Here is a 57671-nt window from a genome sequence, read left to right as displayed (position 1 = left end):
TCGAAGCTTAAAGCAGAAATGGATCATTCCAATCACAATCACGACGATATGGGCCACGACCATCACAGGATGATGATAGCCGATTTTAAACGCAGGTTTTGGATATCGCTCATTTTGACGATACCCATTTTAACATTATCACCAATGATTCAGAGAATGCTAGGGGTGGAGTGGGTTTTCCCGGGCAGTGGTTATGTGCTTTTTGGGTTGTCGACCATCGTCTATTTTTATGGAGGGTGGCCATTTTTATCAGGTTTGATAAGCGAGTTGAAGAGCAAATCGATAGGGATGATGACGCTCATCGCCGTCGCTATCTCTGCAGCTTATTTCTATAGTTCCGCGGTTATTTTGGGATTCGAAGGCCAAACCTTTTTTTGGGAATTGGCAACGCTTATCGTAGTGATGCTTGTTGGGCATTGGCTGGAAATGCGGTCTATTTTGGGGGCCAGCAAAGCCTTGGAAGCTCTGGCGGCCTTAATGCCAAATGAGGCAAACCTCGTGGAAGGGAGCCAAACGCGAAAAGTGAAAATAAGTGAACTAAACGAAGGCGATATTATTCTGATCAGACCCGGAGAAAAAGTTCCTGCTGATGGGATAATTGTTGAAGGTGAAAGTGACCTTAATGAAAGTATGCTCACTGGCGAAAGCAGACCCGTTACCAAAACCGTGGGTGATGAGGTTATCGGCGGTGCCATAAATGGAAATGGGGTTGTAAAAGTACAAGTTAAAGGTATTGGCGAAGATGCCTATTTATCAAAAGTGATAAATATGGTGCAAGCTGCCCAAAAACAGAAATCAAAATCCCAGCGCTTGGCAGACGTAGCCGCAAAATGGCTTACCATCATCGCTTTAGTGTTAGGTTTTGGAACTTTCTTTACGTGGTTGGCATTGGGCGAAACGATGGCATTTGCAATGGAACGTATGGTAACGGTTATGGTAATCTCCTGCCCGCACGCCTTGGGGTTAGCTGTGCCTTTGGTTGCCGCAATATCAACAAGCATTTCAGCGAGAAATGGATTGTTGATTCGCAATAGAACAGCCTTTGAGTCTTCTCGAAAAATAACGACCATAGTATTCGACAAAACAGGAACACTTACCAAGGGTTCCCACGAAGTAACGCGCATTGTTCCATTATCTTCAAACTATGACAAAACAGAGTTATTAAGATATGCCACTGCCATTGAAAGTCCATCTGAGCATCATATTTCCAAAGGATTAAGGCGAAAGGCGAAAGAGGAAAAATTGGATATTCCCTCAGTAACCGACTTTAAGTACACGGCAGGTGTAGGTGTAAGTGGAATCGTAAATGGCAAAAAAGTGCAGGTGGGTGGATTTTTATTGTTGGAACAATTGAAAAAATCTGTTGCCGAAGATAAAGAGGAAGGAATTGAAACCAAGATATTCACCATTATTGATGGCGAGTTGATTGGCTTTATAACCTTTGCCGATGAGATTAGAGAAAGTTCATATGGCGCTATTAAAACCCTTCAAAAAAACAATATAAAAGTGTCCCTGCTCACAGGCGACAATGAGATAGTAGCCAAAGACGTGGCCGATAAGCTGGGGCTCGACGATTATATGGCCGAAGTGTTGCCCGACCAAAAACTCGACCGAATTAAGGAACTCCAAGCAAAAGGCGAATTTGTGGCTATGGTTGGAGACGGCGTAAATGACGCACCTGCCTTGGCCCAAGCCGACGTAGGGATCGCTATTGGTTCGGGTACGGACGTAGCTGCTGAAACTGCAGACATCGTTTTAATGGACAGCAATCCAAAAGATATCGTCAACTTGATCTTGTTTGGAAAAGCGACCTATCGGAAAATGGTTCAAAACCTGGTTTGGGCAACAGGTTATAACGTAGTGGCTTTACCATTGGCAACAGGATTTATTCCTGGACTTATGATAAGTCCTGCATTTGGTGCCGCGCTGATGAGTATCAGTACGATTATCGCAGCTGCAAACGCACAATTGCTAAAAAGAAGTATGAAATCTGAAATTAAAAATTAATATTATGAAAAATTCAAAACAAGATTCCAATAAAAATGTATACACAAAATTCATTTTGATGCTCGCGGCTTCTTTTATAGCAATGTACATCACAATGTATTTGAATACTTATGAAATCGATCACGTTTATTTTAGCCTGACAAGGTTTTATATGACGTGTTTGGGCATTTCAGCAATGGCATTTATAATGTGGTTCTTTATGCGCAAAATGTACAAAAACAAGAAAAAGAATATCGCTATTCTCTTGGGAAGTACTATTCTTTTCGTTGCTGCGCTCGGCCTGGTTAGAGCTCAAAGTCCTATTGTTGGCGATGTGTTGTGGCTGAGAGCTATGATTCCACATCATTCTATCGCTATTTTAACTAGCGAAAGAGCGGATATAAAAGATCCAGAGGTAAAAAAACTCGCAAATGACATTATAAAAGCCCAAGAAAAGGAAATAGCCGAAATGAAAGCTATGATTAAACGATTAGAAAACAATAAGTAAAATAAAGAATCAGATGAATAAAAATATTATTTATATAGCGATAGCCTTAGTTGTTGGGCTTTTAGGTGGCATTCTTCTATTTGGTGGAGATGCAAATACTACAGCAGGTGGTCACGATCATTCAGGGGAATCTGCAGCTTACGAAATGTGGACTTGCTCTATGCATCCTCAAATTATGCAACCCGAACCTGGAGACTGCCCAATTTGTGGGATGGATTTAATTCCTGCAGAATCGGGAGCTGAAGGGCTTTCATTAAACGAAATAAGAATGACCAAAAACGCTATGGCATTGGCAAACATTCAAACTGTAAAAGTGGGTAATGCTGCGGATGAAGACGAAAATAGTATGTCTCTTTCTGGTAAAATTATGCCCAATGAAGAAGCTAATGCAGTACAAGCAAGTTATTTTGAAGGAAGAATAGAGCGATTAAATGTAAATTTTACGGGTGAAAAAGTGAATAGAGGTCAGTTGTTGGCAACTATTTACGCTCCATCCTTAGTTGCAGCTCAGCAAGAGCTTTTAACAGCAGCCTCAATGAAAGAATCGCAACCTACATTGTATAAAGCAGTTCGAAATAAATTAAAACTGTGGAAGCTGTCAGAAGCTCAAATAAATCAGATTGAAGCATCAGGAAAAGTACGTGAAAACTTTCCTATTTACGCAACGGTTTCTGGAACAGTTTCAGAAAAACTGGCAGAAGAAGGCGACTATGTTAAGCAGGGGCAACCAATTGTAAGAGTAAGTGATTTAGGTACAGTTTGGGCTATGTTTGATGCTTACGAAAACCAGATTTCTCAATTAAAAGAAGGTCAGAAAATCACAGTTACCACTAATGCTTATCCAAACAAAGAATTTGAAGCTACGGTATCTTTTATCGACCCAATTTTAAATACTCAATCTAGAACTGTTTCTGTAAGAGCAACTTTAAATAATAGAGAAGGGTTGTTTAAACCTGGAATGTTTGTTACATCCAAAGTAAATCTTCCTAAAAATGTAGGGAATGAATCGGTAATTAGCGTTCCTGCTTCTGCAGTACTTTGGACGGGAAATAGATCATTGGTTTATGTAAAAACAAATCCTAACCAACCAATTTTCGAAATGCGCGAAGTAAGCTTGGGCGTGAAAAATGGTGAAAACTATATAATTACCGATGGACTTAAAAATGGAGAAGAGGTAGTTGTTAATGGTACATTTACCGTAGATGCGGCAGCACAACTCCAAGGGAAAAAGAGTATGATGAATTCACAGGATCACACTCAGGAGGATACGTCAAAAAAAATAGCTGATATCGGAAGACAAAAAGTATCTTCAGAATTTCAAAAACAGTTAAAAGCAGTTTTTGATGACTATATGGTAATTGAAAAAGCCTTGGTAAATGATGACTCAGAAAAACCTAAAACAGCGGCTTCAGATTTACTTAAAAGCATACAAAAAGTTGATATGAAGCTTTTAAAAGAAGAGCCAGGCCACAGTCATTGGATGGAATTGGAAAAAGAGCTTCAAACTGCTGCACAAGCAATCTCTAAAACTTCTGATATTAAAGAACAAAGAAATAATTTTGAAATACTTTCAAACTATCTGATAAACGCAGTTAAAACCTACGGTATCAATCAAAAAGTATATGTAGATTTTTGTCCGATGGTTAATAGCGACAAAGGTGCATTTTGGTTAAGTACAGAGGAAGGAATCTTAAATCCGTACTATGGGGCCTCTATGTTAAAATGTGGTGAAGTAACTGAAGAAATTGACTAAGATCGATAGGCATATAGAATTTATAAATAAAAAACCCACAACTAAGAAGTTGTGGGTTTCCTTTTGCGGAGAAAGAGGTAAGTGAACCTCCTTCTTAGTGCCTTTATTCATTGATGTTCCAGTCCTGTACCATTATGAGGTCACCTAATAGGTCACCTTTAAACCTTATTGTAAATATATCTTTTTTACTCAAATTATTGGTATAAATCAGGATAAAATAAAAACTCTATCAATTTATTTCCAATAAGACAATTGCAAATATTGATTCAAGGGCAATACTCCTCTTGAATAAATTTGTTGATCAATAAATATAGTTATTGGTTTAGAAATTTGTATTAATCTGGAAACTAATTTTATTTTCTTTCATTACTTTATTGCAATGGTTTTATTGAAGGAGGAATATTTATTCATTCAATTCAACAATTGCTGAACATTTCTATTTGCATTAATTCTGCAATAATTATAAGTATCTTGTTGTATTACAGTGTTTTAAAATCAATTTATAAATTGATTCATCATTAAGTATATATCAATAGTGAAATTGCTGTTTATATCAATATTTCAATTAAGTGAAGGTTTATTTTGACGGAGATATGATTAAGTGCAATATTGAAATTGGTATTTGAAGGAATGGTTATCAATAATTGAATTGGCAATGTTAAAGCTAATTATTGATAATGGTTGCAGAAAATTTAAAGTGTTTGAAACATATAAAAATTACTGATATGGAAAATCCATTTGAATTGATCAACTCTCGTCTAGAGCGAATTGAAGATTTATTACAAAAAATCTATAAAACAAGCCAGAATATGGTAGATTCAGAAACACCTACTAAGATCATGACTGTTCACACAGTTAGTGAATATTTAAATCTGTCTCTTTCTTGTATATATAAGTTAACGAGTGGTAAAGAAATACCTCATTTCAAAAGAGGTAAACGCTTATATTTTGAAAAAAATGAAATAGACAAATGGGTAATGGAAAATAAGTGCTTAACAAATAGAGATCTTAATGAACGGGCGAACGAATACATATTTAAAAACCGAAATAAATCAATTTAAATATTTGAAAGATCAATAACGCGCCTCATTCTTTTTTAATAAATCATCTATATATAGCTTTATTTTCTCTAACAGTGTATCAGCTACTTTGTCAGCTAATTCATCTAATGTTACTTCTTGAATTTGAATTGTCTTTGTAATCATAAATTAATAAATATTTAAGTCGTTTTAAAATGAAAGTTAGCGAAGCGAAACAAACAAAGATTTGATCTAAGAAATATTCTGATTTAGATTTGGTTTTGTGTAGTTCGGATGTGAGCATTATTAAATCGAAAATTTTACAATATAGCATTTATCGGTTCATAACCAATTTATACTGTGCATGATACCTATTAAATTGCCGATTACAACTTTGACTACGTCTTATTTAACATTGGTTGGAGATGATTTTATTACGGCGTACTTTTTTGAGTGTAAACACTAACTCTTTGCTTTTTTATTGTATGTAATTCTTGAAATGGATAATTTTAAATAAACAAGAAATGGGTTGTTAAAGCGTAAGTTACAACTGATGTAACATAATAGAAATTTTGTGTTGTAGGGAGTTTAAAAGGTGTTTATACTAAAAGCAGCCTGTAAGTAAACAAATACTTTTTCGACTAAAAATAGGTCATTCTATAAGTAAAAAAATTAAGTTAGACGAGTATTTAGATGTTTTTTACATGCGTTGTTTTGCAAAGTTTATATTTGATATATTTGTTTGGAAATGAATATATAAATATATTTTAATGCAATTACTTCATACAATTGAAGATGTTCATAAAATTTTTGACACTCAAGGTAGTAGTCCGCTACTTGTAACTTGTGATGACTTCAGAGATTGGGTATGCAAGTATGATAGGTTTCCTAAATATTTATTTAACGAGTTGATAGCATCTGAGTTTGCTAAAATATGGGGAATTAAAACACCTGAAATTTGTCTTATTAATGTTAAAAAAGAACATATACCAAATGACAAATTTCCACAATTACAGTTAGGTTGGTTTGATAAGGAGTGTTTCGGATCTTTATATTTGGAAACTTCTAAAGAATTAGATCACTCCATGGTGTCATTATTTGATGAAAAATCTTTTAGAGATAAAATAGCTGACAAGGCGGATTTTTTAAAAATAGCATTATTTGATATTTGGATAGCAAATGAAGATAGAAATCATAATAACTTTAACTTGCTCTTATATGTTTCTCCTGAAAAAATCAATTTTTTCTATGCAATCGACCATGTAAACATTTTTAATTCGACTTTTCTTGATTATGGAATAGCAGAATTGACTGAAGATGATTCAATAATAAAGACTGATGTTGCAAAAATTTTATTTGGAAAAGATAGGAAATTAACAGACATTGTGAATAACTTGGTGGAAATGTTATACATTTGCACCAAAGAATGTGAAAATAAATTAGACGATATTTTAAATTTAGTTCCTGAATCTTGGAATATCGATAAAGTCTTAATTAAGAAAAGAATTTTTGATAATTTATTTTCTGATGATTGGAAAAATCAATGTGAATCAAACTTTAGAGAGTTTGTACAATCTTTTGTAATTAATTAAAATGAAAACTATTTATTCAATACTTTACGTTAATTTAAATACTACTCTTAATGAAAGAGTTAGTATAGGCGTACTTGTTTCTAATGGTTTGAAAAATTATTTTAAATTCTCTTCAGATAAGCTTTCTGCTTTTAAAGGTATTTTAAATAATGAGAGATATAGTTTAATTAAAAGTTATCTTAAGTCAATTGATAAAGAGATAGTTTCTGAAAATATAGTTGAATCTAATAAATTGTTTAATAAAAGAGATTTTAAGAATGACTGGGTTAATGAGAGTTATCTAGTTTATCTTTCTAGATATTCAAATAATATAATTCAATTTTCTGAACCAAGGACTATTGATGTAGATTTAAATGATAATACTTTTAAACAAATTTTTGAAAAATATATCTTTAAATTTTCTGAAGCCACAAATGCTGAACCTGAATTTAACGTTCATTCTATAGTCAAAAAGCAATTATTCCCTAAAATTCAAGAGAGAGTTAATATTGAAAAGACATTGACTTCTGAGGATTTTGAAAATTTGTTTGCACCAATAGATATAGATTTTATAGGTATCAATGGAATACCTGTAGCTGGTCAAACTATAGATTTTGATAAAAGTCATTATTACCTGGAAAATGATGTTACTCGATTTGTATCTTTAACAAAAGCTATAGAATTAGAAGGAGACTCAAGGGGAAAATATTTTGTTTTAGGAAGAGAACCACAAAAGAAAATAAATAAAAACCACCTGCTATGGGAACATATTAGAGATACTGAATTTCTAGAGTTTGTCGATATTAGCGAAGTGGGAATTATTGAAGATTATATACAAATAAATAATGTAAGACCTTTTTTTGATTAAAACTTTACATTAATAATATAAAGTGATATATTTCTTCGTTTATACAACTTTTGACTGATTTTTTTCTAAACTTTCAATATTGTGGTATTTGCAAATTTTTCCCAGTGGTTATACTTCTTATGGGGTATTTATGTGCATTTTATACAACCTTTTGGCTTTAGGTATATACGTTTTGTAGTGTAAGTTTATAAAATAATATTCATTTAGGAACTTACGTTGTATAATTTATTATCTATAGATACTCATTGGTTTGGTTCGAAATCCCTCAGCGCTCCGGATATACAAAACATAATAAAAGACAGAGGGGGGTTAAGTACGAAAATATTTGGTTTTGTACTGTTTGGAATTTACAGCTAGATAGCTTGTTTAATCAAACTCATTATATACTCTAAATCATCAGTATTTTTAATGATTAATTCATAATCTCCATTACCCCAATGTCCTGTATTAGAAACATCACGCATTAACATTTTTGGATCATCTAACGTGTCTTTTGTTAGATTGATAAATAATTTTAACCCCTTCTTTAAAATAACTATATCTGCTATATTTTTATCCTTTTTAAAAGCAACATACAGTTTTTTAGGCTCAATTTCAATGTCATCAGATAGATTTACAATGGCGTCTCTAAAAGTCTCGTACAACTCTATAATTTCATCTGATTTGTTTGCTGTATGGTCTTCTTCTGTATAAACTTTTATTTCTTTTGTAACTGCTTCTAATTGTGTGTTGCTAGATGTTAAAGGTTTTATACTTTCGGCTGATTTACTTTTCTTAACTTGATTAACGCTAATTAAATTGTTTTCATAACGTTTTACTTCCCACAACTCTATAGCTATATCTTTAAAGTTTGTTGCTGTTTTTTGATTTTCAGTAAAGCTCGTAGAAACAAAAACTACTCTGGTTTGACTCCAGTCTACTTCTGTACGTTTTAAATTTTGTTTTAAGGTTTCATTATACTCTACAATAAAATCTGCTTTATTTTCTAGCATTAGACTTAAATAAGTGAATCCTTGATCTACAACACTAATATTTTTACTGCGTTTGTATTCAATAATTATAAATGCTTTTGATTGGGTATCGTAAGCAAGAGTGTCGATTCGCTTATTTTTAATGGAAAACTCTGATTTTACTAATTTCAAGCCCATTAATTCCTTTAAATTACTTTCAAATAGAGATTGTATTTCTCTTTCTAATTTAAAAGGTTTCTCTTTTAAAATACTAATAGATTCTTTTGATTTTAAGTTATATAAATGCATGAATTTTATAGTATTATAATTGATCGCTAATTCCTTTAAACTTCTCTATAAATGCAACTATTCTTTGAAAGACGGTCTGTTTTTTTGTTAGGTATTGTGGGTTTAAAGGACTCATTTTAGGTAATATAGAATTTAACTCTGTGCCATTTTCACTTGCATATTCTCGTTTTAAAGACGATAAGATATACCGTTTTGCTGCTTCTTCGTTTAAGCCCTCTTCTGTGATTAATTCTGAGGCTTCTTTTTTCTGCTTTACTTTTGCATAGGTATAAAACTCATCTATAATAGTTGATTTTTCTTTTATCTGATCTAAATCTGTATTATTGATAAAATCTACCACTAAACTTTCTTTTGCTCTATTTCCAACACTGGCACGAATTATGCGTCTTATTTCGTCTATTAATTCTGACTTACTATTCGTTTTCTTATTGTTATCAAAAATTAACTCTAAAATATAGTCTAAGTTTATTTCTTGAGATTTTAATAAATCGATTTCAAATACTACATCATCCCAGTCGATGTTTGAATCATCAGCTTCATTGCCTTTTTTCTCTCTTCTTATCCAATCTCTAATATCATTATAGGTAGAGCGATAATCTTGAATGGTTCTTTCAGCGGGTACATCAATGCTTTGCATTTTTTCAATGTCATCGTCTGTTAAGAAGTTAGCTTCTTTAAACTCTTCTACTGCTTTTGTATCTGTAGCATCTATATGTTGTAATGCTTTTAGGTGTACAAATTCATCATAATTCTGTAATATGTTTTCTACACGTAAATATTCTCCAAAGAGTTTAGCAAAGTCTTTTTTATCCTTTTCTTTTATAATTTCATCTGGATTTGGAAATTTTTCTTTTAACTCTTTTACGACTTCCACATAACCTCTACGTGCTTCGCCTGTAGCAATATCTTTAAAGCCTTCTAAATATTCTTTATAGCTTTTTTCAAGTACCACATTTTTAGTACTACTATCCCCAAAGAGTGTAATGGCATCTATTGTCGCTTTTTCTAGGTCTCTAAAGGTTACTATGTTTCCAAAAGTCTTGGTATCATTATAAATACGATTGGTACGTGAAAAGGCTTGTATTAAACCGTGATAGCGTAAATTTTTATCTACAAACAGAGTGTTTAAAGTAGGAGCATCAAAACCTGTTAAAAACATACCTACTACAATTAGTAAGTCTACTTCTTTATTTTTTACACGTTTTGCAAGGTCTCTATAATAGTCTTGAAAGCCTTTGCTATCAATACCATAATTCATTTTAAAGGTAGCGTTATAGTCATCAATAGCTTTTGTTAAAAATTCCTTCGCACTTAGATCCATTGCAGTAGGCTCAAAGGTTTCGTCTTGAATTTCACCAATGGCACCTTGTTCTTCATTAGCTGCAAAAGAAAAAATGGTTGCTATTTTTAAAGGATTGTCGCTGTCGTTTTGCAGCTTGTTTAATTCTTCGTAATAAAATTTTGCAGCATCTACACTACTTACGGCAAACATGGCATTAAAACCGCTATTATTTCCTTTTGTACGGTGTGTTTTTTGTCTGAAATGACTTAGTATGTATTGCGATATTTCGTTGATACGTACAGGGTGTAATAAGGCTTTTTTATTTTCTGCTGCGGATAACTTATTTAAGTCCTGTTCTGTTTCAATGCCTTTAAACTTAGGGCGAACATCATTATAATCTACTTTAAACTTTAGTACTTTTTCATCTCTAATAGCATCTGTAATTACGTAAGAATGTAGCTCTCTACCAAATACACTTGCTGTAGTTTCTGAGCCCAAAGCATTTTCTGGAAAAATAGGCGTTCCTGTAAAACCAAATTGATAATATTTTTTAAACTTCTTTTTAAGATTCTTTTGTGCTTCACCAAATTGTGAGCGATGTGCTTCATCAAAAATAAATACTACTTGCTTTTGATAAATATCTAAATTGTTTTCGCTTTTTATTAAATTATTAAGCTTCTGAATGGTGGTGACAATAATCTTATTATCGGTTTTATTTATATTCCTTTTAAGACCAGCTGTACTATCTGAACCATTTACACTATTGGGTGAAAAGCGTTGGTATTCTTTCATTGTTTGGTAGTCTAAGTCTTTACGATCTACCACAAAAAATACTTTATCTATATAGTCTAGCTGTGTTGCTAAGCGTGCTGCCTTAAAACTAGTTAGTGTTTTACCAGAGCCTGTAGTATGCCATATAAACCCACCACTTTCTGTTGTTGCCCAGCTTTTTGCATTGTAGGAACTTTGTATTTTCCATAAAATACGCTCGGTAGCAGCAATTTGATACGGTCGCATAACCAATAGGTTGTTACCAATATCAAATACAGAATAGGTAAGCAATACGTTTAAGAGTGTACGATTGTCGAAAAAAGTTGCTGTAAAGTCTTTTAGGTCTTTAATTAAAGAATTATCGGCTTTCGCCCAATTCATTGTAAAATCGAAGCTGTTTTTATTTCGCTCTAATGTATTTGCAAAATAGCGGCTATCTGTACCATTAGAAATTACAAATATTTGCAGGAATTTGAATAGGGAGTTTTCTGTATTGAAACTTTCTTTTGTGTACCGATGTACTTGGTTAAAGGCTTCACGAATGGCTACACCACGTTTTTTTAACTCTACTTGCACTAAAGGTAAACCATTTACTAATATGGTAACATCGTAACGATTAGCATTTGTTCCTTTTTGTTCGAATTGAGAAATGACCTGTAGTTTATTTCGTACTACATTTTTTTTATCTACCAGATAAATGTTCTGAATATGCCCATCATCAAATACAAAATCATGGATATAATTATCGTGTAACTTTCTTGTTTTATCAACTAGGTTATCACTTGGTTTGTCTAAATACTCTTCTAAAAAGCGAGCCCATTCTTTATCTGTAAATTGCATATCATTAAGATTTTGCAATTGTACACGCACATTCTCCAACATTGCTGTTGGTGTGGTTAGGTGTTTTACATACTCATAGCCTTGATTTATTAAATCCTTTACTAATTCCTTTTCTAAATCTGCTTCTGTTTGGTAGCCTGCGGGTGTTTCATTGAGTTCTGAAAACTTTTTGTAGTTATCTAAAACAATGAAATTGTTTGATTCTGCTATGGTTTTGTATGTGCTCATATTCTTATACTTCTACGGTATCTTTAGGAAATGTTAATAGCTTGTTTCTATAATACTCGTATTGTTTTTGTCGTAATTCTATTTCTTTTGGTAAACCTTCACTTATTGAAGTGGTAAGTGTATCAAATTTATCAAGGATGTTTACGATGCGTTGTTGTTCTTTTTCTGAAGGTACTGGTATTTTAATCTTTGCCAAATTATCAGCATTTACACGTCTAACTTTAGCACCAGTTATAAACTTTCTTTTTTGCTTATGAAATTGTTCTGTTTGGAAAAAATAAGCGACATATTTTGGATTTAAATTATGTCTGTAAAAACAAGCGTCACTACTTACTGCTATTTCTTCATCCCCTAACCAAGCAACAGCTTTACATAAATCTTCATCGTTTTCACTTGTGGTTGCTATTACTAAATCACCATATTTTGCAATTCGTGCTTTTTTAGCAAATTCTACCGAAACAAATGATTTTGTTTTACTTGCATAAGTGCCATAGTGTGTATAGACTTGACCATAGTGGATACAACCAACGCCTGATTCTCTAAAATCTTTTTTCTGTAATCCACCACCTCTAATGAATTTACCTAGGCTTTCATCTCCCATAGGTAAATGTTTAACTTCTGTTTCATCAAAAGTTAGTAATTGCTCACGATAATACTCGTATTGTTTTTTACGTGCAGTAAGTTCTGTAGTAAGTTCTGTAGTAAGTTCTGTAAAAGTATCTAAAATACGAACAATTTCTTTTTGGACTCCTAATGGTGGGATTGGGATTTTGAGTTTTTTCCAATTAGGTTGCGTTAAACCAAATCTAGTTATTCCTTGAGCTTTTAATCGAATTTGTTTCCGAATGTCTGTAGAACTAAATAGAAAGTTTAAATAAGCAGGGTATAAAAAATTTTTATCAATGACTCTTAATCGCATAATATGATAACTATAAACAGCATTATCAAAATTTTCAATCGCCATTGCTGAAAAGCCAATTTCATCAATTTTTTCTGATGAAGGAGTTATAAAAACATCGCCTTTTTCTATATTACAATCATTAATTTTTTTTTCACTTGCTGTAACAACCATAGTTGGTGTCTCATTTGTTATGTATTGATTATTAAATACATCAACAAAATTCAAAAGTTTTACCTTTTTTTCATTTTTAAGACTTTTCTTGTCAACTCCGATATTTGAAAGTTGTATTACTTCACCCAAAGCTTTCCACTCCACTTCAACACCTTCCAATAATTCATCTAACTTGCTCATGCTTCAATTTCGTTTACAATGTTATCAATATCGGCACGTAGTTTGTCTATTTTTTTAACCGTGATAGCAACTTCTTTATTAATTTCTTCAATATCAATTTTTTCCCGTGTGTCTTTAGCTTCTACATAAGAACTCACCGAAAGGTTGTAATCGTTTTTAGCAATGATGCTATTATCTACAGATTTTGCTACGTGTTTAACATCTTCCTTACTATCAAATAATTGCATTACCTTTTCAATATGGTCGTCATACAACACATTGTTATTGGTTTCTTTTTTAAAGAAGTCTTCGCCACTAGCATCTATAAACTGTGTTTTGGTATCGGTTTTACTTTTAGATAGCACTAATAATGTTACTGCTATGGTAGTGCCATAAAATAAATTAGGTGCTAAATTGATGATGGTTTCTACATAGTTGTTATCTACCAAGTACTTTCTTATTTTTTGTTCTGCACCACCACGATAAAAAATACCAGGGAAACACACTAATGCTGCTCTACCTTTAGAAGATAAATAACTTAACGCGTGTAATACAAACGCAAAATCTGCTTTAGATTTTGGCGCTAATACACCAGCAGGTGCAAAACGGTCGTCGTTAATTAATGTAGGGTCGTCACTACCTTTCCATTTTATAGAATAAGGTGGATTAGATACGATGGCATCAAATGGTTTATCGTCTCCTAATTGTGGATTCATTAAGGTGTTACCCAACACGATGTGAAACTTGTCGTAATTTACATTGTGTAAAAACATGTTCATACGTGCCAAATTATAGGTGGTATGGTTTATTTCTTGACCAAAGAACCCTTCTTCAATCACATGATTATCAAAATGTTTTTTTGCTTGTAAGAGTAATGAACCAGAACCCGCAGCAGGGTCGTATATTTTATTGATTTTATCTTGCTTGTGCATTGCCAATTGCGCAATGAGTTGTGATACGTTGGTAGGTGTAAAAAATTCACCTCCAGACTTACCAGCGTTGGCAGCGTATTTATGAATTAAAAACTCATAAGCATCCCCAAACAAATCGATTTTATTGTCTTGAAAATTACCCAAATTTAACCCTGCAACACCTTTTAAAACATCTGCTAATCGGCTGTTTTTATTTGCCACTGTATTTCCCAATCGGTTACTGGTGGTGTCAAAATCTGCGAATAAGCCTTTTATATCCTCTTCTGACGGATAACCATTAGCAGAACTTTCTATTGAAGTAAAGATTGCTGCTAAATCTGTGTTTAGGTTTTCGTTGTCTTCTGCATTTTCAACCACATTTACAAATAATTGACTAGGATAAATAAAATAGCCTTTAGTTTTAATGGCATCCTCTTTTATTTCAGGTGTTATTACTGTATCTGGTAAACTTGCATAATTTATACTATCATCCCCAGCTTCAATGTACTCTGTGAAATTCTCACTAATAAAGCGATAGAATAATGTCCCTAATACGAAGTGTTTAAAATCCCATCCATCTACAGAGCCACGAACTTCGTTGGCTATTTTCCATATTTGATTTTGTAATTGTGTTCTTTGGTCTATGCTTGTCATTTTTTATTTTATGTATTCTGTTCCAAAAAATGAAACGTTAGTTATTTTCCTATACTATCTTTTACATCCCTTCGGATTGAAGTTGTTAAAAATAGAAATCTTTTTGTTGTAAACATTAATATTTCTAAATCAAAAAATAACCCAAACAAACCATTGGGTTTTATCTGGGTTATTTTTGGGTTGTTCTTTAATAATACTTACTGTTGGTATAGTTTAGAGTGTATATTTCTAGATATTTATCGATAATCTCATATTCGTCATTTTTTGTTGAAAGAAAATATGGAAGTATCTTAGACACTGTCAATTGGTCGTTATGTATTGCATCAATATAGGCTATAAATGCATTTTTTATTTGTAATTCACTCCTGTATTTTAGTGCGAATTTCAATAAAATTTTTATTCGGGCTGTTATAACTAATTGTGTTTCAGGAATAGTAATGTCGTTTTCTTCATCTTCATTATATAATTCTACTCTATCATCGTATACGTTTTGTAATGTCTCCAAGAATTTTTCAACAAATTCATTTTCATCTGCTATTTTTTGTTCTATGAACTTTAATTTATTAAAAGCTATTTCGTCAAAGGCAAAAAAATTAGATAAGGTTGCATTAGATTTTTCATTAAAAAACTGCTGTATATACTCACAAATGATTTCTATGTCATAATTTTTTAACGCCCTGTATAAGTCCATTTCGTTAAATTTCAACGCCGCTGGTGAAATATTTTTTTTGTATTTAAGAGAAGATAAAAAATTATTAAAACTCATAATTAAATTTTCACAACTTTGCCTTTCATTGTCTAGTTCAATGTTCGTATGAGTTAAATTATTATTATTTTTATTATTCTTATTACTATTCTTTTTTTGATAGTTCTCAACCAATGGTAGAAAGTAATCAGATAAATGTTTACTGAAATTAGGATATAGTTTGCTGCTTTCAGATAACTGATATATGTTAGGTATTAATTCAACAATTCTAGGAAAGTGAACTTTAAAGTGTTTAACCCTTGGCATACCTTTAACTTCTATTGAGATGATACCTAGATTTTCAAATTTCTTAATTATTGAATTTAATGAATGTTTTTTAATACCTGTCTCTTGTCTAATAGTTTCGGAACTGTGGAAAAACTCTTCAATTTTTTTAAAAGCCATTCCTTTTACAACTATGTATTCAAAAAACACTACCTCTTCACAATTAAAATATTCGTAATTGTAGCGTTGTAACTTTTGAATATTAATAGCTAATGGGTGAACATCTTCTTTTTTAAATGGTTTCATGCTGATATCGAGATTTATAGGTGTGGATTAGGCGATTTTATTTTTCATTAATACTTTTAATACATCATCATATTCGTAATAGATTGTTCCTCCTATTTTTGTAAATGGTAAAGTGCCATTTACTCGATAATTTTGTACAGTTCCCGCAGAGATGTTGAGCATTTCACGAACATCTGCTGATTTTAGCCATTTTTTTTGTTTCGTTTGAATACCTAAAATTGTTTTAAATTCTGAGATGATTTCTTGTTTGAAATTTTCTAAATCATTCTTTGTAATTGCTTCTAACATTGATTGGTTTTTTATTGGTTTTTTATTGGGTTTTAACTGGGTTTTATTTTTGATAAAATCTTCTAATCGCCCTGTTTACAGGGGTTAAGATACAATTTTTTACGCATTAAAAGCTTGGAGTGAGGTTAAATTGTTTAACAAAAAAAAGGATGATTACATCCTGTGTAACCATCCATATATTAGGGTTTTATAAAGTATATATTAAGGTAAAATATAATTTCTTATAATTACGGCTTAACAAATTTAAACTGCTTTCGCCTTGGATTCTTCTGAAGTGACTTTATTTGTTAGTTTTTTCTTTAAAATTGCCATGTCATCACTAACTTTTTGATCTAATATTTTAGCATAATGCTGGGTTGTCTTTAAAGATTTATGACCTAACATCTTACTAACTGATTCCATAGGTATACCATTGGAAAGTGTTACGGTGGTAGCAAAAGTGTGTCGCGCCAAATGGGTTGTTAAGTTTTTATTAATCCCACACAAGTCGGCTATTTCTTTTAAATAGGCATTAGACTTTTGATTGCTCAAAACAGGAAGCAATACATCTTTGGTAACTGCTTCGGGATGATCTGTATACTTCTCTATAATTTTTAAGGCTATAGGTAGGAGAGGAATGTTGCTACGTGTTTCAGTTTTGGTTCGCTTAGTTTTGATCCATTTATCTCCATCAATACCAAACACTAAATTGTCATTAGTCAATTTCTTAACATCACTATATGCTAACCCTGTAAAACAGCAAAAAATAAATATATCACGTACTTGTTCCAGTCTAGGTGTGTGCAATTTTTTATTGAGCATAATCTCAATTTCTTCTTCCGAAAGAAATTGACGATCAACTTCTTTTAATCTTACTTTGTAGTTTATAAAAGGATCGTGAGATATCCATTTATTTGCCATAGCAATACGTACAATTTTTTTAAAGTTTTTAATGTACTTGATAGTGCTATTGTGTCCGCAATTTCTAACTGTTTTTAAGTAAAATTCAAAATCTGTTATAAATTGATGATCTACACGTTTTATGCCTATATCGCTTATTTTGTATTGATGTAACATGAACTCCTTCAAGTGTTTGCAGACAGTTTTGTAACGTTCTAAAGTGCCTGCGGAAAATTCTCTACCCACCAATTTTTCCACCTGTGAATTGTGGTTATTAAATATGGCTATAAGTGTGCGCTCTTTTTCTTCAACACCTAAAAACTTGTTTTTTATAGTTTCAGTAGTTACTGGCTTATCATCTTGAATTAAATCTCGTTGACTTTGATATACCTTTGTAGTTAACGAATCTAAATATGCGTTGAGCTCTCGCACATCTTCTGTTCTACCAATTGCCTTATTGGCTTGAGTACTCCATTTATCTACTTCAATATAGCGTTTTGTGCTAATCTCTGTACGCTTACTATCTATAGTAATTCTTAAATAAATAGGGCATTTACCCTGTGAATCTACCTTGCTTTTCTTAAGGTAGAACAATAATCCAAATGTTTTGTTCATTCTGGTGACCTTTAAAATTATACATTAAATTACGGAAATTTTAGGCTCCAAAGTTGAATCAAGCTATTGATTTATAAGCAGATATTAACAATTTGGTGACCTAAACAAGGTTTGAAAAAGGTCACCTAATAGGTCACCAACAGAATGGTATTATTTAAACATTTTGATGTTTTGTAGAAACTAAAAAGTCCCGCAAACATAGTGTTTACAGGACTTTGCTCGATTTTGAATAAATCTTGGCGGAGAAAGAGGGATTCGAACCCCCGGAGGTGTGACCCTCAACAGTTTTCAAGACTGCCGCATTCGACCACTCTGCCATTTCTCCTGTGGTATGCGTTTCATAAGCGTTTTGCTTACGAGACTGCAAATATAAAAAGCTTTTTTAAATATCCTATTCATTTTTTAAAGTTTTTATTTGTTAAAATTTTAGTTAACTAATGCAGCGAAATAAAAGACTTTGCAACAATTTGAAAATAAGAATCTTGCATAAACATAAACGCAGTAAATTTTTCACTAACTTTAAGGAACTAATTATACCAAATGAAGATTTTTACGCTAATTGTCACATTATTCTTGACAAACTTTGTCTTTTCGCAGAGTAAAAAGCAAGTAGCCTTTAGAGAACTTACCGTAGAACAAGGTTTATCGCAAAATAGTGTGGTAAGTATAGCACAAGACAGTACAGGGTATATATGGTTTGCAACTCAAGACGGACTTAACAAATACGATGGACGCGACTTTACTCATTATGATATTCAATTTGAAGATGTAACTCGTGCAACCTATAGTAAATTAGGGAAAATTTACGTTGCAAGAAACGGAGATATTTGGATAACTTCTAATTCTGGAAATTTAGAAAAGTATAATTCTGAGACCGATAGTTTTCAAATCATACCCAGCCTCGAAAATATTAGCACCCTTATTCAAGATACTTCAGATAACTATTACTTAGGGACTTTTGAAAATGGCATTTATAAAATTAATAGACAAACAAAAGATACCCTTCAGTTTTTAAATTCAAAAGATGCTCGACATACTATTTATGATTTTCTACAAACGGACAATCAAACTATCTTAGCGACTACTGCAAACGGCTATTTCGAAATAAAAAATGATACCTATAAGTTTCAAGAAATTCTTCCTGCTACAAACTTTAGTGCACTCGCTCAATCCACCAGCAAAACTCTTTATATAGGGAGTTACGGAAAAGGGCTTTTTATAAAACAGCAAAACACAAGTTTACCTAGTAGGTTTCTCGGATTTAAGGATTTCAAACTTCCAGGAAATTTAATTATTCAGGATCTTTTAATAGACAAGAAAAATCAGTTGTGGATAGCTACTTATGGTCAAGGTGCCTATTTAGTGAATTTTGAAAATGAGACTATTCAAAATTTTACCGAAAACAAGAACAATCCTTATGCATTGCACTACAATGATGTTTTGATTTTGTATGAAGATAATACGGGTATAATATGGTTAGGTACAGATGGAACAGGGTTGAGTTATTATGATGAATATTTGGTGAAGTTTAACGTGCTTACTAATGATCAGATTCCGCTTAACGTAAATGTTGATGTAATCAGGTCTATAGCAAAGGATAACAAGAATAACCTTTGGGTAGGTACTTCAGGAAAGGGCTTAACTCGATTAAATATCGATAAGCAAGATTATTTCACTTACAGATCTAATGATTCTGAACTTTTAAGTGATAGAATTATGAGTCTTTTATATGACGATGGTTTATTGTGGATCGGCCATCAATCTGAAGGGCTACAATTGTTAGATTCCGATGGAAATTTTACTTCCTTTAAGGAAACCTCATCATATACGATATGGAAAATATACAAAGATGAAAATGGAGCTATCTGGCTTGCAACACGCGATCACGGACTTATTAAGTTTAATAAAGATTTAGGAATTCTCAATCAATTCACAATTGATAATTCATACATCACTACAAACAATATTCGAACCGTGGAAAGTGGAGGGGACAAATATCTTTGGATTGGCACCGAAGATGACGGTCTGTTTAGATTAAATAAAGAGACAAAAGAGTTGGCAAAAATTGAATCTTTAAACAGTAATATAAAGTCGCTTTATTTTGATGAAACGTATCTTTTTGTTGGCACCAATGGTGATGGTTTAAAAATCTACCATCCTGAAGATGAAACTATTCTGAATCTCACAACTAAAGAGGGACTTCCAAACAATGTAGTTTATGGTATTCTTCCCGATGAAGAAGGGTATTTATGGGTGAGTAGTAATAAAGGAATTTCAAAGTTGAAATTTGATGGTAATACAATTTCAGTGGTTGAAAACTACAGTAATTATGATGGCTTGCAAGCATTTGAATTCAATACTGGTGCTTATTATAAAGATGAAAATGGAATTTTGTATTTCGGAGGTTTGCAGGGATTAAATTGGTTTAATCCGAGTCAGCTAACCTTTAACCCGATTAAGCCAAAAACTGTTATTACAGGTATTCAGGTGTTTAATAAAAACCGAGCCCTTTCACCAGATTTGAATTTAAAACACAGTGAAAACACAGTTACCTTTACATTTTCGTCACTTCATTTTTCACAACCTGAGCGCAATCAGTTTAAGTATCGACTTTTAAACAACGATGAAGATTGGATATTTTCTGGTAATAGCAACATAGCGCATTACACCAACTTGCCGCCCAATGATTACGAATTTCAAGTTATTTCGAGTAATTATGATGGAGTTTGGAATACTACCCCAAAAACGTACTCCTTTACAATTTTGAAACCTTGGTATGGAACCATTTTGGCGAAAGCTATCTATATATTGTTGTTTTTACTATTTGGATTCTACCTATACAGATATTTAAAATGGCGATGGGAAATAAAAAACCAGCTGCGATTAGAACATGAGGAAACCGAGCGCTTGAAAAAGCTTGAGGAATTTAGGACAAAACTTTACACAAACATTTCACACGAGTTCCGAACGCCATTAACACTTATCTCTGGTCCGATAGAAAACCAACTTTCGAAACCTAAGATTTCAAAAACTGATAAAATGGAGCTTTCACTTGTAAAACAGAATGCCGATAGATTGTTGAGTTTGGTAGAACAGATGCTCGATTTGTCGATGATAGACTCTGGACAACGAAAACTAGCAGTAAAGCAAGGAAATCTTTCCATATTGCTAAAACAGTTAATCAGTGCTTTTCAATATAAAGCTTCAGAAAAGAACATTACTATTTCTAGTAAAATTCAAAGTTTGGAGTGTGTGTGGTATGATAAAGATGTGATAGAAAAGATTATATCCAACTTGCTTTCTAACGCTATAAAATACGCCCCAAAGGATAGTAAGATTTTGTTTGAGGCAAGTAGGCAGGATAAAAGTTTGGTGCTATCTATAATTAATAAAAGCGAATCTGTTGGAAAAAACGACCTGAGCAAACTCTTTCGCCGATTTTATCAAGACAATAAACTTTCGGAAGGAGTGGGGGTTGGTCTTGCATTAGTTAGAGAATTAGTTACACTGTCTAAAGGAAGTATTATCGCTAATAACATAGACGATGATAAGATTCAATTTACCGTATCTCTTCCTATTAATAAAGAATCTTTTAGCGACGATGAAATTATTTCGACTGAAGAAATGGCAAGCAGCGAAACCCCTTTAAAACCTTCAATTAAAGTTTCAAAAAAAGATAAACCGTTATTGCTAATTGTAGAAGATGAAGCGGATATTCGCACATTTATAGTTTCTATATTTAAAAATGACTATCGCATTATTGAATCTGAAAATGGAAAGTTAGGAATAGAAAAGGCACTATCAAAAGTTCCAGATTTAATTATTAGTGATATAATGATGCCTGAAGTTGATGGGATAGAACTTTGCAATTCTCTTAAAACAAATGAGCTTACTAGTCATATCCCAATAATACTTCTCACGGCCAAAGTAGGTGAAGAAAGCGAAATTGAGGGTTTAAAAACTGGGGCCGATGCCTACGTTACTAAGCCATTCAACAGTGAGAAACTAAAATTAAGAGTGGAAAAGCTCATTGAAAACAGAAGGCAACTTCAAAAACACTTCAGTAAAACCCTGAGTATAAATCCAGAATTGGCTATTACCTCGGCCGAAAGTGATTTCTTAAACCGCTTAAAAACCGTTCTTGACGAACACATTACTAATCCCGAATTTACAAGTAATCAGTTTGGTGAACTTATGCTTATGAGTCGCACTCAACTTCATCGAAAACTTAAGGCTATAACAGGAATGTCTGCAAGCGAATTTATTAGGTCGCAACGTTTAAAATTGGCAATCGGGTTATTAAAAAAATCCGATGTTTCTATTTCAGAGATTGCCTACCAAGTCGGCTTCAATACACCTTCTTACTTTAACAAATGCTTTAAAGAAGTCTATAAGTGTACCCCAAATGAATATGTGAAAAAAAATAATTAAACAGCTTAAACTACACATTTCACATCACTGAAACATATCTTTTATTTTTTGGAACATTTCTACTAACTCACATTTTTCTTTCCCAATACTTTTGACTCATCAAAATATTCTATTGATGAAAAGACTCCCTGATACAAATACAAAAAAGGATGTTATTTATATGAATATTAATCACCTTAAACAAGGTACGTACGAGCTTAAAATTTTGCTGAAAAACAAAGTTATGAAGTCGGTCAAAATTTTCAAAAAGTGAATGGCATTGGAAAATTCACCGACAATCAAACAATCAAATAATTTTAAATAGTAAACCATAAAATCTTAAACAGTAATAAATCTAAAAACAATGATTATGAAAAATTTAATTAAACTTAGCTCCTTACTCTGTATATCTATTTTGGTCAGTTGTTCTTCTGATGATACCCCTCCAGATGATCCTGTGGAATTCAACTTAGACGATATTCAAGGAAATTGGTATCGAGTAGGTGGGAACAACCCTGCAAATAATGGTATGTTGGTAAATGTAAACGGTAATTCGGGAACAGTAGAAATACCTGTAGGCTCAGGTTTCGAAGTAGGAGACATTAAATGGAAAGATATAGTGGCTACAGCACAACGAAGTTATGCCCATAAAGAGTTGGGCAGTGATTTTAATTATTACGATGCAACTATGAATTTGGGAACTGATGACACACTTAGAATAAATGTAGCTAATTCAGGAGCGGGCAATGAACAAAAATGGGTACGCCAATATACAGCTATTGAACCACATGACTGTAATCCCTATGAACTAGAATCATTTACAGATCAAATAATTAGTAACTGGTCCGAGGCAAATGAAGTAGATACTTTCCCGGGATTATTACAAGCTGTAAGCGAACCTGCCGGAGGCTATTACACGGTAACTTTAACCGCTACGGAATCTGTTCCTGCCTTGAGCATACAAGTTCCTGGAGATCCTTACCCAATAATTGGTGGCTCTGCAGCGGGATCAAACACGCCCCAGTCACGTAAAGTTGCATTTTTGGCCCATCCGGGAATTAGTTATGATGCAACTGCAAACCCATTTATAAACGGTACAACTTGGCCAGAAACTTATGAAATAAATTGGCAATATACAGGTATTATGGATTGTTATGAGCCCAATGATATTTTTGAAGCCGCAAAGGCGATCCCTAAAAATGAAATTCTGGAAGCCTATGCAAATGCAGGATTTATTTCAGTAAATGCCATTAATGAAAATATTTATGACTGGTACAAAATTATCCTACAAGCACCATCAAAGTTAGAAGTTGAAATAGTACAAAGCCCGTCTGATCGCTTTATGTACACAAGATTTGTTAGGGAAGACCAGTCGGTTATAAATGCTTCTTATACGGTAATCTCTGGAAATACAAATAATAATGAACCCGGTACATTGTATAAGTTAACCTCCAATAGCACATTAAACCCGGGAACTTATTACTTACGCATGGATGGTGGAACGCCACGGTCTTATCAATATGACATTAATGCGGGAGAAACCAAACCCGACCATTGGAGTACTCCATATAAATTTAAGGTAGTCGCTTTAGCGCCATAGTTTTATGCTGGCTATAAAAGAGTTATATTTTTACTTTCAGTTGTTTAATTAGCAGCAATGGAATAGCGATAAAAGTTCAAAATTTTTATCGCTATTTTTGCATTTAATATTAATTCATTTTTTAAATGACTTCTACTACTATTGAAAAATTGCAGTGGCGTTACGCAACAAAAAAATTTGACCCTTCTAAAATATTAACTGAAGAAAAACTAAATGTTTTAAAAGAGGCATTTAACCTCACAGCAACTTCTTTCGGCTTGCAACCTTTAAAATTGGTAGTTGTTAGTAACTCCGATATTAAGAAGCAGTTAATGCCGATTACATATAATCAGCCTCAGGTACGCGATGCTTCTCACGTTTTAATTTTATGCATTGAAAAAAGTATAAATGAAGAGTTTATTATAGACCATTTTAAAAGGGTAGAAGGCTTGCGAAAAACTCCACGGACTATTTTAGAACCTTTTGAAAAAAACCTAATCGATTCGTTTACAGAAAAAGATAGTTCAGAAATAAAGGATTGGATGGTCAACCAACTCTATTTAACACTAGGAGCACTACTAACGGTGTGTGCCGTCGAGAAAATAGACGCCTGCCCAATGGAAGGGTTTGAATCAAAAAAATATGATGCTTTACTAGGTCTTGACAAACAAGGGTTAGAATCTGTAATTGTATTGCCAGTTGGATATCGCGACGAGTCAGATTTTTTTATAAATCTTAAAAAAGTACGTCGTGGAGTTGATGAATTAACAATAGAGTTTAAATAAGTATAGTAAGAATACCATTTGCCCTAAGTTGAGTTTATCTTAAGTGGAGGCAAAGGTTTATGTAAGCTATTGAAAGAGAATTATGGATTAAGTTTACAGAGAGTAATCAAACCAATTATTTCTATAAATCAATTCAAAAAAACATTAATCATTATATATAATAAACATGCCCGGATTTGAAATTTTTGGCGCTGAAGAGCGCAAACAAGTAAATGATGTGTTGGAAACAGGTGTTTTAATGCGCTATGGTTTTGACGGAATGCGAAACAATCATTGGAAAGCCAAAGAATTTGAATCTCTTTTCGCTAAAAGGATGGACGCAGAATACTGTCAATTAGTTTCTAGCGGTACAGCGGCTTTAACTGTAGCTTTAGCCTCAGCTGGAATTGGTGCTGGGGATGAGGTAATCATGCCAACATTTACTTTTGTAGCAAGTTTTGAATCTATTTTAGCGCTGGGCGCTGTTCCTATTTTGGTAGATATCGATGAAACTTTAACGCTTGATCCCAAAGCTGTAGAGGCTGCAATTACTGAAAAAACAAAGTGCGTTATGCCTGTGCATATGTGCGGTTCTATGGCAGACTTAAGAACCTTAAAAGCAATTTGCGATAAACACAATTTAATTCTCCTCGAAGATGCCTGCCAAGCTTTAGGTGGTACCTATGAAGGAAAACCCCTAGGTAGCTATGGCGACTTAGGATGCTTTTCTTTCGATTATGTAAAAACGATTACCTGTGGGGAAGGCGGTGCCATTATTACAAATAATAAAGAATACGCAAAAAACGCAGATCATTATCAAGACCATGGCCACGATCACGTTGGTAACGACCGTGGAGCAGAATCGCATCCCTTTCTAGGATACAATTTTAGAATATCCGAATTGAATGCCGCAGTTGGTTTGGCACAGCTCGACAAATTAGATGAAATATTAAATACTCAGAAGGAGAACTACAGAATACTTCGCGAAACTTTAGAGTGTATTGAAGGCGTGACTTTTAGAAAAGTGCCTGAGGGGGGAGAAGAAAATTATTCTTTTTTGAGTTTTTTCCTGCCGAATGAAGATTTAACGAAAAAAGCTCATAAAGCACTTTCTGATGCTGGTGTCGATGCTTGTTTTTATTGGTATACCAATAATTGGCATTATATAAATGGTTGGGAACACCTTAGAAATCAAAAAAGCTTGGGCAATCTTTCTTCGGAAGTGAAAAACCAAATGCAAGACTTAAACAATACCGATTTTTCCAAAAGTCATGCAGTGATGAGCCGTACAATTTCTTCATTGATTAAAATTGGCTGGACTGAAAAAGAGGTTCAAAAAAGAGCCGAAGCAATGAAACAAGCGATAATCTCAGTTTTATAGATTTTCGTCACTATTTATTAAAGGTCGTCTAATGTTGTTTTAGACGACTTTTTTGTTTTTATATACTTCAAATTCCCAATGGGAAAGCAAAAATTTTCTTCTACTTCAGGTGTTTTCGGAAAATGACACATTTCTTTCAACTTTTGAAACATGTGTGATAATGACTTAACATGTATGTCTTTAGCTTAGTGTTGTAGAATGATTTAAACATTACTTATGAAAACTAAAAACATACTTATAGCATTTGTCTTCCTTTTAATAGGAACCAATATTCAGGCTCAAATATTAGATAAAATGGCTAAAAGAGCTGAGCGCACTGTAGAACGAACTGTATTAAATAGAACAGATAGAGAAGTTTCAAAGCAAACAAATAAAACTATTGATGGGGTAATTGAAGGTGATAAAGAAAAAAAAACGAAGAAGACTCCTAAGAAATCCAAAACTAAAAAGAAAACCAGAAATCCGAATATAATCGGAGGTAATATGGATGGAATTCCCGATAGTTATAACTTTCAGTATTCATTAAATATGAAAATAACTTCAGACGGAAATACGTCTAATTTAAAATATTTTGCTGCACCTAATGCGAGTTACTTCGGAACTGGAGTAGCAGGTCAAAACAATAGTGTTATTGTTTACGATATAGAAAATCAAGCTATGATAACTTTTATGAATAGTAATGGACAAAAAATGGCAATGAAGATGAATATGCCCTTACATGAAGAAATGCAAGAAATGATTAATCAAAAAGGCAGTAATAATAATGGTGATGGTATGAAGTATATCCCAATTGAAGGCAAAACCATTTTAGGGTATAAATGTAAAGGATATTTGGTAAAACAGGAGGAGGGTACAAGTAAGATTTATATAACAAATGAAGCTCCAATTGGTTTTTTAGGAATGCTAGCTAGTGTTGATGCCATAGGTGACGACAAAAATACTATCGACATTCCGTTTGATGAGAACTCAACAATTATGGAGATGGTATTTACTTCTAACTCAAAAAACAGAGATGATATGCATATACTGTGTACTGCAATAGAAAAAAATCAATTTACTATTAATAGAAACGAATATCGCGGATTGTAAAACAACTTGTAAAGTTAAAATCAGGACAAATAATTAATCATTGAAATTAATATTATGAAATCAATCGCAATAATATTTCTCGCTTTAGTGTATCTCACTAGCTGTAAAGACAATAAAAGTTCTGATATTAATGCAAGTGTGAATCACGATACCCATACAAACACTGAGAAAGCAATAAACAGTAACAATAAAACTCAGGATAAAGAAAATAAAAGGGATTCGAAAATTAAAGAATCTCAAGAAGATTGGTATTGGAAAAATACTATTATGAGTAAAAACAACTCCTTCAATAATTGGCAAGAAGGAGCGGTAGAATTAGTTATGTTATTCAAAATCAAAGAAAATGATATGCATCCTAAAATCATAAAAGTGGGGACTATTAATGCTTCAGGAGAAGTTAATATTAATTTACCCTCAGAATTAAAAACAGAACGAAAATTAGATAATCTGGGAAACCTTGTTTTTTTCGACATTACTGATATTTCAAATTTTAATTATGAAAATGGAAATACTGGTTATTTCTCAAATACATCATTTCAGGTTCTCAAGAATGGTAATGTAATAGGTAATTTAACTATGGGTAACTCGGTGCGAACTACTTATAATCTAACGAATGAAAGCAATTTAACACAAGGGGATGAGGGATACCTTGTTTACTTGGTTTATGTTGATGAAAAAGCTGCGATGAAAGGAAATGAAACTACTACTGTAAAAGCGAGAAGAGATGGTACAAATACTATTGATGCAGAAACAACTGTTGTTTACAATTTAAATTTTAAACCAGGTTGGAATTATGTAAAAACTGAAGTAATAGGTAGATACAATCTAGAACACGAAAGAGGCTTGGATGTATCTTGGTTCAAAAAACACGAACATACTACAATCCCTAATAAACCTCTAGAAGCCGAATATTTCTTCAGAAAAAATTCATTTTAATTAAATTCTGTTTTTATTGAATATAACATCTTCAGTTGTACAGCATTGCTAGGTGCGGATAAAAACTCCAAATTATTGATACGCTTTAACTCGTATTAACTCGTAGATTTTCAGCTTCTAATACTTCAAAATAGGGGAGGAATGTAACTTCTCAATTTTCTCTATTCAACTTACAACATTTTGTTAACGATTATCTATGGAATATTCCCGATATTTGTTTTTACCCAAAATTTAAAAACTCTAATTAACAAACTATGGGAATGAACAAAAACACTGTATTGGCATGGGCCACATTTATAATGATTGTAGTAGGTTTAGTTCTTATTGGCTTAGGTGCCTTTCGGTACGATGATATTGCTGGTTGGGGCTTCGCTTCAGTAGGTATCGGTTTTTTTGCTATTGCTTGGGTTTTTAACGCATTAAAAGGGAGAGTTTAAAAAAGCAATTTGTAATCAGTAAAAAGTTTAATTTATATAAATTTTTTATTGTTTTCGGTTTAATATTATGTCTGAAGAAAAACTAATACGAGAAAGACTTTCAAAGCATCTTTACGGCGGAGAGGCCTTTATGCCCGTGATGGATATGTTGGATAAAATTTCTTTTGAAGATATCAATACTCGTCCAGCCAATTTGCCTTTCTCTTTTTATGAATTGTTTTTTCATATTGTTTTTACTCAAAAAGACATTGTAAAGTTCACCTGTTCTGATGACTACATCACACCAAAATGGCCAGATTTTTATTGGCCCAAAGAAAAAACATGTAAGAATGCTGAAGAATGGGAAACCCTAAAAGCTGAATATATTACAGACCGCGAACGTTTAAAAAACTTCCTTTTAGATGAGAAAAATCAACTAACCAAAGCAGTCAAAAATGGAAAAGGAGAACAAACACTGCTACGCGAATTGCTCCTCGTAATTGAACACACTGCGTATCACACTGGACAAATGCTAATTGTATTAAGACTTCTGAATCTTCATTAAATGGTTATTAGTTTCTAGTTTTAAATAAATCAATTTCAGTGCTTAAAAATCACATTTATAGCGCTTGCGACAAAAAATAATAGAGAGTAATCTCAACAATAAATAATAAATTACAATCAATAATTATGTCTGACGATAAAAAAGTAATCTTCTCGATGTCTGGGTTAACAAAAACCTATCAAAGTGCCCAGACTCCTGTACTTAAAAATATATATCTAAGTTTCTTCTACGGTGCCAAAATTGGTATTCTTGGTTTAAACGGAAGTGGTAAATCTACATTGCTTCGCATTATTGCAGGGGAAGAAAAAAACTACCAAGGCGATGTGGTTTTCGCTCCTGGATATACAGTAGGGTATTTAGAACAAGAGCCAAAACTAGACGAATCTAAAACTGTGCTTGAAGTTGTAAAGGAAGGAGTGCAAGAAGTTGTTGACGTGCTTGATGAGTACAATAAGATTAACGACATGTTCGGGCTTCCTGAAGTGTATGAGAATCCTGATAAGATGGAGGAGTTGATGAATAAACAAGCAAAGCTTCAAGATAAAATTGACGCGACTAACGCTTGGGAACTCGATACCAAATTAGAAATAGCAATGGATGCGCTACGTACTCCAGAGCCAGATAAGCTTATTAGTGTACTATCAGGAGGTGAAAGACGTCGTGTAGCATTGTGTAGGTTGCTTCTTAGAGAACCAGATGTGCTATTACTAGATGAGCCTACCAACCACTTGGATGCAGAGAGTGTTCATTGGTTAGAGCATCATTTAGCAGAATATAAAGGAACTGTAATTGCCGTTACTCACGACCGTTACTTCCTAGATAACGTTGCTGGTTGGATTTTAGAACTAGATAGAGGTGAAGGTATTCCTTGGAAAGGAAATTACTCATCTTGGTTAGATCAAAAATCGAAGCGATTAGCACTAGAGCAAAAGCAAGCTGGAAAACGTCAAAAAACGCTTGAACGTGAGTTGGAGTGGGTTCGTCAAGGAGCTAAAGGTCGCCAAACAAAACAAAAGGCACGTTTACAGAATTACGACAAGCTTTTAAGTCAAGATCAAAAGCAATTGGATGAGAAGTTAGAAATCTACATCCCTAATGGACCAAGATTAGGAACAAATGTTATTGAAGCGAAAGACGTATCTAAGGCATTTGGCGATAAGCTGCTTTACGAAAACTTAAACTTTAAATTACCACAAGCTGGTATTGTAGGTATTATCGGTCCTAACGGAGCAGGTAAAACAACCATTTTTAAGATGATTATGGGGGAAGAAACCCCAGACAAAGGAACTTTTGAAGTGGGTGAAACTGCTAAAATTGCTTACGTAGATCAAACACACTCTAATATAAATCCTGAAAAAACCATTTGGGAGAACTTCAGCGATGGTCAAGAGCTTATTATGATGGGTGGCCGACAAGTAAACTCTAGAGCTTATTTAAGTCGTTTTAACTTCAGTGGTAGCGAGCAAAACAAAAAATTATCTATGCTTTCTGGTGGAGAAAGAAACCGACTTCATTTAGCTATGACGTTAAAAGAAGAAGGAAACGTTCTCCTGCTTGATGAGCCAACAAACGACTTAGATGTTAATACCTTACGAGCGTTAGAGGAAGGTTTGGAAAATTTTGCTGGCTGTGCTGTAGTAATTAGCCACGACCGTTGGTTTTTAGATAGAATTTGTACTCACATTTTAGCTTTTGAAGGTAATAGTGAAGTGTATTATTTCGAAGGAGGCTTTAGTGAATATGAAGAGAATAAAAAGAAACGCTTAGGTGGCGACTTGATGCCGAAACGTATTAAATACAAAAAACTAATTAGATAAATTATGTGGAAATATTTTATTGCGCTTGGTTTAATAGTAACGATTTCATCCTGTGGATCTAAAAATACCGCTATGAAATCGTCTAAGGCCGCTAAGGAAATTGTATTAGGGAAAAGTGAAGTTGTATCTTACAAAAGTTTAGGTAACGGCGTGGCTTCAGTATCTTTAAAACTCTATGAGAACAACACCTTTTTATTCGATTTTAAAAGTATTCCGCAGCCTGGTTCAAACGACAAACCTGTGGTAATTTCTGAAAAGGGAACTTACACATCTGATGGAAGTTGGAAGACTTTAAATTTTGTAAAACCAAAGTTTTCGCTAGCTGCAATTTTTGACGCTCAGTACGGTGATGCTTCACACTTTACCGTAATAAGCGACGATAAAGTAAAGATAAACTCCTCAAAACCCGCCTTGCCAATTTGGGGTGTAGTTTGTGAGAAAAAATAAATTATTGTCTGTTAGAACGAAAATACAAGCATTTGCAAAGTATTCGTTCTAACAGACTTTTTTATTACATTATTTTTAAAAACGGATTAAGAAATCACATCGCTTACTAAATAAGCGATAGCCTTTCCAACTTGGTTTGACGCAACTCCAGTAGAAGGAGCACCTTCGCAAAGATGTACATAGCTCGCGTTTTTGTTTTTAGCGAAATAGGAGACAAATTGTCGCGCCTGCGTTACTGAAAAACCACTTGGTGTAATTGCACTACTACCCATTATTTCAATAGCATCCATATCCAATTCAATCCCAAAATTATCATTACTACAGAAGTTTTCACTTTCGGCTAATGCTTCAGAAAAGCTTTTATTTTGATTAATTGTTATATCCTCAAAAAGATTAAATTTCACTTTCTCAGAATTGTTTTTCATCGAAGCAAATACGGCTTCAGAAGTGTAGTTTCTATGGAGCCCGAATATAAAATACTTGCTTAAAAACCCTTCTTCAAAAGCATAAGAAAATCCGTTGCCACTGTGGCGGTGTTCTAAGGCACGAAAATCTGTATGTGCATCAAAATTTATACAGTTTATAGGTTTTTTTAATCCTTCAGAAGTTCCTTTTATATTTCCGTAACTATTATTGTGGCCCCCACCTATAATAATCGGGAATTTTCCAGCTGCAACTATTGCTTTTACAACTTCGGCTACTTTATGATCTATTTGAAATACAAGTTCACCAAGTTTTTCGGCATAATGTTTATCTGCTTTTAAAATATTTTCTGCCTGCTTCATCTGAGTGTCGCAGTCTATTTCCCCTAAAAGAATAACATTCTCAGCATTTGTTAAGTGATTGTGCTGAATATTTAAAATACTCCCTAATGCAGTGTTCCAAGCCTTTGAAGTTCCTGGATTCCCATAATTTGCACGAACGCCAATATCCTCAGGGATACCTAGTAAAACGTAATTGGACGAATGATTCTTTAAGCTTTCAAGAGAATCAACGAAACCAACTTTTTCACCAAATTTGGTTTCACCTACGCGCTTATTGATATAAGGAGCGGCATCTTTTTCAGAGTAAATTTTAATTAAATTCATTTTACTTCCTTACCATTAATTATAACAGCATCAATCATATTGCTTCCGAATGCATAAGGCAAATAACCATACGATGGAATTGGCTTTGTTATGATGAGGTTTGCCGCTTTTCCTTTTGTAATACTTCCATGAGTATCACTTAAGCCCATTGCATATGCTCCATTAATAGTAGCAGCATTAATAGCTTCCTCTGGAGTTAGTCGCATTTTAATACAAGCAGTTGCCACCACAAAATTCATGTTTCCACTTGGTGTAGAACCAGGGTTGTAATCTGTTGCCAAGGCTAAAGGAAGCCCTGCGTCAATCATTTTTCTTCCAGGTGCATACGGGATACTTAAAAAATATGAACAAGAAGGAAGCGCCACAGGCATGGTATCACTGTTTTTTAAAGCGTCTATATCTTCATCCGTCATTACTTCTAAATGATCTACACTTAATGCTTTGTGTTTTACTGCCGATTCAATTCCGCCAATACTATTAAATTGATTAACGTGTACTTTTGGAATTAGGTTGTATTTTTTTCCTTCTTCGAGTAAACGCTCCATATCTGCAACTGAGAAATAACCTTCCTCACAAAAGATATCTACATATTCGGCAAGACCTTTTTCAGCTACTTTTGGAAGCATTTCGTTACACAATAAATCCATATATCCATCTTTGTTTTCCTTGTATTCTGAAGGGATTGCATGCGCACCTAAGAAAGTGGTTTTGATAGTTATTGGATAATTCTCAGAAAGTTTTTTAGCTACACGAAGCATTTTCATTTCAGCTTCTGTAGTAAGTCCGTACCCACTTTTAATTTCTAAAGCGCCAGTACCTAAACTCATTATTTCCTCTAAACGAGTTGCCGATTGATTGTATAATTCTTCTTCAGAAGTTTCTTGTAGTTTTTTCGCACTATTTACAATCCCACCTCCTTTTTCGGCTATTTCTTGATACGTAAGACCATTAATTCTATCTACAAATTCTTGTTCTCTATTTCCAGCATAAACCAAATGGCTATGACTATCGCACCATGCCGGAAGCACCATTTTACCTGAACAGTCTAGGGGTTTAAAACCTTCATATTCTTTCAGATTGTCCATAGTACCGTAGTCTTCAATCTTCCCATTGTTTAAAAACACCCAAGCATTTTTAAGTGTAGGGAGATCTTTCATCTCTTTTCCACTTAATTTTAAAGGAGAGTTTTCACGTACTTGGAGTAATTCTTTTATGTTAGTGAGTAGTAATTTCATTGTCTTTTATTAATTCTTGTAATTTTTTATAAAGATAAAGAAAGTATATCCTATAAGAGAAGAGGCAAATATATAAATTGAAGTTAACCGAGCAGAAATGATATTTAAGAATATATCGAGCCTTGGAAATAGGCTTTGATATTCTGAAATTTCTTCTTTGTAATTTATATCTTTAAAGCTTCTGAATTACTAAACTATGAAATCTAAAAAACTAGGGCTCAACTCCATTTGTACGCATGTAGGTGAAGTAGAGGATAAACAGTTTAAAGGAGCTATTTCGCCACTGTATATGTCGAGTAGCTATGCTTTTGAAGACGTTGAGGTAAAGCGATATCCGCGATATTTTAATACACCTAATCAAGAGGCGCTTTGCAAGAAAATTGCGATGTTGGAAAAATGTGAAGCAGCCCTTATCTTCGGAAGTGGAATGGCAGCAGTTAGCACAACGATGTTGGCGTTTCTTCACAAAGGCGACCACGTAGTGCTACCTCAAACTTTATATGGAGGGACCTATAACTTTGTAGTTGAAGAGTTTCATAAATTTGGAATAGAATATTCATTTACTGAAGGGTTTTCGGAAAAGGATTTTTCAGAGAAAATTCAGAAGAATACAAAAGTGATATTTGTTGAAACGCCATCCAACCCATTGATGCGGATAACCGATTTAGAAATGATTTCGAAACTAGCTAAAAAGCACGGAATTATTTCTATGATAGACAATACTTTTGCTTCCCCAGTAAATCAAACTCCAGCCGATTTCGGAATTGACATTATGATACACAGTGCCACAAAATATATGGGTGGTCACAGTGATATATGTGCCGGTGCAGTAGCAGCAAGTGAACAGCATATAAAAGTAATTTGGAATCTCGGTAAAAACTTAGGTGGTAGCCTTAGCGATTATACTGTTTGGCTTTTGGAGCGCAGTATGAAAACCATGGGATTACGCGTAAAAGCGCAAAATAAAAACGCTAAAAAAATGGCTAAGTGGCTTGAGAAACACCCTCTAGTTGATAAAGTTTATTATCCAGGTCTAAAAACGCATCCAGATTATACGCTTGCTAAAAAGCAGATGAGAGGTTATACTGGGATGCTCTCTTTTGAAATTAATGAATCTTTAAATGTAAGTGAATTTCTGAAGAGTTTAGGATTAATAAAACCATCTATGAGTCTAGCAGGAGTGGAATCTACAATTCTTTCGCCAGCTAAAACTTCACACGGTTTGTTGTCTCCTGAAGCTAGAAAAAAGCAGGGGATAAGTGATGGTTTACTGCGTTTTTCGGTAGGAATAGAGGAAGTAGCAGATTTAAAAAACGATATAGAAAGTGCTTTTAATAAAATTAAAAAATAATTTATATGAAGATTGATATCCTTGCTATTGGCGCACATCCTGATGATGTTGAATTGGGGTGCTCGGCGACCTTGGCTAAAGAAATACACAAAGGGAAAAAGGTAGGTTTGTTAGATTTAACACGAGGCGAATTAGGAACTCGCGGAACGGCAGAAATTCGGGATCAAGAGGCTGCAGATGCTGCCAAAATTTTAGGAGCGGAGTTTAGGCATAACTTAGGACTTGCTGATGGTTTTTTTGTAAATGATAAGGCATCACAGTTGGAGATTATAAAAATAATTAGGAAGTATCAACCTGAAGTGGTTTTGTGTAATGCAATTGACGATAGACATATAGATCACGGAAAAGGTAGTAAGTTGGCTAGTGATGCATGCTTTTTAAGTGGTTTACAGAAAATCGAAACAATTTATGAAGGGCAGGTTCAAAAAGCTTGGCGACCAAAGTTTGTTTATCACTACATTCAATGGAAAAATATTGAACCTGATTTTGTAGTAGATGTAACTGGATTCTTGGATAAGAAACTAGAAACAGTTTTTGCTTATAAAAGTCAGTTTCACCAAGAAGGTGCTAACGAACCTGAAACCCCAATAACTTCTACAAATTTTAGAGATAGTATAACATATAGAGCTCAAGATTTAGGGCGACTTATTGGAACTGAGCACGCTGAGGGCTTTACGGTAGAAAGATTTCCCGCTGTTGATTCTATTTTTGATTTGATTTAATTTTTTATTTAAAGAAGATTTCAAATTTTTATGTTTTGATGTTGTACAACAACAAGAATTGATTTATATTTGCATCCGCTTAACGGCGTTGTGTTTTAAAGCACATAAAATGGTGGTTGTAGCTCAGCTGGTTAGAGCGCTTGATTGTGGTTCAAGAGGTCGCCGGTTCGAAACCGGTCTTCCACCCAAAAGACAAAGTCTTCCTTTAAAAGGAGGACTTTTTTTGTTTTAAGAGTTTTTGTAGGTACGATTTAGGTTGAGAAGTTTACCCTGAGCGGAGTCGAAGTGCAGTCGAGACCTAATTTAAGTCAGTCACTTAAAGTTCTCGACTGCGCTCGAACGGACATCCACGAGAATTTTTTAAACGCTCTATTTGTTTAGTTACAAAGGTTTAAAAAAAAATCCTCCTAACAATTTAGGAGGATTTTGGTGATTGTGTATGAATCTTAAAATTACGACTTACCAGTGTCGTTTAGTTTAATTCTTTCTTCTCTATTTGCAAGTTCCCAAGCTGTTAAGAAGATAAGTTTGGTGCGTCTTTCTAACAAGTCGTATTCAATTTTGTCAGGAGTGTCAGATATTTTGTGATAATCTTCGTGAACTCCGTTAAAGTAAAATATTACTGGAACATTATTCTTAGCAAAGTTGTAGTGGTCGCTTCGGTAGTAAAAGCGATTAGGGTCGTTAGGATCGTCATATTTATAGTCAAGTTCCATGTTGATATACTTTTCATTTACCTCTTCAGAAACATCTTGTAATTCTTGACTAAGTTTATTACTTCCTATTAGATAAAGATAATCAGGGTTGTCTTTTTTATCAGGATCTATTCTTCCAATCATATCAATATTCAGATTGCTCACAGTGTTTTCTAATGGGAAAATTGGATTTTCGGAATAGTAGCGAGAGCCATAAAGTCCAATTTCTTCTCCGGTAACATGAAGGAAAACCACAGAGCGCTTAGGTCTATATCCATCTTTTACTGCTTGTTGGAAAGCCTTTGCAATCATCATTATTGCTACAGTTCCACTTCCATCATCATCGGCACCGTTAAATACATTTCCTTCATTATCCATCCCTACGTGATCTAAGTGGGCTGAGATAACAATTACTTCTTCTGGTTTTTCTGAACCTTTTATATATGCTATAACATTTTCAGAAGCTTTTGCGTCGCCTCTTCCTTGAAAATAACTAGCAGGAACAACTTGGTAATAATTGTCTTTCTCAATAGGAGACTTTATTCCGTATTTAACATAAAAATCGCGAATGTATTCCGAAGCCATTTTTTGCCCCTTAGAACCTGTCATTCTACCTTCCATTTCGTCGCTAGCATAAATGTATAGGTGTTCTTTTAGTTCTTTAGCGGTTATTGTATTTGCGTATTTTAAGTTGTTTTCTGTAGAATCGGTTTTAGTTTGTTTCTGAGTAGCGTTACATGATAGAATTAACGAAGAAAAAACTGTAAGAAGTAATAGTTTCATAGGTTGTATTAATTTAATTTATTCGTGGGAAATAAGTTCGTAATGGTTTGGTGAAGTACCATCACCATCAGCTTTGTTGTATTTAAAAGTGTGGACTTTTATTATTTCGTTACTATCGCGATCTTGTGATTTGATTGTGATTTTCACCAAATAATTCACTCCAATTGTCCCGTCTTCAACGTCGGTTTCTGTGACTTCAATATTTTCATTATTGAATTTTGTTCCTTCAGGTAATTCTAGTTTTTCAATGGCATCTTTTTTTGCCAATTCACGAATAACAGCTTCTCTGTCACTTTCAGTAGCACAGGATGCTATTATTAACGATAATAAGATAAATGCAAGTTTTTTCATCATTTTACATTTTAGGTTAATTGGTAAAGATAAAATAAGTTGTAAGTCTTAATGTAAAAGTTTTGTGAAAAAGACCAGACAAAACTTTAGACACGATTTATAGTAGTAGCATTTCTTATATTTGCAGAAATTTTGTAATTATGAAAGTAGAACAGATATATACCGGTTGCCTTTCACAAGGTGCATACTATATTGAAAGTCAGGGTGAAGTAGCAATTATCGACCCATTAAGAGAAACAAAGCCATATCTTGAGCGTGCTGAAAAAGACAACGCTAAAATCAAATATATTTTTGAAACCCATTTCCACGCCGATTTTGTTAGTGGGCATATAACGCTTTCGCAGCAAACAGGAGCGCCAATTGTATATGGCCCATTAGCCAATCCTACTTTTGAAGCAATTGTGGCAAAAGATAATGAGGTATTTAAATTAGGTGATGTAACCATAACTGCAATCCATACTCCAGGACACACTATGGAAAGCACAACGTATTTGCTGAAAGACGAAAATGGAAAAGATTACGCTATTTTTAGTGGAGATACTTTGTTTTTAGGTGATGTAGGACGTCCTGATCTTGCACAGAAAGCCAATGAAGTTACTCAAGAAGACTTAGCCGGAATATTGTTTGATAGTCTTCGAAACAAAATTATGCCTTTAGCCGATGATGTTATTGTTTACCCTGCTCACGGGGCTGGTTCTGCGTGCGGGAAAAATATGATGAAAGAAACGGTTGACACTTTAGGAAATCAAAAACAAATGAACTACGCTTTACGTGCAGATATGACGCGTAAAGAGTTTATAAAAGAAGTTACCGACGGTTTAGCCCCGCCTCCTTTGTATTTCCCGATGAACGTAAAGATGAATCGCGAAGGTTACTCAGACTTTAATGAAGTACTTGCTGAAGGAACGAAAGCATTAGATCCAGAAACTTTTGAAAGAGTTGCTAATGAAACAAATGCGATAGTATTGGACGTTCGTCATCAAAATGACTTTATTTCAGGTCATATTCCACGTTCTATATTTATAGGGTTAGATGGTGGATTTGCTCCTTGGGTGGGCGCTTTGCTTGCCGATGTAGAACAAAAAATACTATTAGTAGTTGCTCCGGGTAGAGAAGAAGAAGCTGTTACACGATTATCTAGAGTTGGTTTCGATAAAACTTTAGGTTACTTAGAAGGTGGCGTAGCTGCTTGGGAAAAAGCAGGTAAGGAAATCGACACCTTAACGTCAGTTTCAGCGGAAACTTTAAAAGAAAAAATGCAATCTAATGTTCCTATTGTGGATGTTCGTAATGATGGTGAATATAATACGGCTCATATTCCACAAGCCAAACATGCTCCTCTTGGTTTCTTAAACGATTATTTAGATGGTTTGCCAGAAAATGAACCTTTTTACTTGCACTGTGCAGGCGGATATCGTTCAGTAATTGCAGCCTCTATTTTAAAAAGTCGAGGAATTCATAATGTAGTAGATGTTGCCGGAGGATTTAAAGCTATTAAAGAAGCTGGAATTCCAGTGGAAGCCTAATACAATACTATTAAGATTTAAATAGAAAACCCCGAGTCAAAAACGATTCGGGGTTTTCTATTTATTTATGCAACATTCTAATGGTCGGCAATATCTTCAAGCGTTCTCACTTTCTTTAATGTACCGTAAATTTCGGTAGCCTGTTTTTGAACTACTTCAGCAATTTTAGGTGGAAAATTTTCGTGCTTTAGTTTGTCTTCGTATTCATCCCAACTCGCTTTTTCACCTCTTATACATTCTTCTAAGATTGCTTCATCGTCGTGCCCTGTAAATGCACTTTTAACATCTATCCAAGTTCGGTGAAGATCTCCGGCAAAACTTCCCTTTTCCTTAGGTTCTTCATTTAAATTGATAATTTCATTAGTAAGCTCGGTTGCAAAACGACTTCTTTGAACGGCTTGTTGTTTTAAAAATGATTTTAATTGAGGCGTTTTTGCATCAGTCATTGCTTTTGTAAACCCTTTTTCAGCATCGTAATTCTTTTCTAGAAGCTCTTGCAAATTGTTAACCAAGTTATCGTGGTTGTCTTCTCTTGCTTTTTCATTTGTGGTTTTCATAGTTTTCTTTTTTTGGTTGATATAAAGATACTTGAAGTATCTACTTGAGTATCTTACAGTTTTCTTAATTGAGAAGTGTTTAACAAATGTTGTTAAGATTTATGCAATTCATATTTTAAGAATATTGTTTTTACGTTTAAATATGGATTCAAGTTAATTTTCTATCTTTCAATTAAAAACTATGGACTTAAAATCAAACGAGCCTTTTTGGTTAATGAAAAATGAATTCCCTCAGAGTTATCCATCACTTCGGGAATCTATCTCTTCAGAAATTCTAATAGTAGGAGCGGGGATAACAGGAGCACTAGTTGCCTATAAACTTTTAGAAGAAGGTAAAAAAGTGGTCATGGTGGAGAAACGCGATATTTGTAACGGAAGTACAGCTGCTAGTACTTCGATGTTGCAATATGAAATCGATGAACCGCTACATAAATTAATCGACCTTGTGGGGGTCACCATTGCGGTTTCAAGCTATCAAAATTGTGAAAAATCTATTTCGGACCTCGAACAGATTGTAAAGAAAACTAAAAGTAAATGTGGGTTTACGAAAAAGAAGAGCGTCTATTTTACTTCCACTAAAAAGGATGTTACTTTTCTTAAAGAAGAATTTGAAGCCCGTCAACAACACGGGTTTAAGGTGAAGTGGCTTTCCAAAGAAGAATTAAGTGAATTAGGATTAAATGCTTATGCTGCCATCGAGTCAGAATCGGGCGCGGTGATGGATGTTTATCGATTTGCCCACGATTTGTTGAAGTATTGTACCAAAAAAGGGTTGCAAATTTTTGATAAAACAGCGTTGAATAATGTGAAATTTAAAGATGAAAAGGTGATTGTTACTGTAAATCATGATTTTACTATTGAAGTAGATGACATAGTTCACTGTACAGGTTATGAAAGTGTAGAAACTGTAAAGGAGGAAATAGTTGAATTAAAAAGCACTTATGCTCTAGCGTCTGAAGCATTTAAAACCGTTCCAAAAGCATTTAAAGATAGAATTTATTGGAATACCGATGAACCCTATTTATACTTCAGAAGCACTGATGACGGACGAATAGTAATGGGTGGTGGTGACCGAGACTTTAAGAATGCAGCGAAACGGGATGCATTGCTTTCAAAAAAAGAAAAAGCCTTAACTAAGAGTTTTAAAAAGTGTTTTCCTGAAATTCCATTTATTGCAGATTACGTTTGGGCAGGAACTTTTGGAGAAACAAAAGATGGTTTGCCTTATTTTGGAAAAACAGATTCTAATAAAAACGAACATTATGTATTGGGGTTTGGTGGCAATGGGATAACATTTAGTATAATGGGAATGGACGCTGTGATTAATTCTATCAACAAAACCCCGCATCCTTATTTAGAATATTACAAGTTCGATAGGTGATAATTGTTGATGCTAATAACTTTTTATTGTTATTCATTAAATTGTATTTTGTAGCCCCTAACCAAAGCGAGTATGAAATCACTTTTAACAATAGCAATTAAAGCAGCCTTAGTTGCAGGTGCTGAAATTTTAAAAATTTACGAAACCGATTTTAATGTTGAAACTAAAGATGACGCATCCCCTTTAACACAGGCCGATAAAAATGCAAATACTGCTATAATGAAGTATCTGTTTACTACTGATATTCCAATTATAAGCGAAGAAAACCGTCAGTTAGATTATGAAGAACGAAAAGACTGGAAACGTTGTTGGATTGTAGATCCGCTAGATGGTACAAAAGAATTTATAAAACGAAATGGTGAATTCACTGTAAATATTGCATTAGTTGAAAATGGCGCTCCTATATTAGGTGTGATTTACGTTCCAGTTTCAAAAGAGCTTTATTATACTTCGGAAACAGGAAAGGAGTCAAGAAAAGTAATTATTTCTTCTGAAGAGGATTCGGTTGAAGAAATTTTCGCAAAAGCAGAAGCGATAAACCCTTCGGCTATAACTTCAGAAGTAAAAATAGTTGGAAGTCGATCGCATTTAAATAAGGAAACAGAAGACTTTATTTCTGAGGTAAAAAAGAAACATAAGGTTGAAATAGTTTCTAAGGGAAGTTCATTAAAATTTTGTTTGTTAGCTGAAGGTTTGGCGCATCTATATCCGCGATATGCCCCTACTATGGAATGGGATACAGCCGCAGGACATGCAATTTGCAAAGCAGTTGGTATAAGTGTTATTGACCAAACAACTGGCAACGAAATGATTTATAACAAGCTCAATTTATTGAACAACTATTTTGTTGCAGAAGTTTGATGAAGGATCCTTCTAGAAAACGACATATTGCAAAAGCCTTAACCTGGAGAATAGTTGGGTCTGTAGATACCGTGTTTCTATCATGGTTAATTACAGGAAACCCTATGACGGGGTTAAAAATAGGTTTCGCCGAGGTAATAACGAAAATGGTACTGTATTACTTACACGAACGAGTTTGGTTTAATATCAATCTTTCAAAAAGTGGATTGGTTCGCGAAAACAAAATGCGGCATTTAGCAAAAACTATTACTTGGCGAATGGTGGGAACAGCAGATACTATGGTTTTAGCTTGGCTTTTAACCGGTAACCCTTTAACTGGAGTTAAAATAGGTCTAGCTGAACTTTTAACCAAAATGATTTTATACTATATTCACGAACGAATTTGGTATAGAATTGATTTTGGTTTGATTGATAGGATGGAGATGTGAGATAATTAAGAATTCAGAATGTAGAATTGTGAATTACGAATCATTTTTACATAAAGATTAATGATATTAGTTAAGAAAAAGGAGAGAGGAGAGTTCAGTCGTAAAAAAAAACAACTATTGGTTAAGTTGAAAAAAGAATAAACGAAATATCTGTTTTAATAATGAAAGAAAATATTATTCCACATAATTTTAGTGTTTCTCAAAATGAAAGGAGTGATTTAAAAGAGCAGAAGCCAATGTTGCTTTGGTTTACAGGACTATCGGGGTCTGGAAAATCTACTCTTGCCGATGCCTTAGAGCGTGCTCTTTTTCAACGCAATATGCACACCTATCTTTTAGATGGTGATAACGTTAGAGGTGGGTTAAACAACAACTTGACATTTTCACCTGAGGATAGAACGGAAAATATCAGACGTATAGCCGAAGTAGCCAATTTAATGCTGGATGCGGGTTTGATAGTTTTGGCTTCATTTATTTCGCCTTATAGAGAGAATCGAGAAATGGTAAAACGGATTGTAGGGTATAAAAACTTTATAGAAGTATACGTAAATACTCCAATTGAGATATGTGAAAGCAGAGATGTTAAAGGTTTATACGCTAAAGCTCGAGCAGGAGAAATTAAAAACTTTACCGGTGTAGATGCACCTTATGAGCCCCCTATGGCAGCAGATATTGAAATAGATACTTCACAGATTTCGGTGGAAGATGCGGTTTCATTAATTTTGAAAGAGATTGATGATAGAGTAAAGTAAACGGAGGAAAGAACAGAGAATAGAGAACATAGAAAAGAGAGCAGGGAATATAGAAAATAGAGCAGGGAAAAGAGAACAGAGAGTAAAGAGGATATTTTTTTATGCCTCGGATAAATAAAATGCAAATGAGTAAATATTATTTAAATTATTTAGATGAATTAGAATCTGAAGCTATTTATATTCTTCGAGAGGTTTATGCGCAGTTTCAGAATCCTGTAATACTGTTTTCTGGAGGAAAAGATTCTATTCTTGTAACCCATTTAGCAAAAAAAGCATTTTACCCTTGTAAGATACCTTTCCCTTTACTGCATATTGATACAGGACATAATTTCCCAGAAACCATTCAGTTTAGAGATGATTTAGTGAAGAATTTAGGAGTACAGTTGTTAGTAGGTTCTGTACAGGAATCTATTGATGCTGGGCGTGTTGCTGAAGAGAGGGGAAAGCACGCTACTCGTAATGCCTTGCAAATAACAACTTTATTGGACGCTATTGAAAGCAATAAAATTGATTGTGCTATTGGTGGCGGCAGACGCGATGAAGAAAAAGCTCGAGCAAAAGAACGCTTTTTTTCACACAGAGACGATTTTGGACAATGGGACCCAAAAAACCAACGTCCAGAACTTTGGAATATTCTTAATGGAAAACATTTTGAAGGGGAACATTTTCGTGCCTTTCCAATAAGCAATTGGACCGAGATGGATGTTTGGAATTACATCAAAAGAGAGCAAATTGAAATCCCATCTTTATATAAAGCCCATAATCGTGAAGTAGTATGGCGAAGTGATTCATGGATTCCAGTTTCTGAATACTTAAAACTTGAGGAAAACGAAAAGATTCACACTAAGAAAGTTCGTTTTAGAACCCTTGGTGATATCACTATTACAGGTGGCATTGAATCGGATGCTGATACTTTAGATAAAATTGTTCTTGAGGTAGCAGCTATGAAACAAACTGAACGCGGCAATCGTACCGATGATAAAAGGAGCGATACAGCAATGGAAGACAGGAAAAGAGAGGGGTATTTTTAAATTAAGAATTATGGATTTACTTACTTGAAGTTTATGAGTTATGAGTTATGAGTTCAGAGTTGTGAGTTATGAGTTATGAGTTCAGAGTTATGAGTTATGAGTTCAGACGAAATCGTGATACAGGACGTTGAGTGGTAGTTTCAATTTCATGAGACAAAAGTTTAGCTTCTTTCAACTTGGTTTTTAAATCTTGCTTATGAGTAATGAAGGGTTTTGGGAGAAGAACACTATTAGATAATATTCAATATAATATAAACTGTGATAAGCATTTATAATGGAAATAGATAAGAATCAGTTATTGAGATTCACGACTGCGGGGAGTGTAGATGATGGGAAGAGTACTTTAATAGGAAGGCTACTGTACGATAGCAAAGCTATTTTTGAAGATCAGTTGGAATCGGTGGAAAATACAAGCCGTAAAAAAGGACACGAAGGAATTGACCTTGCGTTGTTTACAGATGGTTTACGCGATGAGCGTGAGCAGGGGATTACTATAGATGTTGCTTACAGATATTTTACAACTCCCAAGCGTAAGTTTATCATTGCCGATACTCCAGGGCACATACAATACACCCGAAATATGGTTACGGGAGCTTCCACAGCAAATGCTGCATTAATTTTAATTGATGCGCGACACGGGGTAATAGAACAAACTAAACGTCACGCATTTATAGCTTCACTTCTGCATATCCCTCACATTATTGTTTGTATCAATAAAATGGATTTAGTGGATTATTCAGAGGAGGTTTATGAGAATATCGTTAGTCAGTTTGAAGGCTTTTCTTCGAAACTTATTGTTAAGGACATTCAATTTCTTCCTATAAGCGCATTAAATGGTGATAATGTTGTAAACCGCTCAACAAATATGGATTGGTTTCAAGGCCCACCTTTATTACATGCCTTAGAAACTATGCATATTGGGAGTGATATCAATAAAATTGACGCTCGTTTTCCGGTACAAACCGTTTTACGTCCGCAACGAGAAGGTTTTATAGATTATAGAGGATATGCAGGTAGAGTTGCTAGTGGAATTTTTAGAAAGGGAGATGAAGTAGTTGTTATGCCATCTGGGTTTAGTTCGAAAATTAAGAGCATCGATACTATGGAAGGGGCTATGGAGGAAGTGTTTGCACCTATGAGTGTTTCTATTACTCTAGAAGATGATATAGATATTAGTCGTGGTGATATGATTGTGAAGCAAAACAACCAACCTAAAGCCTTACAGGAATTTGACGCCATGCTGTGTTGGTTTAATACTTCTGCAGCCAAACCTAGAGCGAAATACACTATAGTTCATACTTCAAACGAACAAAAGGCAATGATAAAAGATGTAATTTACAAAATAGATGTCAACACCTATGCCCGTCAAGAGGAGGATAATACCTTAAACATGAATGATATTGCCCGAATTACTATCCGCACTACACGCCCTTTAATGGTAGACGAATACCGCGACAACCGAATTACAGGGAGTTTTATCTTAATAGAAGATTCAACACATGAGACGGTAGCAGCTGGGATGATTGTTTAGCTTTAGCTATAATTAAAAAAAAATAGGATATAATTTAGTGTTAATAAGATTAGCATTCAATAAAAATTATCTTATTTTTGCCACTTATTAATTCGAATATTTATAAAATAAAATTATAATACATTTAAACTAATCAACATGAAGTTAGTGAATATCAAGTTTTTTTCCATTGCCGCATTCTTATTGATTGGCATAACAGCAACAGCACAAAAAGGTGATAGACAATATAATAACTGGTCTATAGAAGCCCAAACAGGATATCACGTTCCTTTAGCTCCAAATAAATTTGTGGATTTAGGAGATTATGACGGGGCATTTAAGCAATTTCAAGCTGGAGTTCGTTATATGATAACCGATACTTATGGTGTAAGAGCACATTATTCATTCTTAAATTTTGAAAATCCAAGTGAAATTGTAGAGGGTGGTGTGAAATTTAATAGAGTAGCAATTGAAGGGGTTGCCAATGTTTGGAAGGTAGCCAATGTTGAAGGCGAATTTAAAGAAAATATAGGTCTTTTATTTCACTTAGGTGGTGGTGTTACTTTTGCTAATCCATCTGGTTCAAAAGGAACAGATCACATAGGAAATATTATTGTTGGATTTACGCCTCAATTTAGAATTTCTGATAATTTTGCTTTGTTTGCAGATATATCTTATATGGCTAATATCAAGCAGCATTACTCTTATGGAGGTGAGCTTTTCGACCTTGGTTATAAGCACGAAACAGGTGGTTTAGTGAATTTAAGTTTAGGTCTAAGTGTCAGCTTTGGAAATAGAGAAGAGCACGCAGATTGGTATTATGAGGATTAATTTTTCAATAAAAAAATTTAATTGGCTTTGGGCCATGTATATAGTATGATTTAAAATGGTCTTTTTTGAATTTCAAAAAGGACCATTTTTTTGTTTTCAACTTCTAATTGATACTTGAATTTTTGAAATTGATTTTATAATAAAAAATATAACAAATACTTATCTTCGAAAACTTGGTGTGAAGAAAAGTAAATAACCTGTTTAGATGGGTTTGTTTTCTAAAGCTATTTACAGTCAATAGTGTTTTTTTAACTAAATAATAAACCCTTTTAATGTTTTACTTAATATATGTTTGATTGGATTCCAATAGAGGTTTATACACCTACACACTATATTATTTTGCTATTTTTGGTATTAATAACCTTTATTCATTCTCAAAGTAATGCTATTAATAGTAATGAGAATTTTAGATATATGAAGGTAATGGGTTGGACTTACCTAATATTTATTATTCTCTATATGGGTTTGCGACCAATTAGTGGAGTGTTTGTCGATATGTTAACATACAATAAACGGTTTGTGTATTATCAGAATGGTGGACAAATAACCTCACCTAATGATATCCTTTTCCAAGTTTTCACTAAGATAAGTTCACAATTTGTAAATGCAAGAATTTATTTTCTTCTTTGTGTAATTCTATACATACTTCCTTTAATAGCTGTTAGTAAAAAATGGTTTAAGGATTATTGGTTTTATGCATTTTTGTTTTTAGTAACGTCTTTTTCTTTTTGGACTTATGGCACAAATGGTATTAGAAATGGAATTGCTGGGTCAATTTTTTTATGGGGGATGTCTCGAGAGAAAAAAATTTGGCAAGTAATTATAATTTTAATCGCAATCAATATTCATAAATCAATGGCATTACCCGCCGCTGCTTTTTTACTGGCAAATTTTTACAATAACCCTAAGGTTTTAATGTACTTTTGGGTATTTTGTATTCCATTATCACTAATTGCGGGAGGAGCTTTTATTAATCTCTTTGCAAGTATTGGGTTTGACGAAAGGACAAGTTACTTAACACAAGAAAATGTATATAATGTTGAGTTCGCGAGTTCAGGCTTCCGTTGGGATTTTTTGTTGTATAGTGCTACGGCAGTTTTTGCTGGTTGGTTCTACATTTTTAAGAGAAAATATAAAGACAAAATTTATTTTTGGCTGTTTAACACTTATATTTTGACAAATGCTTTTTGGATCTTGGTAATTCGTGCTCAGTTTTCAAACAGATTTGCGTACTTATCCTGGTTTATGATTAGCTTAGTAATTCTCTATCCTTTATTAAAAAAATATATTGTCGACAAACAACATAAAAAAATAGGTTTACTATTAGTAGCATATTACTCTTTTACATTTTTAATGAATTTTATTTTAGTAGGTTTATAGATAATTTAAAAAGAGTTGTTAATAGTGAATAATTCATAATTTAGAGCTATGTGCTTTATCAATTATATATTTTATAGAATTAATGTATAAGAATATATTAAAACCATTGTTCGATTTTTTAGCTGCCTTTATAGGGTTGGTCGTTTTATCTCCAATATTTCTAGTAGTTACTCTAGGTTTGGCTATTGCAAATAATGGCAAGCCTTTCTTTTTTCAGCGCAGACCGGGTAAGGACGAGAGAATTTTTAAAATAATTAAGTTCAAAAGCATGAACGACAAAAAAGATTCTAAAGGGAATCTTTTACCTGATTCCGCTCGCTTAACAAAAATTGGGAGCTTCGTTCGAAAAACCTCATTAGACGAAATTCCACAACTTATTAATGTGCTTAAGGGCGATATGAGTTTTATCGGGCCAAGACCGTTATTACCAGAGTACTTGCCTTTATATAATGAGATTCAACGCCATCGTCACGATGTAAAGCCAGGGATAACAGGTTGGGCACAAGTAAATGGGAGAAACACTGTGTCTTGGGAAAAAAAGTTCGAGTATGATGTTTGGTATGTCAACAATCAAACTTTTTTTCTTGATGTAAAAATATTTTTTATGACGATTAAGAAAGTATTTATAAAAGAAGGGATTAGTCAAGAAGGGCAAGTTACTGCCGAATCATTTAAAGGAAATTAGCATGATTCTATACGGGGCAAGTGGGCATTGTAAATCTGTTATCGATATAGCAGAGTCGATAAATCAAAAGATACTTTGTATCTACGACGATAATCCTAAAACTGATACTATTTTCGAGATTCCTGTGAAAAAGTTTTTAAGTGTGAACACTGAAACTGATAATAATTGGGTGATTTCAATTGGGAATAATAACACTCGAAAAATTCTAAGTTCAAAATTAAAAGTTTCTTTTGGAAGGTTGTTTCATAAAACAGCAAGTATATCACAAAGATCCTCTTTAGGTGTGGGTACCGTTGTAATGGCGAATACAGTAATTAACGCTAATGTAACTATAGGAGAACACTGTATCATAAATAGTGGGGCTGTATTAGAACACGATTGCATTATAAATAATTTCGTTCATATATCTCCAAATTCCAGTTTAGCAGGTGAGGTTGAAGTGGAGGAAGGAGCACACATCGGTATAGGCGCTAGTGTTTTACAAGGGATAAAAATCGGAAAGTGGGCGATAATTGGTGCAGGAGCTGTAGTTATTAGAGATGTACCTGATTTTGCAGTTGTTGTAGGCGTGCCAGCGAAAATTATTAAGTATACAGACCATAATGATAACTAAAAGACTTTTTGATTTAGTCTTTTCAGTGATTGGTCTGCTAATTTTTGGTTTAATAATTTTATTTTTAATCATTATAGCTTCCATAGATACAAAAAGTCAAGGTGTATTCTTACAAAAGCGTATAGGTCAATTCGGGAAACCCTTTACAATATTTAAAATACGAACCTTTTCAAAAGATGGAGATATCTCTACTTTTGGGAATTTTTTGCGAAAATATAAATTAGACGAACTTCCCCAATTAGTGAATATTCTTTTAGGCAAATGAGTTTTGTAGGCCCACGCCCAGATATTCCGGGATATTATGATACCTTAGAGGGTGAGGCTAGAAAAATTATTACACTAAAACCTGGATTATTTAGCTGGGCAGCGCTAAAGTATTACAATGAAGAAACTCTATTAAAGTCTCAAGACAATGCCCAGTATTATAATAACAATATAATTTTTCCAGATAAAGTGTCGATGAATTTAGAGTATTATTATAAACGTTCACTAAAGGAAGATCTTAAAATTTTATTAGCGTCTACAAAAAAAAATAATTTCCAATTTAATTTCCTCCTAATTTTTAAGCAAAGAATTCCTATTTTAGAATTAGTCCTATGTTTTAGTTCGTAGGAGATTAGAAGTAAGATATGAGATTTGAGACTTGAGATTTGAGACTTGAGACGTAGAAAAATGACTTAGGATTTGAGGGATATGACGTAAAAAATTTAAGACTTATAATCTTAAACTGCTAATATTAGTTAATTGTTTCCAAACTATTTGTTGAGTAGTAGTATGTTGTTGGTGAATTTGGGTAAATAATTTATATCTTTGCAACCTCCCTGATTCCTGTTTATTTAAGCAAAAGAGTCATCTAACTGAAACTTATTATACGTGAGGTGTTTAACAAAAATTAATGTAACTTCACAAGAAGTAGTTTTCAATTATTCTATAATTAATGAAAGATAAGATTTACCTCTCCTCACCCCACATGGGCGGTAGTGAATTAGACTTTGTAAAAGAAGCATTTCACACAAATTGGATAGCACCTTTAGGGCCAAACGTTTCCCAATTTGAATCGTTATTGGAACAGTATTTACAGTCAGGAAGTCATGTAGCGGCCCTTAGTTCTGGAACTTCGGCAATTCATTTAGCATTAATAATTTTAGGAGTGGGAAAAGAGGATGAAGTTCTGTGTCAAAGTATGACGTTTTCAGCTTCTGCCAATCCAATTCTTTACCAAGGCGCAACTCCTGTGTTTGTAGATAGCGAAGAGGAAACCTGGAATATGTGTCCTGAATTATTGGAAACAGCAATAAAAGATCGTCTAGCGAAAGGAAAAAAGCCTAAAGCTATAGTGGCCGTTCATTTATATGGTATGCCATATAAAGTAACAGCCTTAAGAGCAATTGCTAATAAATATGATATTCCTATTGTTGAGGATAGTGCTGAAGCTCTAGGGAGTAGTTATAATGGGCAAAAATGCGGAACTTTTGGTGATATTTCTATTTTGTCATTTAATGGGAATAAAATAATAACCACTTCAGGTGGAGGAGCTTTAGTTTCAAAAAAACTTGCTCATAAAAACAAAGCTATATTTTTAGCAACACAAGCTAGAGATGACGCACCACATTATCAGCATTCTGAAATAGGATATAACTATAGGCTTAGCAATGTAAGCGCTGGAATAGGCTGCGGACAAATGGAGGTTCTCGATAAACACGTATCCTTACGACGGGATATGAATTTATTTTATCAAGATCTTTTTAAAGATGTAAACGAAATAGAGGTTTTTAAAGAAACAAATGAAAAAGTTTACAGCAATCATTGGTTGAGTTGTATTACATTTACAAATACCACAGCAAAATTAAATCCTGAAGCCCTACGCACATTTTTATTAACTGAAAACATCGAGGCAAGACCTTTGTGGAAGCCAATGCATTTACAACCTGTATTTAAGGATGCACCTTCCTATGTAAATGGGGTAGGGAAACGACTTTTTGAAACTGGTTTGTGTTTGCCTTCAGGAAGTAATTTAAATGATGCAGATAGATCAAGGATTACTGAGACCGTTATTAACTATTTAAAAAATAGCGTATAATGAAAATGCCAGGAAAATTTACTTTTCTTGCCTTTAGACTTTACAGTAGGTTTAGAGACTTTATTTTAGGACAACGCTATTTACCGCGTTGGATAGTGGCATTAATAGACCTTTCTATTTGTGGCGTCTCCTTTTTGCTTACTTGGCTTATCTTAAGTGAAACTCCAGTATTTTTCAATCAATTTTTATCAATTCCACAAAAAGCTTTAGTGCTAATAGGCCTACACTTTTTGTGCTTTATTGTATTCCGAACTTATTCTGGGATTATTAGGCATAGCACCTTTGCCGATGTGTATCGTTTTGTGAAATCTACCTTGGCATTTCTAGCTATTACTATGGCAGGAAATATGGTGTTTTATTATTTTAATGGTACGAAGCTATTTCTTACAACCACCATATTACTTTACACCTTTTTATCGTTAACCATATTACTTGCCTTTAGAATTACCATTAAGGAAATGTATCGCTTTCTTCGCGCTGCAGCTACTGCGGGCCGTTTAAAAAAGCGCGTTATTGTATTGGGAATTGACGATAAAACAATTTCGCTATCCCATGCTATTTTGTCCGATTCTGCTTCTATTTATAGACCAGTAGCATTTTTAACTACCAAAGAAAAGCGAAAGAGATTTAAAATCTTGAATCTTCCTGTTTGTTATACCGATGATGATATTGAAACAAACTTAGAATCGACCAAATCTAAGCACAATGCAGATGGGGTGTTGTTCGTTGGAGATTTGCTTTCCGTTGACGAACGAAACGCTATTGCCGAAGCGTGTTTTTCTGTAGGGCTTGAAGTTTATAATTTATCATTGCCAGAGCAATGGAGTGATATTTCAAAAAAACCATTAAAGATTGACCCTCTTAGAATCGAGGACCTTTTGGAGCGCAGTGTAATTGAAACAGATATAGAGCTAATATCAAAAGATCTTAAAGATAAAACGATTCTAATTACTGGAGGAGCAGGAAGTATAGGAAGTGAATTAGTTCGACAAATAGCTGAACTAAATCCTAGATTATTAGTGGTTTTAGACAATGGCGAAAGTCCGTTACACGGGGTAGAGATATATTTAAAAAACAACTTCCCGCATCTTAATTACAGCATTTTCCTTGCCGATGTAACCAAGAAAGGGAGAATGGAAGGGATTTTTAAAAAGTTTAAGTTTGACGTAGTGTATCACGCAGCGGCATATAAACACGTACCTATGATGGAGCGTCATCCTAGGGAGGCTATTAGAACAAATATAGTAGGAACACGTACCTTGGCAGAGCTTTCTGTAAAGTACGAATGTGAACGTTTTGTAATGGTTTCTACCGATAAGGCAGTAAACCCGAGTAACGTGATGGGGGCGTCAAAACGGGCTGCTGAAATGTTTGTACAATCACTACAACGTACTCCGGGGATAAAAACTAAATTTATCACTACGCGATTTGGAAATGTATTGGGCAGTAATGGCTCGGTAATTCCTTTTTTTAGAGAGCAAATTAAAAATGGTGGTCCTGTAACGGTTACTCATAAAGATATTATTCGTTATTTTATGACTATTAAAGAAGCTTGTCAGCTAGTATTACAAGCGGGAACCATGGGAAAAGGAGGAGAGATATTTGTTTTTGATATGGGGAAACCTGTTAAAATATTAGATTTGGCCGAACGAATGATTAAGCTAAGTGGCTTTAAACCCTATAAAGATATTCCTATTGAGATAGTGGGATTGAGGCAAGGCGAGAAATTGTATGAGGAACTTTTAATAGACGGAGAAAATACACTTCCAACTTACCATCCAAAAATTATGGTTTGTAGTACAGTGCCTAATGATTATTCCGTTATTTGCAATGCTATTGATGAGTTAGAACTTATGGCGGATAGTGTGGGTAAGAAGAAGAATATCATTAAAAAGCTTAAAATATTAGTGCCAGAATTTGTAAGCCAAAATTCGGAATATTCAACTTTAGATAAACAAAGTGGATAAATTCTATTTGGATTACAATTTTAACGCTATCAATAAAAAATTATATTTGCAATAAATTATTATAAATGAAAAGAATCTCGATTAAGGTATTAGTTCCTATATTGTTACTGTTTCTTATTGCTTCCTGTGCTTCTAGAAAAGAAATAGCGTATTTTCAAAACCTACCCGATGCGTTAGAACAACTTGATAGTGTGCAAAATAATTTTAAAATTAAACCCAATGATATTTTAAGTATTACGGTTACTGCCTATGACCCTTCAGCGGTAAAACCCTTTAATTTGGTATTAGAGTCGAGTGGGGGAGTACTGGCTCAAAATCAAGGCTATTTAACAGGGGCAGATGGTACTATTAATTTTCCCGTTTTGGGAAAAGTAAAAGCTGCAGGTCTTACAAGAGCAGAATTAAGTGAATATCTTACCAAGAGAATATCTGAGTATATTTTAGACCCTATAGTAACAATAAATATTCTTAATTTTAAAGTTAGCGTTTTAGGTGCAGTTAATCAACCAGGCACATTTGCTGTTCAAGGAGAGCGATTAACCTTACCTGAAGCGATAAGTCTTGCCGGGGATTTACATATTCAAGGAAAAAGAGATAATGTTTTGGTATTGAGAGAGACAAATGGTAAAAAAGAATATGCCTATTTAGACTTACGAGATGTTAAAATTATGGAAAGTGAATTTTATTACTTACAACAAAACGATCTAATTTATGTTGAGCCTAATAGTGCAGCTGTACAATCTTATAACGATAACAATTACATTAGAACTATCGTAAGTGTAGCATCATTAATTATTACCATAATTGTTGTTTTTATAAAGTAAAATATGCAAGATCTACCTCAAAACACAAATCAAACACAAGACTTATCAATAAGAGAACATGTTGAAATTTATCTAAGACAATGGCCCTGGTTTTTAATAACAACTTTTATTTTCTTAACTGCTGCTTTACTATATCTTAGATACACCCCACCAGCTTATTCTACTACTGCCACTATTTTAATAAAAAATCAAGGGAGTCGATCTGCTTCAGAATTAGGAGCTTTTACTGATTTGGGGCTAGTGGATATGATGAATGTTGTAGATTTTGAAAACATTAAAATTGTTTTAAATTCTAAAAGTCTTAGTGAGAGAGTTGTAGATAAGTTAAACTTAACTGTTTCGTATTTTATTGAAGGGAAAATTTTAGATTCTGAAATATTTAATAATAAGCCTTTTACGGTAAAAGTTATTTCTACACCAGAGCAAATGAGTACACCTAATGGAGCTCTGTATTTCGAACCTACTTCTATTACTGAGTTTAGTTTAAAAGATGCTTCTAAAAATGAAATAGGTATTTATACTTTTGGTGAAATAGTAAAATTAGAGTGGGGAAATATATTAGTTACTCCCAACGTTGAATATTTAAAAAGAGCTGAAAGTGAAGGAGGTTTTCCTGAAATTCGTGTCCATATAAGAAATAGAGATCATGTAGCAGCTAATGTTCGTTCCTCTATACAAGTCTCTTCTATGACAGATAGAAGTAGTGTTATTCTACTTTCAATGACAAGTACACTTCCAGAGAAAGCTAGAGCGATTCTCGATGAGCTAATAAAGCAATATAATATGGATTCTATGGAGGATCGTAATTTAATTGCTCAAAACACTGCTACTTTTATTCAAGGTAGGCTTGAAATTATTACAAATGAATTAGACAGTGTTGAAACGGGTAAAGTAGATTTTAAAGAAAAAAATCGTCTTACCAATATAGAAGCTGAGAGTCAGATTTTCCTCCAAAGTGCTAGTCAAGTTAATAAGCAACAAATAGAATTAGAGACTAAAATTGCTTTAGTGAATACAATGATGGATTATTTAGAAAATAGTTCAGATACAGATTTACTACCTGCAAACTTAGGAGTGGGTGAAGATGGCTTTGTGGGCGAGGTAGATAAATACAACCAATTAATATTAGAACGAAATCGATTACTACAAAGCAGTACTACCAAAAACCCTATGGTGGTTGGCCTTGATCAACAAATTGAAGAACTTCGAGGAAACGTTTTAAAAAGCATGGAAAATGCTGAAAACAACCTTAGAATAAGTCTTGGGGAGGTAAACAAAGAAATGCGTAAAATAGGCTCCGAAATTTATCAAATTCCTGAGAAGGAAAAAACCTTTAGGGGTATAAGTAGACAGCAAGAAGTGAAAGAAGCACTTTATTTATACTTATTACAGAAACGTGAAGAAAATGCTATAACTATGGCAGTTACAGCACCAGAAGCAAAAGTAATAGATGCTGCATATAGCCAATCAATCCCAGAGTTTCCAAAAAGATCCATTTTTTATATAGGAGCTGTTTTTCTCGGAATTTTATTACCAATGCTAATTGTATATTTAAAACAACTTTTAGATAATAAAATTAGAAATAGAGCATTTGTTGAAAAAAATGGTGGAGATATAGCAATTGTAGGGGAAATTCCTGAAGTTAGTAAAAAAGAGAATGAATTAATTACTACAAATGACACTTCTATATTGGCGGAGTCTTTTAGAATATTGAGCACAAACTTAAAATACTTAATGCTCAAAAAAATAGATAAAGAAGAGGAGGGAAAGGTTATTTTTGTTACTTCAACAGTCAAAGGAGAAGGAAAAACTTTTGTTTCGTCAAATCTAGCCGTTACCTTGGCTAATGGAGGGTCAAAAGTTGTTTTAGTAGGGGCAGACATTCGAAATCCACAAATTCAACGATATGTTGTGGGTGATTATAATAAAAGTGGGGTTGTTGAATATTTAGTTTATCCCGAAACAATTATAGATGACTATTTACAACCTGCCAATGATAATAAAAATTTATCGTTAATGATGTCAGGGACTATACCTCCCAACCCTGCTGAATTGTGGATGCAGGATAGAGCAGGTGAAATGTTTAAAGAATTGGCTGCTAAATTTGATTATGTTGTGGTAGATACTGCGCCCGCTATGTTGGTAGCAGATACACTGCTCATAAATAAATATGCCGATATTACAATATATACACTTAGAGCTGGGTATACAGAAAAAAAACTACTCGGTTTCCCGTTAGAAAATAAAAAGAATGAAAAACTACAAAACGTTTCATTTGTTCTTAATAATGTTTCTGCTGCAAATTTTGGCTATGGTAACAAATATGGATATACTTATGGTCAGAAGAAGAAAACTTTCTGGCAAAGGGTGTTTGGAAAATAATTTATCACAATAATTACAACTACAAATAAATCCGAAATAGGCTTAGGCTTGTTTCGGATTTTTTTATGGATTGTCGGTGATTTGTTGTTGTTTTAGAAACAAGTTATTGGACCTAAGAATTAAGACCTATGACGTAGGACATAGGACATAGGATGTAAGAGCCAAGAATCTAGAATCTAGACTTTTCTCAAATAATTACAATTACCACCCATCATCCTTCAACTAGCATTTAACATAACTCTAAACTCATAACTCTAAACTCCTAACTCTGAACTCTGAACTCTGAACTATAAGATTAACCTCATAATTCATAATTGTTAGAACTGCATTCATAATTTCTGAATCTTAACTCATAACTCTGCACTCATAACTTTAAAAACTAACTCCTAACTCCCATTCCATTTAATCCTCATTTTAAAACCAAAAATTTGTTATAGTTTTCATAATAATTCAAAGAATTGATGTTTGAATTTTGAAATACTAATTATAGCGGTTAGCTTTGTTTAGGTATAACCATAAAATTTTAAACCATGAAAAAGTTATTATTAATTTTTGCTGCTGCATTAGTTATGAGTTGCGGGGATAATAAAAAAGAAGAAAAAACTGAGATGAAAATTGGTACTCAGAAAACAGTAGAGAAAGAAGTTACTGAAGATATTAATGCAGATCCTAATTTAGCTGTTGTTACTATAGAAGGAAACGACCAAATGAAATTTAACAAGAGTGAAATTCGCGTTAAAGCTGGGCAAAAAGTAAAACTTACACTTAAGCACGTAGGTAAAATGTCTGAAGATGTAATGGGACATAACTGGGCATTACTTACTGCAGACGCCGATATGGCTACAGTGGGACAAGCTGCAGCCTTAGCAAAGGAAACTGACTATATCCCTGCAGATATGAAAGATAAGTTTATCGTCCATACCGAAATGATTGGTGGAGGAGAAACAACTACCATAGAGTTTGACGCGCCTGCTGCAGGTACCTATACCTTTCTATGTACCTTCCCTGGGCATTACGCGCTTATGCAAGGAAAGTTTATTGTTGAATAAACTATAGCGCCTATAATTATTACAAAAAAGCTGCATATTAGATGTGGCTTTTTTTGTGGACAGATTTGAGATTCTAGATTTTAGATTTGAGATGTGTGTACGTCTCTGATATAGGTTGACCACTTAACGAGTGAGAACCTATGAAAGCAAATGTACGGAGTATTCGCAAGCAGCGTAAATACTCAATTGAATTTAAAAAAAGGATTGTTGCAGATTTTGAAAGCGGAAAGTTTAGCGTTCTCCAAT

The 57671-nt window shown here is 33.7% G+C and carries 47 protein-coding genes, 2 tRNA genes and 1 pseudogene (1 of these 50 running past the window's edge); 36 read left to right on the top strand and 14 right to left on the bottom strand.

From position 1 onward, the window contains the following. From FHP04_RS08460 to FHP04_RS08445, 4 genes are all read left to right on the top strand, one after another. On the top strand, window positions 1–2007 hold the 3' portion of the coding sequence (locus FHP04_RS08460; protein ID WP_139855665.1) for a heavy metal translocating P-type ATPase. 36 nt of this gene lie to the left of the window's left edge; 2007 of the gene's 2043 nt are visible here — the last part of the coding sequence; the start codon falls outside the window, past its left edge; it ends in the stop codon at window positions 2005–2007. Window positions 2008–2011: 4 nt separating this feature from the next. Beyond that, on the top strand, window positions 2012–2494 hold the full coding sequence (locus FHP04_RS08455; protein ID WP_139855664.1) for a DUF305 domain-containing protein: 483 nt from the start codon (window positions 2012–2014) through the stop codon (window positions 2492–2494). 13 nt (window positions 2495–2507) lie between these two features. Further along, window positions 2508–4247, top strand: a complete 1740-nt coding sequence (locus FHP04_RS08450) for an efflux RND transporter periplasmic adaptor subunit (RefSeq protein WP_139855663.1) — start codon at window positions 2508–2510, stop codon at window positions 4245–4247. A 725-nt stretch (window positions 4248–4972) separates the two neighbouring features. Continuing rightward, window positions 4973–5308, top strand: coding sequence for a helix-turn-helix domain-containing protein (locus FHP04_RS08445; protein ID WP_139855662.1), 336 nt, complete (start codon window positions 4973–4975; stop codon window positions 5306–5308). A 12-nt stretch (window positions 5309–5320) separates the two neighbouring features. On the opposite strand, the gene FHP04_RS14785 is transcribed toward FHP04_RS08445, so the two are convergent. Then, a complete protein-coding gene (locus FHP04_RS14785) occupies window positions 5321–5452 on the bottom strand; it encodes a hypothetical protein (RefSeq protein WP_262710114.1) in 132 nt (43 codons plus the stop codon). A gap of 584 nt (window positions 5453–6036) precedes the next feature. Here FHP04_RS14785 and FHP04_RS08440 point away from each other — a divergent pair. Both FHP04_RS08440 and FHP04_RS08435 read left to right on the top strand, forming a co-directional pair. Beyond that, window positions 6037–6858, top strand: coding sequence for a HipA family kinase (locus FHP04_RS08440; protein ID WP_139855661.1), 822 nt, complete (start codon window positions 6037–6039; stop codon window positions 6856–6858). A 1-nt stretch (window position 6859) separates the two neighbouring features. Further along, window positions 6860–7705, top strand: coding sequence for a hypothetical protein (locus tag FHP04_RS08435; RefSeq protein ID WP_139855660.1), 846 nt, complete (start codon window positions 6860–6862; stop codon window positions 7703–7705). Between the two features lie 353 nt (window positions 7706–8058). On the opposite strand, the gene FHP04_RS08430 is transcribed toward FHP04_RS08435, so the two are convergent. The 8 genes from FHP04_RS08430 to FHP04_RS08395 form a co-directional block, all read right to left on the bottom strand. Then, window positions 8059–8964 carry a DUF5655 domain-containing protein gene (locus tag FHP04_RS08430; RefSeq protein ID WP_139855659.1) on the bottom strand — a complete coding sequence of 302 codons (906 nt, stop codon included), beginning with the start codon at window positions 8962–8964 and terminating at the stop codon, window positions 8059–8061. Window positions 8965–8977: 13 nt separating this feature from the next. Beyond that, window positions 8978–12085 carry a type I restriction endonuclease subunit R gene (locus FHP04_RS08425; RefSeq protein ID WP_139855658.1) on the bottom strand — a complete coding sequence of 1036 codons (3108 nt, stop codon included), beginning with the start codon at window positions 12083–12085 and terminating at the stop codon, window positions 8978–8980. 4 nt (window positions 12086–12089) lie between these two features. Beyond that, window positions 12090–13337 (bottom strand): restriction endonuclease subunit S, encoded by a 1248-nt coding sequence (locus tag FHP04_RS08420; protein ID WP_139855657.1) that lies wholly within the window; start codon window positions 13335–13337, stop codon window positions 12090–12092. Next, window positions 13334–14881 carry a type I restriction-modification system subunit M gene (locus FHP04_RS08415; RefSeq protein WP_139855656.1) on the bottom strand — a complete coding sequence of 516 codons (1548 nt, stop codon included), beginning with the start codon at window positions 14879–14881 and terminating at the stop codon, window positions 13334–13336. Before FHP04_RS08415 ends, FHP04_RS08420 begins: the two co-directional genes overlap by 4 nt. 187 nt (window positions 14882–15068) lie before the next feature. After that, window positions 15069–16157, bottom strand: coding sequence for a hypothetical protein (locus tag FHP04_RS08410; RefSeq protein WP_139855655.1), 1089 nt, complete (start codon window positions 16155–16157; stop codon window positions 15069–15071). 27 nt (window positions 16158–16184) lie between these two features. Beyond that, the gene (locus FHP04_RS08405) at window positions 16185–16445 is read right to left on the bottom strand and encodes a helix-turn-helix domain-containing protein (protein ID WP_139855654.1); all 261 of its coding nucleotides are present in this window, start codon (window positions 16443–16445) and stop codon (window positions 16185–16187) included. Window positions 16446–16688: 243 nt separating this feature from the next. Then, on the bottom strand, window positions 16689–17939 hold the full coding sequence (locus FHP04_RS08400) for a site-specific integrase (RefSeq protein WP_139855653.1): 1251 nt from the start codon (window positions 17937–17939) through the stop codon (window positions 16689–16691). 237 nt (window positions 17940–18176) lie between these two features. Next, a tRNA-Ser gene (locus FHP04_RS08395) sits at window positions 18177–18264 on the bottom strand. A gap of 215 nt (window positions 18265–18479) precedes the next feature. On the opposite strand from FHP04_RS08395, the gene FHP04_RS08390 reads away from it, so the two are divergent. The 10 genes from FHP04_RS08390 to FHP04_RS08345 all read left to right on the top strand — a co-directional run bounded on the left by FHP04_RS08390 (window position 18480) and on the right by FHP04_RS08345 (window position 31343). Continuing rightward, the gene (locus FHP04_RS08390; protein ID WP_139855652.1) at window positions 18480–22370 is read left to right on the top strand and encodes a hybrid sensor histidine kinase/response regulator transcription factor; all 3891 of its coding nucleotides are present in this window, start codon (window positions 18480–18482) and stop codon (window positions 22368–22370) included. Window positions 22371–22719: 349 nt separating this feature from the next. Then, the gene (locus tag FHP04_RS08385) at window positions 22720–23949 is read left to right on the top strand and encodes a hypothetical protein (RefSeq protein WP_139855651.1); all 1230 of its coding nucleotides are present in this window, start codon (window positions 22720–22722) and stop codon (window positions 23947–23949) included. Window positions 23950–24074: 125 nt separating this feature from the next. Further along, on the top strand, window positions 24075–24713 hold the full coding sequence (locus FHP04_RS08380) for an NAD(P)H-dependent oxidoreductase (RefSeq protein ID WP_139855650.1): 639 nt from the start codon (window positions 24075–24077) through the stop codon (window positions 24711–24713). A gap of 166 nt (window positions 24714–24879) precedes the next feature. Further along, on the top strand, window positions 24880–26073 hold the full coding sequence (locus FHP04_RS08375; protein WP_139855649.1) for a DegT/DnrJ/EryC1/StrS family aminotransferase: 1194 nt from the start codon (window positions 24880–24882) through the stop codon (window positions 26071–26073). A gap of 216 nt (window positions 26074–26289) precedes the next feature. Further along, complete coding sequence (locus FHP04_RS08370) at window positions 26290–27162, top strand: hypothetical protein (protein ID WP_139855648.1); 873 nt, start codon at window positions 26290–26292, stop codon at window positions 27160–27162. 54 nt (window positions 27163–27216) lie between these two features. After that, window positions 27217–28098: a hypothetical protein gene (locus FHP04_RS08365; protein ID WP_139855647.1), complete on the top strand. Its 882-nt coding sequence runs from the start codon at window positions 27217–27219 to the stop codon at window positions 28096–28098. A gap of 254 nt (window positions 28099–28352) precedes the next feature. Continuing rightward, window positions 28353–28535 carry a CAL67264 family membrane protein gene (locus FHP04_RS08360; protein ID WP_139855646.1) on the top strand — a complete coding sequence of 61 codons (183 nt, stop codon included), beginning with the start codon at window positions 28353–28355 and terminating at the stop codon, window positions 28533–28535. 67 nt (window positions 28536–28602) lie between these two features. Beyond that, window positions 28603–29079: a DinB family protein gene (locus FHP04_RS08355; RefSeq protein WP_139855645.1), complete on the top strand. Its 477-nt coding sequence runs from the start codon at window positions 28603–28605 to the stop codon at window positions 29077–29079. Window positions 29080–29204: 125 nt separating this feature from the next. Then, window positions 29205–30896 (top strand): energy-dependent translational throttle protein EttA, encoded by a 1692-nt coding sequence (ettA, locus tag FHP04_RS08350; RefSeq protein WP_139855644.1) that lies wholly within the window; start codon window positions 29205–29207, stop codon window positions 30894–30896. A gap of 72 nt (window positions 30897–30968) precedes the next feature. Continuing rightward, window positions 30969–31343, top strand: a complete 375-nt coding sequence (locus tag FHP04_RS08345) for a hypothetical protein (RefSeq protein WP_139855643.1) — start codon at window positions 30969–30971, stop codon at window positions 31341–31343. A gap of 86 nt (window positions 31344–31429) precedes the next feature. Here the strand turns inward: FHP04_RS08345 and FHP04_RS08340 are convergent, their stop codons facing one another. Then, the gene (locus tag FHP04_RS08340; protein WP_139855642.1) at window positions 31430–32431 is read right to left on the bottom strand and encodes a formimidoylglutamase; all 1002 of its coding nucleotides are present in this window, start codon (window positions 32429–32431) and stop codon (window positions 31430–31432) included. Next, window positions 32428–33666: an imidazolonepropionase gene (hutI, locus tag FHP04_RS08335; RefSeq protein ID WP_139855641.1), complete on the bottom strand. Its 1239-nt coding sequence runs from the start codon at window positions 33664–33666 to the stop codon at window positions 32428–32430. The genes FHP04_RS08340 and hutI overlap by 4 nt, the downstream gene beginning before the upstream one ends. A 196-nt stretch (window positions 33667–33862) precedes the next feature. Between hutI and FHP04_RS08330 the strand changes: the two genes are divergently transcribed. The 3 genes from FHP04_RS08330 to FHP04_RS08320 all read left to right on the top strand — a co-directional run bounded on the left by FHP04_RS08330 (window position 33863) and on the right by FHP04_RS08320 (window position 35926). Then, window positions 33863–35017, top strand: a complete 1155-nt coding sequence (locus FHP04_RS08330) for a trans-sulfuration enzyme family protein (protein WP_139855640.1) — start codon at window positions 33863–33865, stop codon at window positions 35015–35017. A 5-nt stretch (window positions 35018–35022) separates the two neighbouring features. Further along, window positions 35023–35739 (top strand): bacillithiol biosynthesis deacetylase BshB1, encoded by a 717-nt coding sequence (bshB1, locus tag FHP04_RS08325; RefSeq protein WP_139855639.1) that lies wholly within the window; start codon window positions 35023–35025, stop codon window positions 35737–35739. 111 nt (window positions 35740–35850) lie between these two features. After that, window positions 35851–35926, top strand: a tRNA-His gene (locus tag FHP04_RS08320). Window positions 35927–36191: 265 nt separating this feature from the next. On the opposite strand, the gene FHP04_RS08315 is transcribed toward FHP04_RS08320, so the two are convergent. Both FHP04_RS08315 and FHP04_RS08310 read right to left on the bottom strand, forming a co-directional pair. Continuing rightward, window positions 36192–37217: a M28 family metallopeptidase gene (locus tag FHP04_RS08315; RefSeq protein ID WP_139855638.1), complete on the bottom strand. Its 1026-nt coding sequence runs from the start codon at window positions 37215–37217 to the stop codon at window positions 36192–36194. Between the two features lie 18 nt (window positions 37218–37235). Next, window positions 37236–37571, bottom strand: coding sequence for a hypothetical protein (locus FHP04_RS08310; RefSeq protein ID WP_139855637.1), 336 nt, complete (start codon window positions 37569–37571; stop codon window positions 37236–37238). A 137-nt stretch (window positions 37572–37708) separates the two neighbouring features. Here FHP04_RS08310 and FHP04_RS08305 point away from each other — a divergent pair, with 137 nt between their 5' ends. Beyond that, a complete protein-coding gene (locus FHP04_RS08305; RefSeq protein ID WP_139855636.1) occupies window positions 37709–39094 on the top strand; it encodes an MBL fold metallo-hydrolase in 1386 nt (461 codons plus the stop codon). A gap of 77 nt (window positions 39095–39171) precedes the next feature. On the opposite strand, the gene FHP04_RS08300 is transcribed toward FHP04_RS08305, so the two are convergent. Further along, a complete protein-coding gene (locus FHP04_RS08300; RefSeq protein ID WP_139855635.1) occupies window positions 39172–39651 on the bottom strand; it encodes a ferritin-like domain-containing protein in 480 nt (159 codons plus the stop codon). Window positions 39652–39832: 181 nt separating this feature from the next. On the opposite strand from FHP04_RS08300, the gene FHP04_RS08295 reads away from it, so the two are divergent. The 16 genes and pseudogenes from FHP04_RS08295 (at window position 39833) to azu (ending at window position 57425) form a co-directional block, all read left to right on the top strand. Continuing rightward, window positions 39833–41032 (top strand): NAD(P)/FAD-dependent oxidoreductase, encoded by a 1200-nt coding sequence (locus FHP04_RS08295; protein WP_139855634.1) that lies wholly within the window; start codon window positions 39833–39835, stop codon window positions 41030–41032. Window positions 41033–41104: 72 nt separating this feature from the next. Beyond that, entirely contained in the window at window positions 41105–41893 is a 789-nt protein-coding gene (gene cysQ, locus FHP04_RS08290; RefSeq protein ID WP_139855633.1) for a 3'(2'),5'-bisphosphate nucleotidase CysQ, read from the top strand. Next, a complete protein-coding gene (locus FHP04_RS08285) occupies window positions 41893–42321 on the top strand; it encodes a DUF2061 domain-containing protein (RefSeq protein WP_139855632.1) in 429 nt (142 codons plus the stop codon). The genes cysQ and FHP04_RS08285 overlap by 1 nt, the downstream gene beginning before the upstream one ends. 161 nt (window positions 42322–42482) lie before the next feature. Next, the gene (gene cysC / locus FHP04_RS08280; RefSeq protein ID WP_139855631.1) at window positions 42483–43073 is read left to right on the top strand and encodes an adenylyl-sulfate kinase; all 591 of its coding nucleotides are present in this window, start codon (window positions 42483–42485) and stop codon (window positions 43071–43073) included. Between the two features lie 125 nt (window positions 43074–43198). Further along, a complete protein-coding gene (gene cysD / locus FHP04_RS08275; RefSeq protein WP_139855630.1) occupies window positions 43199–44104 on the top strand; it encodes a sulfate adenylyltransferase subunit CysD in 906 nt (301 codons plus the stop codon). Between the two features lie 274 nt (window positions 44105–44378). Continuing rightward, entirely contained in the window at window positions 44379–45635 is a 1257-nt protein-coding gene (locus FHP04_RS08270; RefSeq protein WP_139855629.1) for a sulfate adenylyltransferase subunit 1, read from the top strand. 138 nt (window positions 45636–45773) lie between these two features. After that, a complete protein-coding gene (locus tag FHP04_RS08265) occupies window positions 45774–46445 on the top strand; it encodes a hypothetical protein (RefSeq protein WP_139855628.1) in 672 nt (223 codons plus the stop codon). A gap of 288 nt (window positions 46446–46733) precedes the next feature. Continuing rightward, complete coding sequence (locus tag FHP04_RS08260) at window positions 46734–47825, top strand: EpsG family protein (RefSeq protein ID WP_139855627.1); 1092 nt, start codon at window positions 46734–46736, stop codon at window positions 47823–47825. Between the two features lie 82 nt (window positions 47826–47907). Then, window positions 47908–48510, top strand: a complete 603-nt coding sequence (locus FHP04_RS08255) for a sugar transferase (protein ID WP_139855626.1) — start codon at window positions 47908–47910, stop codon at window positions 48508–48510. A 1-nt stretch (window position 48511) separates the two neighbouring features. Beyond that, entirely contained in the window at window positions 48512–49123 is a 612-nt protein-coding gene (locus FHP04_RS08250; RefSeq protein ID WP_139855625.1) for an acetyltransferase, read from the top strand. Beyond that, window positions 49113–49735, top strand: a pseudogene (locus FHP04_RS08245) (sugar transferase). Before FHP04_RS08250 ends, FHP04_RS08245 begins: the two are co-directional and overlap by 11 nt. Before the next feature lie 325 nt (window positions 49736–50060). After that, a complete protein-coding gene (locus FHP04_RS08240) occupies window positions 50061–51203 on the top strand; it encodes a DegT/DnrJ/EryC1/StrS family aminotransferase (RefSeq protein WP_139855624.1) in 1143 nt (380 codons plus the stop codon). Beyond that, on the top strand, window positions 51203–53170 hold the full coding sequence (locus FHP04_RS08235; RefSeq protein WP_139855623.1) for a polysaccharide biosynthesis protein: 1968 nt from the start codon (window positions 51203–51205) through the stop codon (window positions 53168–53170). Before FHP04_RS08240 ends, FHP04_RS08235 begins: the two co-directional genes overlap by 1 nt. A gap of 65 nt (window positions 53171–53235) precedes the next feature. Then, on the top strand, window positions 53236–53994 hold the full coding sequence (locus FHP04_RS08230) for a polysaccharide biosynthesis/export family protein (RefSeq protein ID WP_139855622.1): 759 nt from the start codon (window positions 53236–53238) through the stop codon (window positions 53992–53994). A gap of 3 nt (window positions 53995–53997) precedes the next feature. Continuing rightward, the gene (locus FHP04_RS08225; RefSeq protein ID WP_139855621.1) at window positions 53998–56376 is read left to right on the top strand and encodes a GumC family protein; all 2379 of its coding nucleotides are present in this window, start codon (window positions 53998–54000) and stop codon (window positions 56374–56376) included. Window positions 56377–56906: 530 nt separating this feature from the next. Next, window positions 56907–57425 carry an azurin gene (gene azu, locus FHP04_RS08220; RefSeq protein ID WP_139855620.1) on the top strand — a complete coding sequence of 173 codons (519 nt, stop codon included), beginning with the start codon at window positions 56907–56909 and terminating at the stop codon, window positions 57423–57425. Window positions 57426–57671 lie beyond the last annotated feature (246 nt).

It is taken from the genome of Aequorivita sinensis, assembly GCF_006346335.1.
Taxonomy (GTDB): Bacteria; Bacteroidota; Bacteroidia; order Flavobacteriales; family Flavobacteriaceae; genus Aequorivita; species Aequorivita sinensis.
This window is presented reverse-complemented; position numbering and strand designations above follow the sequence as displayed.

Bases quoted from the DNA above. Each gene is read 5' to 3' on its own strand.
- FHP04_RS08455 (WP_139855664.1), top strand. From the start codon at position 2,012: ATGAAAAATTCAAAACAAGATTCCAATAAAAATGTATACACAAAATTC.
- FHP04_RS08450 (WP_139855663.1), top strand. From the start codon at position 2,508: ATGAATAAAAATATTATTTATATAGCGATAGCCTTAGTTGTTGGGCTT.
- FHP04_RS08445 (WP_139855662.1), top strand. From the start codon at position 4,973: ATGGAAAATCCATTTGAATTGATCAACTCTCGTCTAGAGCGAATTGAA.
- FHP04_RS14785 (WP_262710114.1), bottom strand. From the start codon at position 5,452: ATGATTACAAAGACAATTCAAATTCAAGAAGTAACATTAGATGAATTA.
- FHP04_RS08440 (WP_139855661.1), top strand. From the start codon at position 6,037: ATGCAATTACTTCATACAATTGAAGATGTTCATAAAATTTTTGACACT.
- FHP04_RS08435 (WP_139855660.1), top strand. From the start codon at position 6,860: ATGAAAACTATTTATTCAATACTTTACGTTAATTTAAATACTACTCTT.
- FHP04_RS08430 (WP_139855659.1), bottom strand. From the start codon at position 8,964: ATGCATTTATATAACTTAAAATCAAAAGAATCTATTAGTATTTTAAAA.
- FHP04_RS08425 (WP_139855658.1), bottom strand. From the start codon at position 12,085: ATGAGCACATACAAAACCATAGCAGAATCAAACAATTTCATTGTTTTA.
- FHP04_RS08420 (WP_139855657.1), bottom strand. From the start codon at position 13,337: ATGAGCAAGTTAGATGAATTATTGGAAGGTGTTGAAGTGGAGTGGAAA.
- FHP04_RS08415 (WP_139855656.1), bottom strand. From the start codon at position 14,881: ATGACAAGCATAGACCAAAGAACACAATTACAAAATCAAATATGGAAA.
- FHP04_RS08410 (WP_139855655.1), bottom strand. From the start codon at position 16,157: ATGAAACCATTTAAAAAAGAAGATGTTCACCCATTAGCTATTAATATT.
- FHP04_RS08405 (WP_139855654.1), bottom strand. From the start codon at position 16,445: ATGTTAGAAGCAATTACAAAGAATGATTTAGAAAATTTCAAACAAGAA.
- FHP04_RS08400 (WP_139855653.1), bottom strand. From the start codon at position 17,939: ATGAACAAAACATTTGGATTATTGTTCTACCTTAAGAAAAGCAAGGTA.
- FHP04_RS08390 (WP_139855652.1), top strand. From the start codon at position 18,480: ATGAAGATTTTTACGCTAATTGTCACATTATTCTTGACAAACTTTGTC.
- FHP04_RS08385 (WP_139855651.1), top strand. From the start codon at position 22,720: ATGAAAAATTTAATTAAACTTAGCTCCTTACTCTGTATATCTATTTTG.
- FHP04_RS08380 (WP_139855650.1), top strand. From the start codon at position 24,075: ATGACTTCTACTACTATTGAAAAATTGCAGTGGCGTTACGCAACAAAA.
- FHP04_RS08375 (WP_139855649.1), top strand. From the start codon at position 24,880: ATGCCCGGATTTGAAATTTTTGGCGCTGAAGAGCGCAAACAAGTAAAT.
- FHP04_RS08370 (WP_139855648.1), top strand. From the start codon at position 26,290: ATGAAAACTAAAAACATACTTATAGCATTTGTCTTCCTTTTAATAGGA.
- FHP04_RS08365 (WP_139855647.1), top strand. From the start codon at position 27,217: ATGAAATCAATCGCAATAATATTTCTCGCTTTAGTGTATCTCACTAGC.
- FHP04_RS08360 (WP_139855646.1), top strand. From the start codon at position 28,353: ATGGGAATGAACAAAAACACTGTATTGGCATGGGCCACATTTATAATG.
- FHP04_RS08355 (WP_139855645.1), top strand. From the start codon at position 28,603: ATGTCTGAAGAAAAACTAATACGAGAAAGACTTTCAAAGCATCTTTAC.
- ettA (WP_139855644.1), top strand. From the start codon at position 29,205: ATGTCTGACGATAAAAAAGTAATCTTCTCGATGTCTGGGTTAACAAAA.
- FHP04_RS08345 (WP_139855643.1), top strand. From the start codon at position 30,969: ATGAAATCGTCTAAGGCCGCTAAGGAAATTGTATTAGGGAAAAGTGAA.
- FHP04_RS08340 (WP_139855642.1), bottom strand. From the start codon at position 32,431: ATGAATTTAATTAAAATTTACTCTGAAAAAGATGCCGCTCCTTATATC.
- hutI (WP_139855641.1), bottom strand. From the start codon at position 33,666: ATGAAATTACTACTCACTAACATAAAAGAATTACTCCAAGTACGTGAA.
- FHP04_RS08330 (WP_139855640.1), top strand. From the start codon at position 33,863: ATGAAATCTAAAAAACTAGGGCTCAACTCCATTTGTACGCATGTAGGT.
- bshB1 (WP_139855639.1), top strand. From the start codon at position 35,023: ATGAAGATTGATATCCTTGCTATTGGCGCACATCCTGATGATGTTGAA.
- FHP04_RS08315 (WP_139855638.1), bottom strand. From the start codon at position 37,217: ATGAAACTATTACTTCTTACAGTTTTTTCTTCGTTAATTCTATCATGT.
- FHP04_RS08310 (WP_139855637.1), bottom strand. From the start codon at position 37,571: ATGATGAAAAAACTTGCATTTATCTTATTATCGTTAATAATAGCATCC.
- FHP04_RS08305 (WP_139855636.1), top strand. From the start codon at position 37,709: ATGAAAGTAGAACAGATATATACCGGTTGCCTTTCACAAGGTGCATAC.
- FHP04_RS08300 (WP_139855635.1), bottom strand. From the start codon at position 39,651: ATGAAAACCACAAATGAAAAAGCAAGAGAAGACAACCACGATAACTTG.
- FHP04_RS08295 (WP_139855634.1), top strand. From the start codon at position 39,833: ATGGACTTAAAATCAAACGAGCCTTTTTGGTTAATGAAAAATGAATTC.
- cysQ (WP_139855633.1), top strand. From the start codon at position 41,105: ATGAAATCACTTTTAACAATAGCAATTAAAGCAGCCTTAGTTGCAGGT.
- FHP04_RS08285 (WP_139855632.1), top strand. From the start codon at position 41,893: ATGAAGGATCCTTCTAGAAAACGACATATTGCAAAAGCCTTAACCTGG.
- cysC (WP_139855631.1), top strand. From the start codon at position 42,483: ATGAAAGAAAATATTATTCCACATAATTTTAGTGTTTCTCAAAATGAA.
- cysD (WP_139855630.1), top strand. From the start codon at position 43,199: ATGAGTAAATATTATTTAAATTATTTAGATGAATTAGAATCTGAAGCT.
- FHP04_RS08270 (WP_139855629.1), top strand. From the start codon at position 44,379: ATGGAAATAGATAAGAATCAGTTATTGAGATTCACGACTGCGGGGAGT.
- FHP04_RS08265 (WP_139855628.1), top strand. From the start codon at position 45,774: ATGAAGTTAGTGAATATCAAGTTTTTTTCCATTGCCGCATTCTTATTG.
- FHP04_RS08260 (WP_139855627.1), top strand. From the start codon at position 46,734: ATGTTTGATTGGATTCCAATAGAGGTTTATACACCTACACACTATATT.
- FHP04_RS08255 (WP_139855626.1), top strand. From the start codon at position 47,908: ATGTATAAGAATATATTAAAACCATTGTTCGATTTTTTAGCTGCCTTT.
- FHP04_RS08250 (WP_139855625.1), top strand. From the start codon at position 48,512: ATGATTCTATACGGGGCAAGTGGGCATTGTAAATCTGTTATCGATATA.
- FHP04_RS08240 (WP_139855624.1), top strand. From the start codon at position 50,061: ATGAAAGATAAGATTTACCTCTCCTCACCCCACATGGGCGGTAGTGAA.
- FHP04_RS08235 (WP_139855623.1), top strand. From the start codon at position 51,203: ATGAAAATGCCAGGAAAATTTACTTTTCTTGCCTTTAGACTTTACAGT.
- FHP04_RS08230 (WP_139855622.1), top strand. From the start codon at position 53,236: ATGAAAAGAATCTCGATTAAGGTATTAGTTCCTATATTGTTACTGTTT.
- FHP04_RS08225 (WP_139855621.1), top strand. From the start codon at position 53,998: ATGCAAGATCTACCTCAAAACACAAATCAAACACAAGACTTATCAATA.
- azu (WP_139855620.1), top strand. From the start codon at position 56,907: ATGAAAAAGTTATTATTAATTTTTGCTGCTGCATTAGTTATGAGTTGC.